This window comes from Thioclava sp. PTB-PU3-1 (assembly GCF_055666785.1).
In genome coordinates, this window is sequence record NZ_JBVNVL010000002.1 from 659,755 (window position 1) to 715,699 (window position 55,945).

54 protein-coding genes and 3 tRNA genes (2 of these 57 running past the window's edge) are annotated in these 55,945 nt (G+C 65.2%); 34 read left to right on the forward strand and 23 right to left on the reverse strand.

Annotated elements, in window-relative coordinates; translation table 11 throughout:
• The 7 genes from ACZ7GB_RS08665 to ACZ7GB_RS08695 form a co-directional block, all read right to left on the reverse strand.
• Positions 1 to 330: the beginning of an AEC family transporter gene (locus tag ACZ7GB_RS08665; RefSeq protein WP_472158314.1), read on the reverse strand. Its footprint begins 618 nt before the window's first position; 330 of the gene's 948 nt are visible here — the first part of the coding sequence; the start codon lies at positions 328 to 330; its stop codon lies off the left edge, out of view.
• Positions 330 to 1,133 (reverse strand): MBL fold metallo-hydrolase, encoded by an 804-nt coding sequence (locus ACZ7GB_RS08670; RefSeq protein WP_078547980.1) that lies wholly within the window; start codon positions 1,131 to 1,133, stop codon positions 330 to 332. Before ACZ7GB_RS08670 ends, ACZ7GB_RS08665 begins: the two co-directional genes overlap by 1 nt.
• A complete protein-coding gene (locus ACZ7GB_RS08675; RefSeq protein ID WP_472158315.1) occupies positions 1,130 to 1,948 on the reverse strand; it encodes a TatD family hydrolase in 819 nt (272 codons plus the stop codon). The genes ACZ7GB_RS08670 and ACZ7GB_RS08675 overlap by 4 nt, the downstream gene beginning before the upstream one ends.
• A gap of 22 nt (positions 1,949 to 1,970) precedes the next feature.
• The gene (locus ACZ7GB_RS08680) at positions 1,971 to 3,095 is read right to left on the reverse strand and encodes a DNA polymerase III subunit delta' (protein ID WP_472158316.1); all 1,125 of its coding nucleotides are present in this window, start codon (positions 3,093 to 3,095) and stop codon (positions 1,971 to 1,973) included.
• Between the two features lie 215 nt (positions 3,096 to 3,310).
• Positions 3,311 to 3,925, reverse strand: coding sequence for a dTMP kinase (gene tmk / locus ACZ7GB_RS08685; protein ID WP_078601662.1), 615 nt, complete (start codon positions 3,923 to 3,925; stop codon positions 3,311 to 3,313).
• A gap of 6 nt (positions 3,926 to 3,931) precedes the next feature.
• Positions 3,932 to 5,107, reverse strand: coding sequence for a D-alanyl-D-alanine carboxypeptidase family protein (locus ACZ7GB_RS08690; protein WP_472158318.1), 1,176 nt, complete (start codon positions 5,105 to 5,107; stop codon positions 3,932 to 3,934).
• A gap of 15 nt (positions 5,108 to 5,122) precedes the next feature.
• The gene (locus ACZ7GB_RS08695; RefSeq protein ID WP_472158319.1) at positions 5,123 to 6,088 is read right to left on the reverse strand and encodes an SPOR domain-containing protein; all 966 of its coding nucleotides are present in this window, start codon (positions 6,086 to 6,088) and stop codon (positions 5,123 to 5,125) included.
• 182 nt (positions 6,089 to 6,270) lie between these two features.
• Between ACZ7GB_RS08695 and ACZ7GB_RS08700 the strand changes: the two genes are divergently transcribed.
• The 10 genes from ACZ7GB_RS08700 to ACZ7GB_RS08745 all read left to right on the forward strand — a co-directional run bounded on the left by ACZ7GB_RS08700 (position 6,271) and on the right by ACZ7GB_RS08745 (position 16,106).
• Positions 6,271 to 6,360 (forward strand) — tRNA-Ser (locus tag ACZ7GB_RS08700).
• A 372-nt stretch (positions 6,361 to 6,732) separates the two neighbouring features.
• Entirely contained in the window at positions 6,733 to 7,893 is a 1,161-nt protein-coding gene (locus tag ACZ7GB_RS08705) for a transporter substrate-binding domain-containing protein (RefSeq protein ID WP_078601663.1), read from the forward strand.
• Entirely contained in the window at positions 7,890 to 8,546 is a 657-nt protein-coding gene (locus ACZ7GB_RS08710; protein WP_472158320.1) for an ANTAR domain-containing response regulator, read from the forward strand. Before ACZ7GB_RS08705 ends, ACZ7GB_RS08710 begins: the two co-directional genes overlap by 4 nt.
• A gap of 41 nt (positions 8,547 to 8,587) precedes the next feature.
• On the forward strand, positions 8,588 to 9,823 hold the full coding sequence (locus ACZ7GB_RS08715) for an urea ABC transporter substrate-binding protein (RefSeq protein ID WP_078520575.1): 1,236 nt from the start codon (positions 8,588 to 8,590) through the stop codon (positions 9,821 to 9,823).
• Positions 9,824 to 9,928: 105 nt separating this feature from the next.
• Entirely contained in the window at positions 9,929 to 10,801 is an 873-nt protein-coding gene (locus tag ACZ7GB_RS08720) for an ABC transporter permease subunit (RefSeq protein WP_078520226.1), read from the forward strand.
• A gap of 1 nt (position 10,802) precedes the next feature.
• Positions 10,803 to 11,873 (forward strand): ABC transporter permease subunit, encoded by a 1,071-nt coding sequence (locus ACZ7GB_RS08725; RefSeq protein ID WP_078570137.1) that lies wholly within the window; start codon positions 10,803 to 10,805, stop codon positions 11,871 to 11,873.
• Positions 11,873 to 12,589, forward strand: coding sequence for an ABC transporter ATP-binding protein (locus ACZ7GB_RS08730; RefSeq protein WP_472158322.1), 717 nt, complete (start codon positions 11,873 to 11,875; stop codon positions 12,587 to 12,589). Before ACZ7GB_RS08725 ends, ACZ7GB_RS08730 begins: the two co-directional genes overlap by 1 nt.
• Entirely contained in the window at positions 12,582 to 13,295 is a 714-nt protein-coding gene (locus ACZ7GB_RS08735) for an ABC transporter ATP-binding protein (RefSeq protein ID WP_472158323.1), read from the forward strand. Before ACZ7GB_RS08730 ends, ACZ7GB_RS08735 begins: the two co-directional genes overlap by 8 nt.
• 45 nt (positions 13,296 to 13,340) lie before the next feature.
• Positions 13,341 to 14,339: an acetamidase/formamidase family protein gene (locus ACZ7GB_RS08740; protein WP_078570139.1), complete on the forward strand. Its 999-nt coding sequence runs from the start codon at positions 13,341 to 13,343 to the stop codon at positions 14,337 to 14,339.
• A gap of 228 nt (positions 14,340 to 14,567) precedes the next feature.
• Complete coding sequence (locus ACZ7GB_RS08745) at positions 14,568 to 16,106, forward strand: amidase (RefSeq protein ID WP_472158325.1); 1,539 nt, start codon at positions 14,568 to 14,570, stop codon at positions 16,104 to 16,106.
• Between the two features lie 79 nt (positions 16,107 to 16,185).
• On the opposite strand, the gene ACZ7GB_RS08750 is transcribed toward ACZ7GB_RS08745, so the two are convergent.
• From ACZ7GB_RS08750 to ACZ7GB_RS08770, 5 genes are all read right to left on the reverse strand, one after another.
• Positions 16,186 to 17,262 (reverse strand): alcohol dehydrogenase family protein, encoded by a 1,077-nt coding sequence (locus ACZ7GB_RS08750; RefSeq protein ID WP_472158326.1) that lies wholly within the window; start codon positions 17,260 to 17,262, stop codon positions 16,186 to 16,188.
• A gap of 106 nt (positions 17,263 to 17,368) precedes the next feature.
• Positions 17,369 to 19,663: an arginine/lysine/ornithine decarboxylase gene (locus tag ACZ7GB_RS08755; RefSeq protein ID WP_347431059.1), complete on the reverse strand. Its 2,295-nt coding sequence runs from the start codon at positions 19,661 to 19,663 to the stop codon at positions 17,369 to 17,371.
• 130 nt (positions 19,664 to 19,793) lie between these two features.
• On the reverse strand, positions 19,794 to 20,525 hold the full coding sequence (locus ACZ7GB_RS08760; RefSeq protein WP_472158327.1) for an anti-sigma factor: 732 nt from the start codon (positions 20,523 to 20,525) through the stop codon (positions 19,794 to 19,796).
• Positions 20,522 to 21,076 (reverse strand): sigma-70 family RNA polymerase sigma factor, encoded by a 555-nt coding sequence (locus ACZ7GB_RS08765; RefSeq protein ID WP_078601669.1) that lies wholly within the window; start codon positions 21,074 to 21,076, stop codon positions 20,522 to 20,524. The genes ACZ7GB_RS08760 and ACZ7GB_RS08765 overlap by 4 nt, the downstream gene beginning before the upstream one ends.
• A 143-nt stretch (positions 21,077 to 21,219) precedes the next feature.
• Positions 21,220 to 22,107: a LysR family transcriptional regulator gene (locus tag ACZ7GB_RS08770; protein ID WP_472158329.1), complete on the reverse strand. Its 888-nt coding sequence runs from the start codon at positions 22,105 to 22,107 to the stop codon at positions 21,220 to 21,222.
• Between the two features lie 102 nt (positions 22,108 to 22,209).
• On the opposite strand from ACZ7GB_RS08770, the gene ACZ7GB_RS08775 reads away from it, so the two are divergent.
• The 7 genes from ACZ7GB_RS08775 (at position 22,210) to minE (ending at position 28,165) form a co-directional block, all read left to right on the forward strand.
• Positions 22,210 to 22,707, forward strand: coding sequence for a lactoylglutathione lyase family protein (locus tag ACZ7GB_RS08775; protein ID WP_078601671.1), 498 nt, complete (start codon positions 22,210 to 22,212; stop codon positions 22,705 to 22,707).
• Positions 22,708 to 22,884: 177 nt separating this feature from the next.
• Complete coding sequence (locus ACZ7GB_RS08780; RefSeq protein WP_472158330.1) at positions 22,885 to 23,664, forward strand: DUF4394 domain-containing protein; 780 nt, start codon at positions 22,885 to 22,887, stop codon at positions 23,662 to 23,664.
• Positions 23,665 to 23,884: 220 nt separating this feature from the next.
• The gene (locus ACZ7GB_RS08785) at positions 23,885 to 25,201 is read left to right on the forward strand and encodes a hypothetical protein (RefSeq protein ID WP_472158332.1); all 1,317 of its coding nucleotides are present in this window, start codon (positions 23,885 to 23,887) and stop codon (positions 25,199 to 25,201) included.
• A gap of 3 nt (positions 25,202 to 25,204) precedes the next feature.
• On the forward strand, positions 25,205 to 26,014 hold the full coding sequence (locus tag ACZ7GB_RS08790; protein ID WP_472158333.1) for a COG3904 family protein: 810 nt from the start codon (positions 25,205 to 25,207) through the stop codon (positions 26,012 to 26,014).
• A 230-nt stretch (positions 26,015 to 26,244) separates the two neighbouring features.
• Positions 26,245 to 27,009 carry a septum site-determining protein MinC gene (gene minC / locus ACZ7GB_RS08795; RefSeq protein WP_078547897.1) on the forward strand — a complete coding sequence of 255 codons (765 nt, stop codon included), beginning with the start codon at positions 26,245 to 26,247 and terminating at the stop codon, positions 27,007 to 27,009.
• Positions 27,006 to 27,848, forward strand: coding sequence for a septum site-determining protein MinD (minD, locus tag ACZ7GB_RS08800; protein ID WP_078520208.1), 843 nt, complete (start codon positions 27,006 to 27,008; stop codon positions 27,846 to 27,848). The genes minC and minD overlap by 4 nt, the downstream gene beginning before the upstream one ends.
• On the forward strand, positions 27,845 to 28,165 hold the full coding sequence (minE, locus tag ACZ7GB_RS08805) for a cell division topological specificity factor MinE (protein ID WP_472158334.1): 321 nt from the start codon (positions 27,845 to 27,847) through the stop codon (positions 28,163 to 28,165). Before minD ends, minE begins: the two co-directional genes overlap by 4 nt.
• Before the next feature lie 6 nt (positions 28,166 to 28,171).
• Here minE and ACZ7GB_RS08810 read toward each other — a convergent pair whose 3' ends face one another.
• The 4 genes from ACZ7GB_RS08810 to ACZ7GB_RS08825 form a co-directional block, all read right to left on the reverse strand.
• On the reverse strand, positions 28,172 to 29,083 hold the full coding sequence (locus ACZ7GB_RS08810) for a DMT family transporter (protein WP_472158335.1): 912 nt from the start codon (positions 29,081 to 29,083) through the stop codon (positions 28,172 to 28,174).
• Positions 29,084 to 29,217: 134 nt separating this feature from the next.
• Positions 29,218 to 29,382, reverse strand: a complete 165-nt coding sequence (locus tag ACZ7GB_RS08815) for a hypothetical protein (protein ID WP_167376014.1) — start codon at positions 29,380 to 29,382, stop codon at positions 29,218 to 29,220.
• Complete coding sequence (locus ACZ7GB_RS08820; protein ID WP_472158470.1) at positions 29,379 to 30,497, reverse strand: YeeE/YedE thiosulfate transporter family protein; 1,119 nt, start codon at positions 30,495 to 30,497, stop codon at positions 29,379 to 29,381. Before ACZ7GB_RS08820 ends, ACZ7GB_RS08815 begins: the two co-directional genes overlap by 4 nt.
• 14 nt (positions 30,498 to 30,511) lie before the next feature.
• A complete protein-coding gene (locus tag ACZ7GB_RS08825) occupies positions 30,512 to 31,453 on the reverse strand; it encodes a sulfurtransferase (RefSeq protein ID WP_472158337.1) in 942 nt (313 codons plus the stop codon).
• A 305-nt stretch (positions 31,454 to 31,758) separates the two neighbouring features.
• On the opposite strand from ACZ7GB_RS08825, the gene ACZ7GB_RS08830 reads away from it, so the two are divergent.
• From ACZ7GB_RS08830 to ACZ7GB_RS08875, 10 genes are all read left to right on the forward strand, one after another.
• Positions 31,759 to 33,432, forward strand: a complete 1,674-nt coding sequence (locus tag ACZ7GB_RS08830) for an FGGY-family carbohydrate kinase (protein ID WP_472158339.1) — start codon at positions 31,759 to 31,761, stop codon at positions 33,430 to 33,432.
• 134 nt (positions 33,433 to 33,566) lie between these two features.
• Complete coding sequence (locus ACZ7GB_RS08835; RefSeq protein ID WP_078601676.1) at positions 33,567 to 34,301, forward strand: DeoR/GlpR family DNA-binding transcription regulator; 735 nt, start codon at positions 33,567 to 33,569, stop codon at positions 34,299 to 34,301.
• Between the two features lie 132 nt (positions 34,302 to 34,433).
• Entirely contained in the window at positions 34,434 to 35,489 is a 1,056-nt protein-coding gene (locus ACZ7GB_RS08840; RefSeq protein WP_078604500.1) for an autoinducer 2 ABC transporter substrate-binding protein, read from the forward strand.
• Between the two features lie 76 nt (positions 35,490 to 35,565).
• On the forward strand, positions 35,566 to 37,080 hold the full coding sequence (locus ACZ7GB_RS08845) for a sugar ABC transporter ATP-binding protein (protein ID WP_152844821.1): 1,515 nt from the start codon (positions 35,566 to 35,568) through the stop codon (positions 37,078 to 37,080).
• Positions 37,077 to 38,054 (forward strand): ABC transporter permease, encoded by a 978-nt coding sequence (locus ACZ7GB_RS08850; protein WP_472158341.1) that lies wholly within the window; start codon positions 37,077 to 37,079, stop codon positions 38,052 to 38,054. The genes ACZ7GB_RS08845 and ACZ7GB_RS08850 overlap by 4 nt, the downstream gene beginning before the upstream one ends.
• 16 nt (positions 38,055 to 38,070) lie before the next feature.
• Positions 38,071 to 39,093, forward strand: coding sequence for an ABC transporter permease (locus tag ACZ7GB_RS08855; protein ID WP_078549734.1), 1,023 nt, complete (start codon positions 38,071 to 38,073; stop codon positions 39,091 to 39,093).
• 1 nt (position 39,094) lies between these two features.
• Positions 39,095 to 40,189: a DUF4432 family protein gene (locus tag ACZ7GB_RS08860; protein WP_078601679.1), complete on the forward strand. Its 1,095-nt coding sequence runs from the start codon at positions 39,095 to 39,097 to the stop codon at positions 40,187 to 40,189.
• Positions 40,182 to 41,114, forward strand: a complete 933-nt coding sequence (gene rbsK / locus ACZ7GB_RS08865) for a ribokinase (protein ID WP_472158342.1) — start codon at positions 40,182 to 40,184, stop codon at positions 41,112 to 41,114. Before ACZ7GB_RS08860 ends, rbsK begins: the two co-directional genes overlap by 8 nt.
• 104 nt (positions 41,115 to 41,218) lie before the next feature.
• Complete coding sequence (deoC, locus tag ACZ7GB_RS08870) at positions 41,219 to 42,226, forward strand: deoxyribose-phosphate aldolase (RefSeq protein WP_472158471.1); 1,008 nt, start codon at positions 41,219 to 41,221, stop codon at positions 42,224 to 42,226.
• A gap of 11 nt (positions 42,227 to 42,237) precedes the next feature.
• The gene (locus tag ACZ7GB_RS08875) at positions 42,238 to 44,598 is read left to right on the forward strand and encodes an aldehyde dehydrogenase family protein (RefSeq protein ID WP_472158344.1); all 2,361 of its coding nucleotides are present in this window, start codon (positions 42,238 to 42,240) and stop codon (positions 44,596 to 44,598) included.
• Positions 44,599 to 44,723: 125 nt separating this feature from the next.
• Here the strand turns inward: ACZ7GB_RS08875 and ACZ7GB_RS08880 are convergent, their stop codons facing one another.
• The 5 genes from ACZ7GB_RS08880 to ACZ7GB_RS08900 form a co-directional block, all read right to left on the reverse strand.
• Entirely contained in the window at positions 44,724 to 45,167 is a 444-nt protein-coding gene (locus tag ACZ7GB_RS08880; protein ID WP_472158345.1) for a GNAT family N-acetyltransferase, read from the reverse strand.
• A 305-nt stretch (positions 45,168 to 45,472) separates the two neighbouring features.
• Positions 45,473 to 45,547: transfer RNA gene (locus tag ACZ7GB_RS08885), tRNA-Glu, on the reverse strand.
• Positions 45,548 to 45,574: 27 nt separating this feature from the next.
• Positions 45,575 to 45,649: transfer RNA gene (locus ACZ7GB_RS08890), tRNA-Glu, on the reverse strand.
• A gap of 171 nt (positions 45,650 to 45,820) precedes the next feature.
• The gene (recJ, locus tag ACZ7GB_RS08895) at positions 45,821 to 47,563 is read right to left on the reverse strand and encodes a single-stranded-DNA-specific exonuclease RecJ (RefSeq protein ID WP_472158346.1); all 1,743 of its coding nucleotides are present in this window, start codon (positions 47,561 to 47,563) and stop codon (positions 45,821 to 45,823) included.
• A 90-nt stretch (positions 47,564 to 47,653) separates the two neighbouring features.
• Positions 47,654 to 48,355 carry a DUF599 domain-containing protein gene (locus tag ACZ7GB_RS08900; protein ID WP_078547869.1) on the reverse strand — a complete coding sequence of 234 codons (702 nt, stop codon included), beginning with the start codon at positions 48,353 to 48,355 and terminating at the stop codon, positions 47,654 to 47,656.
• An 81-nt stretch (positions 48,356 to 48,436) separates the two neighbouring features.
• On the opposite strand from ACZ7GB_RS08900, the gene ACZ7GB_RS08905 reads away from it, so the two are divergent.
• From ACZ7GB_RS08905 to ACZ7GB_RS08930, 6 genes are all read left to right on the forward strand, one after another.
• Positions 48,437 to 49,870 carry an FAD-linked oxidase C-terminal domain-containing protein gene (locus ACZ7GB_RS08905; RefSeq protein ID WP_078520196.1) on the forward strand — a complete coding sequence of 478 codons (1,434 nt, stop codon included), beginning with the start codon at positions 48,437 to 48,439 and terminating at the stop codon, positions 49,868 to 49,870.
• Between the two features lie 87 nt (positions 49,871 to 49,957).
• Positions 49,958 to 51,037, forward strand: coding sequence for an FAD-binding protein (locus ACZ7GB_RS08910; RefSeq protein ID WP_472158348.1), 1,080 nt, complete (start codon positions 49,958 to 49,960; stop codon positions 51,035 to 51,037).
• Complete coding sequence (gene glcF / locus ACZ7GB_RS08915; protein WP_472158349.1) at positions 51,037 to 52,314, forward strand: glycolate oxidase subunit GlcF; 1,278 nt, start codon at positions 51,037 to 51,039, stop codon at positions 52,312 to 52,314. Before ACZ7GB_RS08910 ends, glcF begins: the two co-directional genes overlap by 1 nt.
• Before the next feature lie 69 nt (positions 52,315 to 52,383).
• The gene (locus ACZ7GB_RS08920) at positions 52,384 to 53,181 is read left to right on the forward strand and encodes a trypsin-like serine peptidase (protein ID WP_472158351.1); all 798 of its coding nucleotides are present in this window, start codon (positions 52,384 to 52,386) and stop codon (positions 53,179 to 53,181) included.
• 5 nt (positions 53,182 to 53,186) lie between these two features.
• Complete coding sequence (locus ACZ7GB_RS08925; RefSeq protein ID WP_472158352.1) at positions 53,187 to 54,068, forward strand: trypsin-like serine peptidase; 882 nt, start codon at positions 53,187 to 53,189, stop codon at positions 54,066 to 54,068.
• Between the two features lie 153 nt (positions 54,069 to 54,221).
• Complete coding sequence (locus ACZ7GB_RS08930; RefSeq protein ID WP_078547861.1) at positions 54,222 to 54,686, forward strand: Hsp20 family protein; 465 nt, start codon at positions 54,222 to 54,224, stop codon at positions 54,684 to 54,686.
• A 67-nt stretch (positions 54,687 to 54,753) separates the two neighbouring features.
• Here the strand turns inward: ACZ7GB_RS08930 and ACZ7GB_RS08935 are convergent, their stop codons facing one another.
• Positions 54,754 to 55,218 (reverse strand): hypothetical protein, encoded by a 465-nt coding sequence (locus tag ACZ7GB_RS08935; protein WP_472158353.1) that lies wholly within the window; start codon positions 55,216 to 55,218, stop codon positions 54,754 to 54,756.
• An 87-nt stretch (positions 55,219 to 55,305) separates the two neighbouring features.
• Positions 55,306 to 55,647, reverse strand: a complete 342-nt coding sequence (locus ACZ7GB_RS08940) for a winged helix-turn-helix domain-containing protein (RefSeq protein ID WP_347430950.1) — start codon at positions 55,645 to 55,647, stop codon at positions 55,306 to 55,308.
• Positions 55,648 to 55,798: 151 nt separating this feature from the next.
• Between ACZ7GB_RS08940 and ACZ7GB_RS08945 the strand changes: the two genes are divergently transcribed.
• Positions 55,799 to 55,945 carry the 5' portion of an MFS transporter gene (locus tag ACZ7GB_RS08945; RefSeq protein WP_472158355.1) on the forward strand. It continues 1,044 nt past the right edge of the window, so only the first 147 of its 1,191 coding nucleotides appear in the window; it begins with the start codon at positions 55,799 to 55,801; its stop codon lies off the right edge, out of view.

Consider the following 55,945-nt stretch of genomic DNA (forward strand, 5'->3'; position numbering starts at 1 on the left):
GCCCAGCAGCAGCGAGTTCGAAAACAGGCAGGCGAAACCGATGGCGACGCTCTCCGGGCCGTTGCGCCCCATCGCGCGCGCGCCGGTGATGCCGATGGCGAAAGAGATCAGTGCGCCCGCGTAGAACGCGGCCATCATCGCCCAGTTATAGCTCTGCGTCAGGTCGAGATTGGCGATCGAGCGTGCCAGCAGCACCGGCACTGCGAAGTTCTGCGCAAAGCGCATCAGCCCGTCGACCGCGCCTTCGGAGAACAGCCCGCGCCAGGCTACGACATAGCCGAAGCCGATGACGAGGAAGACCGGCAGGATGACGTCGATCAGAACGCTCATCAGAGGCCGAAATCCAGAACCATCCCGTCATGGGCAGGACGAATGTGATCCGGCGTTTCCTCGGCGACCGTGTCGTGGTCGAGGTCGATATGCATGTTGGTCAGCACCGCGCTCGCGGGCTGCGCACGCTCGATCCATTCCAGCGCGCGGGCCAGATGCGCGTGGGTGGGGTGCGGCGTGCGGCGCAGCGCGTCGAGTACCCAGCAATCGAGGCCTTCGAGATAGGCCCATGCCTCTTCGGGAATGTCCGAGACGTCCGGCAGATAGGCCAGCCCGCCGATCCGGAAGCCGAGTGCGTCGATATTGCCATGCTCGACCCGGAAGGGCTGAAACTCAATCGAGCCGCCCGCGCCGGTGATCTGGAAGGGCCGCTCGCGATGGATCGATTTCAGCTCGCAGATCGGTTTGTAATTGCTGTCCGAGGGCTGGACGAAAGCATAGGCGAAACGGTCCAGAAGCGCGGCCTCGGTATCGGCATCGGCCCAGACGGGCAGGCGGGTGCGCATGTTGAAGACGATCTGGCGCAGATCGTCGAGCCCGTGGACGTGATCGGCATGGCTGTGGGTGTAGACCACCGCATCCAGCTCGCCCACGCCCGCGGTCAGCAGCTGCTGGCGCATGTCGGGCGTGGTGTCGATCAGCACCCGCGTGGTGCCCGATTGCGAGACCCGCTCGACCAGCATCGAACAGCGCAGCCGATGGTTCTTCGGGTTCGCCGGGTCGCACTCGCCCCAATTGTTGCCAAGGCGCGGCACGCCCCCCGAGGAGCCGCAGCCGAGGATCGTGAAGCGCATCCGACTCATGCAGCGATGCTCCCCCGCTCGCCATGCTCGGCGGCTTTCCAGAACAGGCGGTCGAAATTGGCCTGCGTCGCGGCGGCGAATTCCTCGAGCGGCAGGCCGAAGACATCGGCGCCGACTTTCGCGGTGTGGGCCGTGTAGGCGGGCTCGTTGCGCTTGCCGCGATAGGGCGGCGGCGCGAGATAGGGGCTGTCGGTTTCCACGAGGATCCGCTCGAGCGGCGCGGCGGCGAAGATGTCGCGCACCTCCTGGCTTTTCGGGAAGGTCGCGATGCCCGACATCGACAGATAAAATCCCAGATCGACCGAGACCTGCGCGAGGCGGGGCCCTGACGAATAGCAATGCATGACGCAGGAATAGGGCTTGGCCTTCATCCCCTCGGTCAGGATCGCTTCCATGTCCTCATCGGCGTCGCGCGAATGGATGATCAGCGGCAGGCCGGTCTCTTGGGCAGCTTCGATATGCAGCCGCAGCGAGGTTTTCTGCGCCTCGGCGCTCTCGGCGGTGTAGTGATAGTCGAGCCCGGTCTCTCCGATGCCGACGAATTTCGGGTGTTTGGCCAGTGCCACCAGCTCGTCGACAGTGGCCATCGGCTCTTCCGCGACGCTCATCGGGTGGGTGCCCGCGGCGTAGAAGACGCCGCGATGCGCCTCGGCGATGGCGCGCACGGAGGGCTCGTTCTTCAGCTTGGTGCAGATCGTCACCATCCGCGTCACCCCGGCGGCATTGGCGCGGGCGATGATATCATCGCGCTCACCGTCGAAATCGGGGAAATCGAGATGGCAATGGCTGTCTGTGATCTCGGGCGGGAGGGTCAAAATCGGCTCCTTTCGCGCCGCATCAGGAGGCGGCGGCTGTGATCTCCAAGACGATATCCATCACGAGCGCGGCAGGGTCAAGGTTGACCGCCCGGCCGTGGGCGGCGCGTGCGCCCATGCTCTGATGGAGGGCAGCCCATTTCATCGCTGCCTGATCGTCAGGCGACAATCGTGCGAGAAGCTGCGCCTCGCCGGGCGCCGCTTCGGGATGCGCCGGGCCCATCACGCCCGCGCGCGCGGTGCGCGAGAGAAAGAGGTCGATCAGGTTGAGAACGAGGATGAAGCGGTTCTCGTTCGCCTTGCCGACACAACTTTCGGCCAGCGCCAGCGCGCCCAGACGGTCGAGCCGGGGCAGGGTGCCCATCAGATCGACGAGCTTGGCATAGGTCGTCATGCCGTCCTGATTGATCAGGCGGATCGCGGCACCGACGGAGCCACCCGACAGCGCGGCCAGCGCGTGGTGATCAAGATCCGGCGGCTCGCCTTCCTCTTCGGCGGCGGCGATGGCAGCTTCCATCTGATCGGGTGTGAGCGTGCCCAGCCGCAATTCGCGGCAGCGCGAACGGATCGTCGGCAAGAGCCGCGCGGGCTGATGCGCGATCAGCAGGAAGGTGACGCGCGGCGGCGGCTCTTCGAGCAGTTTCAGCACCGCGTTGGCGGCTTGGGTGTTCATCTCGTCGGCTGCGTCAATGATCACCACGCGCCGCCCGCCCTCGGCGGCAGACAGATGCAGGAAGGAGCGCAGCTTGCGCACCTCGTCGACGCGAATGTCCTGCGACAGCGCGGATTCGGTGGCGTTCGCGCCGCGCTTGAGCACGAAGATACCGGGCTCCGATCCGGCGTGGATACGGCTGAGCGCCGGGTGGTTCGGATCGGGATCGAGGCTGGTGGGCTGTTCCGGCTCGCCGAACAGGCCCGGCCCATTGTCCTCCGGCTGAGTCATCAAGAAGCGGGTGATCCGCCAAGCCAGAGTCGCCTTGCCCACGCCGCGCGGTCCGGTCAGCAGCCAGCCGTGATGCAGCCGCCCCATGTTGAAGGCGTCGAGGAAGTCCTCCTCGGCCCGCGCCTGACCGACCAGACGCAGCGTGTCGCGCGGGTGTCGCGCACCGGGCGCAAGGGTTGGATCGGGAAGGTCGGCGAGGCTCATGGCGGCACTCTAGTTGCGCGCGCGGGCGGTTTCCAGCGGGGTTTTTGCGGAAGGCTGTCGGCGCGGGGCGACCAGCCCCGGGCCGCGCCCGACCCTCCCACCGGGAGGGCGCATTGGCGATGACATCGCGGGCACGCGGGTTTTCCTGGGCTTTCGAGATAAAACGCCAAGCCACCAACGTTGCGAAGCGCCCACCCGAGGGTCTGGCGCTGCCCTTAGCTCTGCAGTTCCGCCTGCACGGCACTCAGCACATCGGCGGCAATCGCGTCGGCCTCGCGCGCGCCGTCGATTACGCGGAAGCGGGGCGCAAATTCTTTCGCCAGCGACAGGAAGCCCGCGCGCATCTTTTCCTGCAGGCCGACGCCGAAATCCTCGAACCGCTCTTCGGTGCCTTGCCGCCCCTTGGCGCGCGACAGCCCCACAGCGGGGTCGATGTCGATCAGCACGGTCAGGTCCGGCTCGCGCCCGATCATCAGGGCGTGCAGCTGATCGACCACCGCGCGCAGATCGCCGCGCGAGAGGCCCTGATACATCCGCGTGGAATCCGCGAAACGGTCGCAGATCACCACCTTGCCTGCGGCGAGCGCTGGTTCGATCACGCGCTCCAGATGGTCGCGGCGGGCGGCGGTGAACAGAAGGATCTCGGTCTCCGCGGACCAGCGGTCGGGATCGCCCTCAAGCACCAGACGACGGATTTCCTCGGCCCCCGGAGAGCCACCGGGTTCGCGCGTCAGAACGACCTCGCGCCCCGCGTCCCGCAGGGTTTCGGCCAGCATCCGCGCCTGTGTGGATTTACCCGATCCGTCGATCCCCTCGAAGCTGATGAACATGCGCGCTTAGCTGTTCACCCGTTCCATCGCCGCCTCGAACGCCTTGCCCGACAGCCGTGCCAGCGCCGCTTTCACGCGCACGACAAAGCCGCCTTTCTTGACGTCCTCGGTGGCGACGAGCGGCACTTCGTTGGCATTGTCGAGACCCGGCACGGTGATCACCAGCTTGCCGACTTCCTGACCTTGCTTGATCGGAGCTTGCAGCGGGCCTTTGAACACGGCCTCGGCGGACACCTTGTCCTTCGAACCCGCAGGGACCAGCAGCGACAGATCGGTTTTCGGCGCAAGGCCGACCGTGGATTTGCCGCCCAGCCAGACCGGCGCCTCGGCGAGCTGGGTGCCCGCCTTCGCCACGTCCTTCATCACGAACTGACGGAAGGCCCAGTTCGCGACCGCTTCGCCTTCCGACCGGCGCGACTGCTCGGAGGGCATGCCTGCCAGCACGAAGACGATGCGGCGCTCGCCCATCACGGCGGAGCCCACGAGGCCGTAGCCCGCTTCCTGCGTGTGGCCGGTTTTCATGCCATCGGCCTTCCAGTCGGCGGCGCGAATGTCCAGGAGCGGATTGCGGTTCTCGGCATTGGCCGGGGCGCGGTCCTTGTAGTTGAAGTGGGTCTCGCTGAAGAAGTGATAATATTGCGGGAAATGGGTGATGATCCGGCTCGCGACGATGCCGAGATCATGGACCGACATGCGCTGGCCGGGGTCGGGCCAGCCGTTCGAGTTGGCGAACATCGAGTTCTTCATGCCCAGCTCATGCGCGCGCTCGGTCATCAGGTCGGCGAAGGAGGACTCCGAGCCCGCCAGCCCCTCGGCCACCACGACGCAGGCATCGTTACCCGAGTTGATGATGATGCCCTGGATCAGATCCCGCACGGTGGGGCGATCGGTCGTGTTGAGGAACATCGTCGAGCCGCCCATCGACTGCGCATGTTCTGAAACCGGGAAAGTCGTGTCCATCGTGACCCGGCCGTCTTCCAGCGCTTCGAACAGCAGATCGAGCGTCATCAGCTTCGACATCGACGCCGGGGGCAGCGGGATATCCGCGTTCTTCGCCATCAGGACGGTCTTGGTCGACAGGTCATAGACCCAAGCCGCATGGGCCTTGGTGTCGAAAGCGGCGGCGGGCAGGGCGAACAGGCAGGCTGCAAGCGTGGCGGCGATCAGGCGAATGAAGGTCATATCTTCTGCGTAGTCCTATTTCGAGACGGGGTAGGCATCGGGATAGCCCAGCCCGTGAATTTTGGTCTTGAGCGCGTCGAGGTCGGATTTCGTGGGCGCAGGGCCCGCGATCACGCGCCAGAAGGTCTTGGAGTGGCTCTGTTCCTTCTTGATCTCGGCGATGACGCCCGCCTTGGCCATCTGGCTCTGGGCGCGTTTCGCATTCGCCTCGACGGAGAAGATGCCGATCTGGATATAGCCAGCGCCAGTGCTCATTTTCGGCGTGCTCGGCTGCGGAGTTGCCGCAGCTACCGGGGCTGCGGGGGCGGGCGCCGGGGCAGGGGCCGCACCGATTGCGGGCTTGGCGGGTTTCGCTGCGGGCTTCGGCGTGCCTTGGGCCTTCGCGATCCCAGCCGCTGCGGTCGATGTCACCTCGTCGAGCGACTTCTGTTCCACCTCTTCAGGGGCCGCGATCACCGGCTTGTCGACGAGCGGCGCGGGCTTGTCTTCCTTGACCGGAACCGTCTCGCGGCGCAGCGCCACGACGGAGAGCTCGGTCGGCGCGCCCGCCAGCAGCCCCAGCGCATCGGCCGCATCCGAGCTGACCTGCAGTTTCGGCCCGGGATTGTCGGTCTCGCGCTTGAACAGCGCCCCGATCACGAATTTGCCGTTCGACGGGTTGCGGATGATCACCCGCTCGGGGTCTTTCACGTTCGGATGCGCGACCCAGACGCCGCCCAGCGAGGGACGCCCGTCCCAGAGGCCCTTTTCGTCGACCGAGAAGACCTGCGGCGCTTCGACGTCGCGCTCGATCATCTTCTGGCCGTTTTCGGTGACGGTCTCGGCGTCGCCGGGGCTTACGGTCTCGTCCGCAGGCTTCTTCTTGAACATCCCGAACGGGGAGCCGCCGCTTTCCTGACAGCCTGCCAGCGCGATCCCCGCGCCCAGCATCAGGGCAAAGCCCGTCACCCGCTTGCGCGTCATCTTCTTCTGCTCAGTCATCCTGTGCCCCTTTTCGCGCGGTTTGCCCGCCTCTTGCCTGCGCGTCAGCACCGCTTGCGCCATGCGTTACGCGCGATCCTAGCGATTTGCAGAGCCCGTGAAAAGCTGCCCCAACGCCCACGCGCGGAAAACGGCGCGCAAGACTTTCAGAATCGCGTGAAGCGGTCTAAGCGAAGCCGGTCGGAGGAGTGGCAGAGTGGTTTAATGCACCGGTCTTGAAAACCGACGTAGGTGAAAGCCTACCGTGGGTTCGAATCCCACCTCCTCCGCCAGCGCATCGCTTCCATGCCCAAGAACGATCCCGTCGTATGCCGGGAAAGCCTCCGCCAGCAGGGGGTGAGGGCTCATTCTCAGAACATCACACCTCGAAGGAGGGCGAGACCTGCCTGAGCATCCGGGTTGCGCTCAATTTGCGGGCAGTCTGCTTTGGGAACAGCTTCAATAACGTGCATGTGTGGGCATGAGAGGGGGGCGGCCACTGCGAAGTAACATGTCTATTGACACCTTCGTGATCGATTCCCTAGCTTGAGGTAAGCGCCGAGCAAATGTGCTCGTCATGGCGCGTTGAACCCTCAGATATGTCGGCAATTCCGCCTCCAAAGCAGTTTCTGCTTCTGGGGGTTTTTGTCGTTGGAAGATCGAAAATGACACGTCTCGACCTACAGATCGGCCTGCTTTTCTCGACCACCGGCGCATACGGTAGAGTCGCGCATACGCAGCTCAACGGCGCGCAGCTTGCCTGCGACGAGATCAATGCGGATCCGAGCGCGGCGGTCACGTTCCATCCCATCCATATCGACCCCGAGAGTGATCTGCACAAATACGCGCCGGCGGTGCAGAGCATGTTCGACCAAGGCATCCGCCATATCTGCGGGTGCTACACCTCGTCGAGCCGCAAGGAAGTGATCCCGCTCTTCGAGAAGCATGACGCGCTGCTGTGGTATCCGACCCATTACGAAGGCTTCGAGAGCTCGACCAACGTCATCTACACCGGTGCGGCCCCGAACCATCACATGTCGCCGCTCATCGATTTCCTCTGCGCCCGCTTCGGTCGCCGCGCCTATTGCATCGGCTCGAACTATATCTGGGGCTGGGAAAGCAACCGGGTGATGCGCGAAGAGCTGCAGCGGCGTCGCGGCGAAGTGGTGGCGGAGCGGTATCTGCCGGTCGGCGAGACCGATATGGCCGCCATCATCGAGGAGATCCTCGAGACCAAGCCCGATTTCGTGTTCAACGCGCTGATCGGCGAGTCCTCTTACGCGTTCTTCCGGGCGTTCCGGGAGACCTGCGAGGCGCGCGGGATCGAGCAGACCACGCGCTTCCCCATCGCGAGCTGTAACCTGTCGGAGCCCGAACTTCGCGCGATCGGCCCGGTCGGGGCCGATGGGCAGATCAGCTCCAGCGTCTATTTCTCGTCCCTCGCGGGCGAGCGCAACAAGCGCTTCGTCGAGGCCTATGGCAAAGCCTTCCCCGAGGGACCTGTCGTTTCCGCCGAAGCCGAAGCCGCTTATGTCGCCATTCATATGCTCGCGAAATCCATCGCCGATGCGGGCACCGCGTCGGTGGGGGCGGTTCTCGAAGCGGCTGCGGGTCAGGTGTTCGACGCGCCGCAAGGCCGGGTCACGATCGACCCTGAAACCTACCATGCCTCGCTCACGCCCCGCATCGGGCTGTCGCGCGCGGATTTCGAGTTCGACATCCTGCTCGAAGCGCCCGAACCCATTGCGGCCGACCCTTACCTTGTGTCCTCGACGACGACCTTCGAGCCGGCGGAGCGGCGCAGGAACGTGAGGGTGGTTCAATGAAGACACCCCGGATCGCGCAAAACTTCCGCGGCCGCAGGGCCGTCATCTTTACCACCGAGGGCCGCTCGCTGGGCATTCTCGAAACGACATTGCGTCGGTTGGGGCTGGAGCCGGATACCCGTCCCGTCTCGCCGCGCCAGGTTTTCGAACTGCCCGAAGACATGAGCCCGGAGTCCGACCTCGTCATCATCGACGGCGACCTGAACCTTCCGCAGGCCTGGCCCGAGAGTTACAATCTGTCGCCCCAGCATGCGCCGTGTCCGACGGTCGGGCTGGTCGGAACGGAAGCGCCGAGCCGTCTCAAGGCGATGCTCCAGCTCGGGGCCGCGTCCTTCCTGCAAAAACCGATCCATAGCGGCGCCGTCTATTCCGCTCTCTATCTGGGCGTGAACGCGTTCGAGCAAATCGACGGCCTCAAGGCGAGCCTCGACGATATGGGCGAACGCCGCCGCAAACGGATTTACGTCATCAAGGCTGTCGCTGCGCTCATGCGCCAGCGCGGGCTTAACGAAGATGCCGCATATGACCTTCTGAGAAAGGAGAGCATGCGCGCGCGCGTCAGCGTCGAGGACTACTGCGAGTCCCTGATGCTGGCAAACCCGGACAGCGATCTCGATCGCGGTGAAACGAAAAAGAGGTGTCAGGCGCACTAGCCCAGCAAGGCACCCGGAAAAACCTCAACAAGGAGTTGAAAATGACCAGGAAACTGATCAGCACCGCTTCGGTGCTCGCTACCCTATTGTCTTTTGCAGGGCCCGTGATGGCTCAGGACGCCGAGCCTATCAAGATCGGTGTGCTCGAAGACCAGTCGGGGGATTTCGCCCTCGCGACCATCGGCAAGGTGCATGGCATCCAGCTGGCCACCAAGGAAATCAACGACGCGGGCGGGATCGCCGGTCGTCCGATCGAGCTGGTGACCTACGACACCCAGTCGGACAACACGCGCTATCAGGAATTCATGCGCCGCGTGCTGCAGCGCGACAAGGTGGACGTGGTCTTCGCGGGCTTCTCCTCGGCCTCGCGTGAAGCCTATCGCCCGATCGTCAACCAGTTCGACGGGCTGGCCTTCTACAACAACCAGTATGAAGGCGGCGTCTGCGACGCGAACATGATCGTCACCGGCGCGGTGCCGGAGCAGCAGTTCTCGACGCTGATCCCCTACATGATGGAGAAGTACGGCAAGAACGTCTACACCATCGCCGCCGACTACAACTTCGGTCAGATCTCGGCCGAATGGGTGCGCAACATCGTCAAGGACAATGGCGGCGAGATGGTGGGCGAAGAGTTCATCCCGCTCGGCGTGTCGCAGTTCTCGCAGACCATCCAGAACATTCAGGCCGCCAAGCCCGACTTCGTGGTGACGCTGCTCGTGGGCACGGCGCAGTCGTCCTATTACGAGCAGGCCGGTTCGGCGAATGTCGACCTGCCGATGGCGTCCTCGGTGAACGTGGGCCAGGGCTACGAGCATAAGCGCTTCACGCCCCCGAGCCTGAAGGACATGTATGCGACGGTGAACTATGTCGAGGAAATCGACACGCCGGAAAGCAAGGCCTTCGTCGAGAAGTTCCACGCGATGTTCCCCGATGAGCCCTACATCAACCAGGAAGCCGAGAACTCCTACGCGGCGGTCTATCTCTACAAGGAGATGGTCGAGAAAGCCGGCGGCTCCACCGCTCTGGAAGATGTGCGCGCCACGCTCGCCGATGGCAACCTGTGCTACGACGCGCCCGAGGGCGAGATGTGCATCGATCCGAAGAGCCAGCACACCTCGCACACGATCTATCTGGCCCATGTGCTCGAAGATCACTCGATCGAGTTCCCGAAGAAATGGGATGACATCAAGCCCTACTGGCTGGGCGATGTCGGCTGCGATCTGACCCAGAACGATCCGAGCGACCAGTACACCCCGTCGCACCTGCCGACGGAGTAATCCGACGCATCGCGGATGCGGGGCCCCTTGGCTCCGCATCCGTCCCCTCCCGGATTTTCCTGCCCGGATTTCCCTGAACGACGGCCACCAAGAAAGGGACGGTCTATGGAGTTCCTCTACTCTCTCTTCAGCTTCTTCTATCAGTTCGGAGACGCGTTCGCCTTCCTCGTGCTCAGCGCCTGCGGCCTCGCGGTGATCTTCGGCATGATGGGCGTGATCAACCTCGCGCATGGCGAGTTCATCCTCTGCGGCGCCTATGTCTCGACGAGTGCCACCCATATGGGCGTTCCCCTTCCGATCGCGATCGCGCTGGGCTCTCTGGCCGCCGGTATCGCCGGGATGATCGTCGAGGTCGTGGTGATCCGCCCGCTCTACAAACGTCCCCTCGATACGATCGTGGCCACCTGGGGGATCTCGATGATCGTCACCCAAGGCACGCTGATCGTGCTGGGCACGACGATGGCGGGCAGCGGCACGCCCTTCGGCAGCTTCACCGTCGGCGACTATTCCTATTCGATCTACCGCATCGTGCTCGTGGTAATGGCGCTCGCGACGCTGGCCGCCTTGTGGCTGATGTTCACCAAGACGCGCTTCGGTATCCTTGCCCGCGCCACGATCCAGGTGCCGCATGTGGCCGAGGCGCTCGGGGTCAATACCAACCTGATCTACAGCCTGACCTTCGGTCTGGGCGCGGCGCTCGCGGGGCTTGCCGGTGGGCTTTACGCGCCGACGATGACGCTCGTGCCGACGATGGGGGCCGCCTTCATGGTCGAGGCTTTCGTGACCGTCGTCGTGGGCGGCGCAGACATCTTCCTCGGGACGGCGCCTGCCGCGGTCGTGCTTGGCTTCATCAAAGCGTCGCTGACCTCCTGGCAGGGCCAGCTTGCCGGTCAGATCGGCATGCTCATCGCCGTCATCATCGTGATCCGCATCCTGCCGCGCGGCATCAGCGGCAAGATCCTGAAAGAAAGGGCCTGACGTGAGCAGCGCATCCCGTTTCACTTCCATTCTGAAGCTCATCGAGGGGCCGCAAACCCTCGGCAAGGGACCGAAATTCTGGTCGGGCTTCAGCGTCGTCCTGCTGGCCGCCTGCGCCTATCCGGCCTTCGCGGACAGCTACGACGTCGGCAATAACGTCTACTTCTTCAACTGGCTCTTCATGGCGATGGGGCTGAGCCTGATCTGGGGCTATGGCGGGGCGCTCAGCTTCGGCCAGACCGCCTTCTTCGGGGTCGCGGGCTACGCCTACGGGGTCCTGACGATCAACCTCGGCGACGCCTACGGCCTGACGCTGCTCTCGCTGGTGCTGGCGGTTGGCCTGAGCGCGCTCTTCGCGGCGATCCTTGGCTACTTTCTGTTCTTCGGGCGCATCAGCGGCGTGTTCCTCGGCATCGTGACACTGTCGGTGACGCTGGTGCTCGAGCGCTTCATGGCGCAGACGGCGGGGCCCGAATGGGCGATCGGCAAGGCGCGTCTGAACGGCTTCAACGGCATGGGCGCGATGCCCTCGCTGACGATCCCGTGGCCGGGCGGCAATATCGTGCTCTATCCGGACGTGACCCTCTATTACGTCACGCTGGCGCTGCTGCTGGTCTGCTATCTCGGTCTGCGCATCCTCGTGAATTCGCGCTTTGGCAATGTCATCGTAGCGATCCGCGAGAACCCGATGCGCGCCGAGATGCTGGGCTATGACGTGCGCAAGTATCAGCTGGCGACCTTCGTGATCGGCTCCGCGCTCGCCGGGCTGTCGGGCGTGCTCTACACCTCTTGGGGCAATTACATCACGCCCGCCTCGATGGGGATGACGGCGGCCTCGCTGCCCATCGTCTGGGTCGCGGTCGGCGGACGCACGGACCTCACGACCACGATCATCGGCACGCTCGCGGTGCTGATGGTGTTCCAGTCGCTCACGATCTACGGCAGCCAATACGCGCTGATCGTGATGGGGACGCTCTTGGTGATCACCGTGCTGATCGCCCCGCGTGGCATCGTCATCGCGCTGCTCTCGCCCTTCATGCGCCGGAAATCCAAACTGGAAGGAGAGCGGTGATGGCCATTCTCGAAACACGCCAGCTCAACAAGCATTTCGGCGGGCTCCACGTCACGGGCAATGTCGATTTCGCGCTTCAGCCCGGAGAGATGCACTGCCTGATCGGTCCCAACGGGGCGGGCAAGAGCACCTTCTTCAAGCTGATCCTCGGCGAGCATCTGCCCGATAGCGGCGCGATCCTCTATGACTCCGAGGAGATCACCCGCGCGAAGCCCTTCGAGCGCATCCGCAAGGGGATCAGCGTGAAGTTCCAGGTGCCCGGCATCTTCAAGGAACTGAGCGTCCAGCAGAACCTGACGATCGCGCTTCAGCACCATGTCGCGCCCGAGATCCTGCAAGAGGAGATCGACCGGCTGCTGGAGTTCCTCAAACTCTCGCAGGACCGCAAGCAGCTCGCCGGCAATCTCAGCCACGGGCAGAAACAGTGGCTCGAAATCGGCATGGCGGTGGCGCTGAAACCGCGTCTGCTGCTGCTGGACGAGCCGACCGCCGGGATGACGCCCGACGAGACTTTCGCCACCGGCGAGATGCTGCAGGAGCTCAACCGCGAGGGCATGACCCTGCTGGCGGTGGAGCACGACATGGCCTTCGTGCGCCAGATCGCCCACCAGGTCACCGTGCTCCATTTCGGCAAGATTTTCGCGCAGGGCACCATCGACGAGATCACCGCCGATGAACGTGTCGCCGCCATCTATCTGGGAGAAGTCGATGCGTAAGGATGTCCTTCTCGACGTGATCGAACTCAATGCGGGCTACGGCGGCAAGCCGGTGCTGCAGGGCGTCGATTTTCAGGTCCGCGAGGGCGAGATCGTCGCCGTGATCGGGCGCAACGGGGTCGGCAAATCGACCCTGATGAAAACGCTGATCGGGCTGTTGTCGACCGACAAGGGGTCGATCAACCTCGACGGCGCGTCGATCGATCTGCTCTCGGCGCATAAACGGGCGCGTAAGGGCATCGGCTACGTGCCGCAGGGCCGCGATGTCTTCCCACGGATGACCGTGCTCGAAAACCTGCTCGTCGGCGAAAGCATCGCGGGCAAGTCCACGCCCGGTAAGGTCGACGAGATCTTCCGCTATTTCCCGATCCTCAAGGAGCGCGCCGACCAGCGCGCGGGCACGATGTCGGGCGGCCAGCAACAGCAGCTCGCCATCGGGCGCGTGCTGATGGGCGATCCGTCGATGATCCTGCTCGATGAGCCCTCCGAGGGGATCCAACCGAACATCGTGCAGGACATCGCGCGCATCATGGTCGAGCTGAACCGCGAGACCGGCGTGACCGTCGTCTTCGTGGAGCAGAATGTCGACATGATCCGGGCAATGGCGCAGCGCTGCTACGTCATGGACAAGGGCAGGATCGTCGCCGAGCTCGACCGCGAGATGCTGCAGGACCGCGACACGATCCGACGATACCTGTCGGTCTGATCTCCCCGGAACAATCATAGAATTTGCAAGTAAAAGGAGCAACTTATGAGCTGGTTTGAAGAATCCATCATGGCGCGCAAGGGCGTGGCGAAAGGTCAGACCCTCGAGAAACGCACGATCACCGAGGAAGAGCAGGGAAGCTATCCCTACATCTACACCGCCGGGATCGAGCCGGTCCTGACCGTCGATCCGGGCACCGTCGTCAGCGCCGAGACCCATGACGCGTTCGAAGGCGCGATCAAGTCGGAGACCGACAAGCCGACCGAGATCCTGAACTTTCCCTTCTTGAACCCGCAAAACGGCCCGATCTACGTGAACGGCGCCGAGAAGGGCGACACGATCGCGGTCTATATCGAAAGCATCGTGCCGCGCGGGCCGCAGCCGCGGGGCACCACGGTGATCATGCCCGAATTCGGTGGTCTGGTTCCCACCTTCGAGACGGCGCTCCTGACCGCGCCGCTGCCCGAGGTGGTGCGCAAGCTCGACATCACCGTCGAGGAGGGCACCAAGTGGAACGACAAGATCAGCCTGCCTTACGAGCCCTTCATCGGCACGATCGGCACGGCGCCGATCGCGGAGGCGATCTCCTCGCTGGTGCCGGACTATTACGGCGGCAACATGGACCTTCCCGATGTCGCACCGGGCGCGGTCGTCTATCTGCCGGTGCAGACCGAAGGCGGCTATCTGTTCCTCGGGGATTGCCACGCAGCCCAGGGCGACGGCGAGCTTTGCGGCGTCGCGGTCGAGCACCCGACCGTCACCACCGTGCGCATCGACCTGATCAAGAACTGGACGATCAGCACGCCGCGTCTGGAGAACGAAGAGTTCTACATGACGGTCGGCTCGGCACGCCCGATGGAAGACGCCGCGCGCGGCGCTTACCGCGAGCTGATCCGCTGGATGGCCGCCGATTTCGGCTTCGACGAGATCGACGCCTACATGCTGCTGACCCAATGCGGGCGCGTGCGCCTCGGCAACATGGTCGACCCGAAATACACGGTCGGGGCCTCGGTCCTGAAGTCGATCGTCGGCATCGCTGAATGAGCTTAGGGCCGCGCCCCTATCCCTTGTTGCGCGGTCTTTAACCTGTCGCCTCTGCCTTGGAGGGCAGCTTCTTGGGTGGGGGCGACCTTTTTCTTCCCGGCTTCGACCGTCCCTGCGGCCTCAGCGGTTCGCGCCACGGGTCGAGCTTTGTCACTTTCGATCCACCCCGCCCGGCTCCGGCTCGGGCGATGGCGGCACCATGCCCGCCAAACGGAAAAGGAGTCTCTCATGTCCGCTCAAACGAAACCCGATCTGCCCGACCTCGGAACGCTCACCGTCGCCGCCGTTCAGGAGGGGCTGGCCTCGGGGGCGTTCACCGCAGAGGCGCTGACCGAAGCCTGCATCGCTCAGGTCAAGGCGCTGAACGGCAAATACAACGCGATCATCTTCGAGAATGACGCAGCCCTCGAGACCGCCCGCGACATCGACCGGCGGCGCGCTGCGGGCGAGGCGCTCGGGCCGCTGGCCGGGGTGCCGATCGTCGTGAAGGATCCGATGGACATGGCGGGCATCCCCACCACGGCGGGCTGGCGGCTACTCTATTCCGGGACGGGCGGCGTCGATCTGATGCCCGAACGCGATAGCCCCGTGGTGGCCCGGATGCGTGCGGCCGATGCGGTCATCCTCGGCAAGACCAACGTGCCGATCCTCAGCTGGACCGGAACGCATGCCAATGACAGCTGGGCCGGTCCCACGATCAACCCCGCGATCGAGGACCGCGCCCCGGGCGGGTCGAGCGCAGGCACGGCAGCGGCGGTCGCCACCCATATGTGCGTCATGGGGCTCGCCGAGGAAACCGGCGGCTCGATCCAGAACCCGGCCTCGGCGCAGGGGCTGGTGGGTATCAAGCCGACCATCGGGCTGGTGCCGAATGCCGGTGTCGTGCCGCTCTCGGGCAATCGCGACGTGGTCGGGCCGATCGCGCGCACTGTGACTGATGCCGCCCTCGGCCTCGATGTCCTGGCGGGGTTCACCACCGAAGATCCCAAGACGCTTGCCTGCGTCGACAAGATTCCCACGGGTGGCTACGCCTCGGGCCTGTCGAAGGACGGACTGAAGGGCAAGCGGCTCGGGCTTTACGGGCCGGGCTGGCGGAAGAATGAACTCTCCCACGAGGCGGCGGATCTTTACGATCGTGCGAAAAGTGAGCTTGAAGACCTCGGCGCGGTTCTGGTCGAGGATCCCTTCGCAGGCACCGATTTCGCAAGCTATCGCGAGATCACGCCGGGCACGCCCTTCTTCGACGGGCGGGGGCTGGAATCTATCCCCTATGACATGACGAAATATCTCGAGCGGCTGGGGCCGAATGCGGCGATCACGACCTGGGAGGAATTCGTCGAGGCCACGAAGGAGGAAAACGTGCTCGCGAAGGGGGCGATACTCGGCTTCCTCAACGAGCTGCCCGATTTCGTCGAGGCGGTGAAATCCCCGACCACGCCGCCCGCGCTGCCTGCGTTCACGGCCCTGAAGCGGACCTATCTGCTGCTGATGGAGGAAGTCTTCGCGCGCCATCAACTCGACGCGCTCGTCTATCCGCAGATGCTCTGCGAGCTGCCGGGCCTGCATTCGGGCGACGCGATCCTCGAGACCACCGTCGGGGAGCTGAACATCGCGGGCATTCCGGGTGTCACCGTGCCTGCAGGCTACTACGCCTCCGGCGCGCCGTTCGAACTGATCTTCCTCGGCCAGCAGTGGAGCGAGCACGCCTTGATCCAATGTGCCTATGCCTATGAGCAGGGCACGCTGCACCGCAAACCTGCGGTCTGATCGATGATTGCGGTTCGGTCTCGGCTGGTGCGCGAGACCGAACCGCGTAGTCCTATGTCTTCGGCGCAAGCCGCGCAGGTCAACTCGCCGGGATCAGCACGATTTTCCCGGCGTGGCGTTTTTCCTGAAATACCTTCTGCGCCTCGGCGATCTGGTCGAGCGGGTAGGTGGCGGCCAGCAGGGGCCGGATTTCGCCCTTCTCGACATAGGAGATCAGGTTGCCGAAGATGGGCTCGTCCCATGCGGTGCAGCCAATCAGCGTGATATCCTTGAGATATAGGTCGCGCATGTCCAGCTCCACGACCGGTCCGGCAATCGCACCCGACGAGGCATAGCGCCCGCCGCGCCGGAGCAGTTTCAGCATCGTGCCTAATCCCGGCCCGGCGACGTTGTCGATCACCACATCCACGCTGTTCTCGCCGATCGCCGCCACGGGGTCGTCCTCGCGGCAGAGCACTTGGTCCGCGCCGATCTCCAGCACCATCTCGCGCTTGGCGGCGCTGGTGATTGCAACGACTTCCGCGCCGCGCCGTTTGAGGAGCTGGATCAGCGCCGAGCCCACGCCGCCCGAAGCGCCGGGCACCAGCACGCGCTCGCCCGCGGTGACACTCGCGCGGTGGATCATGTTCTCGGCGGTGCCGTAAGCGCAGGGAAGGGTGGCGAGTTCGGCGTCGCTCCAATCGCTGTCGACGGCGAAGACCTCGCCTGCGGGCACTTTCACATATTGCGCGAAGGCCCCGTCGAAATTCGAGCCGAGCCAAACCGTGTCCATCGAGGAGAAATCTTTCTCGCGCATGCAGGAGCGGACCAGAACCCGCGCACCGATCAGGGCCGCATCGCCACCGTCGCCCACCGCGACGACCCGGCCGCAGCAATCGGTGCCTTGGATCAGCGGGAATGGCGTGGCCCCGCTCCAGCCGCCATCGGCATGCTCGGCTTCTTCGCGCGACTCCTGCGTGCCGGATTTGACGTCAGAAGAGTACCAGCCCAGCCGGGTGTTGATGTCGGTATTGTTGATGCCCGCCGCGAGCACCTGCAGCAGCACCTCGCCGGGCTCCGGTTCGGGCATCGCGACCTCGCGGTAGTCGAGCCGCTCGTAGCCGCCCGTGCCAGTCGTGACCACGGCCATCATCGTGTCTTTGGGCCTGTCGCTCATGCTGCTTTCCTCTCGAAACCGATCCGTTAGTGAAATGAGTTAGGGCGCGGTCGGGATAAACCGAGCCGCGCCCTGAGAGTGATAGCCGAACAGGGGGCGCGCAGGCTCAGCGCGCCACGCAATCCGCGAAGTAATATGTCTGGCCGTCCTCGCCCGTCTCCGTCACGAGGCCGTGGATATCGGTTTCGAAGCCGGGACATTCGCGGGCGAATTCGCGGTTGAAGCGCAGGTAATCCACGATCTTCGCGTTGAAGACCTCACCCGGGATCAGCAGCGGAATGCCCGGCGGGTAGGGGGTCACGAGGCTCGTCGTGATCCGGCCCTCCAGCTCGTCGATGGAGACGCGCTCGGTCTTGCGCCGCGCGATATGCGAGAAGGCCTCCGACGGGGTCATTTCGGGGTGATGGTCGGTCAGGTAGATCTCGGTCGAGAGCCGCGCGACGTCGTATTTCGCGTAAAGCGAATGGACGTGCTGGCTGAGATCTTTCAGCCCCATGCGCTCGTAGCGCGGGAACTTCGCCGAGAATTCCGGCATCACGCGCCAGAGCGGCTGGTTCTTGTCGTAATGGTCCTTGAACTGCTGCAGCGCGGCCAGCAGCGTGTTCCAGCGGCCCTTGGTGATGCCGATGGTGAACAGGATGAAGAAGCTGTAAAGCCCGGTCTTCTCGACTACGACGCCATGCTCGGCGAGGTATTTCGACACGATCGAGGCGGGGATGCCGCTGTCGTCGAAACGCCCCTCGATATCGAGGCCGGGAGTGATGATCGTGGCCTTGATCGGGTCGAGCATGTTGAAGCCCGGCGCCATGTCGCCAAAGCCGTGCCAGCTATCCGAGCCGGTGGTCTCGACGCCCTCGGCATCGGTCTTCTTGAGAACCCAGTCGCGGGTCGCGGCCATCCCGTCGCCATCGGCGCGGAAATCGGTCGGGCCCCAAACCTGGAACCACCAGTCCTCGGGGCCGTATTCCTCTTCGACCTTCACCATCGCGCGGCGGAAGTCGAGCGCCTCGACGATGCTTTCCTCCACCAGCGCGGTGCCGCCCGGAGGCTCCATCATCGCCGCCGCCACATCGCAGCTTGCGATGATCGAATATTGCGGGCTCGTGGAGGTGTGCATCAGGTAGCTCTCGTTGAAGAGATGCCGGTCGAGCTTTTCTTCCTTGCTGTCCTGCACGAGCACATGGCTTGCCTGCGAAATCCCGGCGAGCAGCTTGTGAACCGACTGCGTCGCATAGGTGATCGACTTGGCCGTGCGCTCGCGCTTGCGGCCCATCGCGTGATACTGGCCGTAGAACGGATGGAACGCGGCATGGGGGATCCACGCCTCGTCGAAATGCAGGTTGTCGACCCAGCCGTCGAGAAGCGACTTGATCACTTCGGTATTGTAGAGAACCCCGTCATAGGTCGACTGCGTCAGCGTCATGATGCGCGGCTGGACATTGTCGGTGTCGTAATCGGCCAGTAGCGGGTTCGCCTTCATCTTGGCACGGATCGCCTCGGGTTCAAATTCCGAGCGCTGGATTGGGCCGATGATGCCCCAGTGGTTGCGCGTGGGCTTGAGGAAGACCGGGATCGCACCGGTCATGATGATCGCGTGCAGGATCGACTTGTGGCAGTTCCGGTCCACCACGACCACGTCGCCCGGCGCGACCGTGTGGTGCCAGACCATCTTGTTCGAGGTCGAGGTGCCGTTGGTCACGAAGAAGCAGTGATCGGAGTTGAAGATCCGCGCGGCATTGCGTTCGGAGGCGCCGATTGCGCCGTTATGATCGAGCAGCTGGCCCAGCTCCTCCACCGCGTTGCAGACATCGGCGCGCAGCATGTTTTCACCGTAGAACTGGTGATACATCTGGCCGATCGGCGATTTCAGGAAGGCGACGCCGCCGGAATGGCCTGGGCAGTGCCACGAGTAGGAGCCGTCCTCGGCATAGTCGAGCAACTGCTTGAAGAAGGGCGGTTGGATGCTTTCGAGATAGCTCTTCGCCTCGCGGATGATGTGCTTGGCGACGAATTCCGGCGTATCCTCGAACATGTGGATGAAGCCATGCAGCTCGCGCAGGATATCGTTGGGCAGGTGGCGCGAGGTCTTGGTCTCGCCATGCAGGAAGATCGGCACATCGGCGTTTTTCCAGCGCACTTCCTCAATGAAGGCGCGCAGCTTTTCGACGGCCGGGTCCAGTTCGGGGCCGGAGGAGAATTCCTCGTCGTCGATCGCCAGCACGAAGGCCGAGGCGCGGCTTTGCTGTTGCGCGAATTGCGACAGGTCGCCGTAGCTGGTGACGCCGAGCACTTCGAACCCGTCGGCCTCGATGGCTTGCGCGAGTGCCCGGATGCCGAGACCGGAGGTATTCTCGGAGCGAAAATCCTCGTCGATGATGACAATCGGGAAGCGAAATTTCATCAGGGGGGTCCTCTCTCGGGCCTATCGGGGTCGGGCGAATGGGGCGCGTGCGCCGCGCCCTGTTCATTTCAGCCGAATATAGGCAAGGTCAAGCCCGTGCGGGAGACCCTCCCGCACGGGCAAGGCCGGATCAGCTCTGGATATGGGCGAAGCCCTTGCCGAGGATCGGGCCCGTCGGGCGCCCCGTGGGCGAGCCGCCCGCGGGTTCCAGCGTGATCTCGTAGAGCTGCTGCGGCGCGGGAGCGGGCAGGTCAGGGCCGGTCAACACCGCAGGCGCCACCCTGTCGAGCGTGCCGAGCGACACCGGGCCCGTCTCCGGCGAGGGCAGGGTCCAGGCCTGAATGGTCTTGTTCGAGGGCAGCGTCACATCGGCCACGAAGCGGATCTTGGCGTCGCGATTGCCGTAATCCTCGATCACGGCCTGCGGCTCGCCGGACGCGTTCATCAGAACGGCGACCACGCGCGGCTCTGGCGTCGGGCGCAACGTGCCCGTGCCCAGCCCTACCGCGAGGCCGATGATCCCCGCCGCGATCAACCAGCGCCGCTTCGCGCGCGGGGCTTGCGGCAGGTTGTCGGCTTGCGGCGGGACCGGCGTGATCGTCACCCCCCGTGGGGCCGCGTCTTCGCGTGCAGGTTCCGCCGCGATGCGTTCGCGCAGGCGATCCATGAAATCGTCTGGAAGGTCGGCCTTGGGCGCGGAGAGATCGAGCGGGAGCAACCCGTCGCGCAGCGCCGCCACGCGGGCCTCCAGCGCAGGGTCGCGCGCCAGCAGTTCCTCGAACAACTCGGCCTCGGTCTCCCCGAGCAGGCCAAGGACGTAATCATCTGCGATGGCATTGAGGTCGGTCCGGTTCAGGCTCATGACAGGCACTCCCTCAGGCTGGCCAATCCGCGCCGGATCCAGCTTTTCGCCGTCCCCAGCGGCACCGACTGGCGCGCGGCGATCTCGCCATGGCTGAACCCGCCGACATGGGCGAGCAGGATCGAATGGCGGCTGGCGGGGTCGAGCGCCTCCAGGCAATCGCGCAGGCGGCTGGAGCCTGCGAGCATCTGCCAGCCCTCTTCGGGCACGCTTTGCTCGCGCGCATCCTGCAACGCCCCCAATTCCTCGGGCGAGAGCAGGCTCAGCCGTTTGCCGTCGCGCAGAATGTTCAGGCAGCGGCTGCGCAGGACGGTATAGACCCAGCCCTTGGCCGAGCCGGGATTGCCGCTGAATTGCCCGGCCTTGCGCCAGATGCGCACCAGCGCCTCCTGCAAGGCTTCCTCGGCCAGATCGGTGCGGCCCAGGATGCGCTTGGCCACGCCCAGCATGCGCCCGCCTTCCAACGCCACCAGCCGCTCAAGCGCGCCCGCATCACCCTCGGCGCACTCGTGCAGCGCCTGCGCAACGGGGCAGCTTTCCGCTTTCGTCATAAACGCTCCCATGTTCCGCCTGCCGCGCGGCGGTCTCTCCCGGACCAAGTTCTTCACGATTTTCTCCCGTTTCCAAGCTCTAGACCCGCGAAACAGTCGATTGGATGAAAATAATCTCGGATTTCGGTCGAAAAGCGTGGCGCTCAGCGCAATTGCCGCGCGGCTTGGACGATCATCTCTTGCGTATGGAGCACCCGCGCCGGGGCGCTGCGCCCGCGCCGGGAGGCCAGCCACAGCTCGTGCCAGCGACGCTTCGGTAGAGGGACGACAGAGAGCTGCGCCTTGTCCGCAAAGGCCTCGACCCCACTGCGCGGCAGGAGGGTGTAGCCGATTCCCCGGGCAACCGGGGCGGGGATCTGGCCGATCTGGTTGACCGAGCCGCGCAGGCGCAGCCGGTCAGCGCCGGGATAGTCCTCGGGGAAGTTCAGTTTCAGCAGGTCGTCGGCATAGGCGTAGCCATCGGGATGGGCGATGAAGCCGTGCGCGTCGAGATCGGCGAAGGTCTCGGGCGGCGCGGCCCCGGCAGGTAGCAGGAGGCACAGCTCTTCGCGCCCGATATGCTGCGCCTCGAGCCGCGCGTGATCCGGGTCCGTGCCGAGCACGCCGAGGTCGAACCGCCCCTCCGGCAGTCCCGACAGAATATCCGCCTGTGGTGCGGCCTGCAGATGGACGCTCAGCTCGGGCGCGCTTTGCATCCATTCCAGCAGGATCGGGTAGAGCAGCATCGCGAAACTGCCTGAGCAGGCGATATGCACCGGCCCCGCATCCCGGTCATCGGTTTCGATCGCGTCGCGCAGGCGTTTCTCCTCGGCCCGCCGCGACAGGCCGAGCGCGAAAACCGCCTCGCCCGCAGGAGTGAGCGAAAAGCTCTTGCCCTGCCACGTGATCAGCTTTTGTCCGACCTGAGCTTCCAGCTTCTTGAGGTGCTGGCTCACGCCCGGCTGGGTCATGTGCAACCGCTCCGCGGCGCGGGTGAAATGCCCGGCCTCGCAAAGCGCGGTGAAGGTTTCGAGCCAGGTTGCGTTCAGCATAAGAGATAACGGATCGTTATTGTTTGGATGAAGTATGATAATTTCACATGAGGGGTGCGGCAATCCATATCGCTGTCATCGCAACCTGAAAGGAGCCTTGAGATGGCAACCACCCCGCGCACCTTCTCCCATATCGGCCTGTCGGTTCCCGACCTCGAGGCCGCCGTGACGTTCTATTCCGAGGTTCTCGGGTTCTATGTCGTGATGGAGCCTTCCGAGGCCGTCGAGGATGACAGCGCCATTGGCGTGATGTGCACCGATGTGTTCGGGCCCGGCTGGGGCTCGCTGCGGATCGCGCATCTGTCGACCGCGGATGGCATCGGTATCGAAATCTTCGAGTTCCCCGGTAATTACGCGCCCGAGGACAAGCTCGAACACAAGCGCCACGGCACCTTCCATTTCGCCGTGCAGGACCCGGATGTAGAAGGGCTGACCCAGCGCATCGTCGACGCCGGCGGGCGGCAGCGGATGCCGATCCGGGAATACTTCCCCGGCACCAAGCCCTACCGCATGGTCTATGTCGAAGACCCGTTCGGCATCGTCTTCGAGATCTACAGCCACAGCTATGATCTGACCTATTCGGCAGGCGCTTACGTCTGATTTCTCACACCGGCCCCGTCACTCATGGGGCCGGTGTTTCCTTTGCTTCGCAGGGGGGCGCACGACCTCGCAGAAAAAATTTCGATTTCCTGCATCCGATCCGCATCTGGCCGGGTCTAGGGGGCATGGACGGCGCGAAAGGCGCTTGCCGCGAACAGGGAAACGAAAGGAATAACCATGCTGAAACTGACCCTCTCGACCGCTCTCGTCACCGCAATGGGCGCAAGCAGCGCACTGGCGGCCTCGGCTATCGGCCTCGTGGGCGACAAGACGCTCGTGATGTTCGACACCGACACGCTCGAAGTCACTGGCACGATGGATGTCACCGGCACCGCGAAGCTGCACGGGATCGACCTGCGCCCGTCGAACAAGACGTTGGTCGCGGTGGATGCCGATCAGGCGCTCTACACGATCGACATGGAAAGCGGCGCTGCGACGAAAGTCTCGCAGATGGACAAGATGCTGCCCGTGGACGGGCCGGTGATCGTCGATTTCAACCCGAAGGCCGACAAGCTGCGCTTCATGTCGGGCACCACCAATCACCGCGTCAATGTCGAGACCGGCGAAGTGACCGTCGATGGCAGCCTCGCTTATGAGGAAAAGGACATGCATGCGGGCGAGGCCCCGGCGATCGCAGCCGCTGCCTATGCCAACAGCTACGGGATGCCCGACAGTACCGCGATGTATGACGTGGATTCCACCATCGTCGCGCTGATCCAGCAGACCTCGCCCAATGACGGCACGCTCGCCGCCATCGGCAAGTTCGGCATCGACATGCCGGGCGAAGGCTATGCGTTCGACATCCAGACCACCGAAGACATGAAAAACACGGCGTGGCTCGCCACCGGGAACATGCTCTACACCGTCGACCTCGAGAGTGGTGAGGCGATGAGCAAGGGCATGGTCGAAGGGGCCGGCGGCGACATCCGTGACTTGACGATCCTGCCGGCGATGTAAGTGGGGCGCCGGTTGTGGCCGGTTCGTCAAGACGAGGCCACCCGGAGTCCCCCGGGTGGCCTCACCAATTCGGGCGCAGATCACGCGCGAAACCGCCGCAAGCGGGCGCGCGCAGGCGCAGGTTGAAGTAAACTATTCTTTCCAAACCCTTAAAATTCACCACGCCGTGCCCCAATTGTGATCAATTCCCGATCCCAATTTCGAGAAGGGCGAGCCCCAGATGACCGAACCCACCAAGAGACTGAGCGCGGCCGAGACCAAGGGTCTGCGCACCGCGAAGGAGTTGGAGGGCCATCTGGCCTGGCTCGACACGATCACACCTGCGGCGCTGGGCGTGCTGGCGATCGCCTCGGGGATCTATACCTATCTCGGCGTGTCCTCGATCCTCGAGGATAACGGCGCGATGAGCTTCTTCGCGGCGCTCGCCTATTCGATTGCCGTCTCGGTCGGGATATTCGTCTTCTGGAGCTACATGCTGCGGCTTTTGCCCGCGATGCGCACGGCGAGCGGCTTTGTCGGGCTGACGGTGTCGACCATCGTCGGCTCGCTCGCCATCGTCGCCATGTCGAGCTGGCTCAATGCGGCGGCGCTGGCGGGTTCGGCTGCGGTGGAGCAGCATCTGGACACCACCGTGCGCGACTACCAGTCCGCGCTGGAGCAGGCCCATGACATCGCGCTCTCGGCGCAGGCGCTGGGCCGCGAGGTCGAACGCGCGCGTGCCGCCTTCGAGGCGCTGGCGGATCAGGAACAATCGGGCCAGCTCTCGGGCGCGGCAGGGCGGGGTGCGGTGTTCCGCGTGCTGACCCAGAAGACCGAGGAACTGGCCAATCTCGAAGAGCAAATCCGCGCGCAGCAGCCGCTGATCGACGACTCCTTCGAGACCGGCAACCAGATCCTAGGGCGGATGCGCGCGCTGATCGTGGCGCCCGGCCCGGTGGAGAAACGCTCGGTCGAGTTCGCCGAGCAAAGCGTGCGACTGGCGGGCGTGATCGCGCGGCTCGATCAGCTGTCTGTCGCGCCGCTGGTGGCCCGCGCGGCGCAGGATCTGCCAGCGTCGGTGGTGCTGCCGGAACTGGACGGGCGCACGACGAATGTCCGCGACGCGCAGTCTTCGACCATCGATTCCGTGCTGGAAGCGCTCGACCAGCGGGGCCGCACGCTCGAGCGCGCCGCCGACGAGGTTCTGGCCCGCGATCCGCCGATCCAGACGGCTTATAACCCGATCACCAGCGCCGAGGCCGTGATCCGTTACGCGGGCAGTTTCGTGCCCTCCTGGGCCGGGGCGATCGCGATCGACCTGCTACCTGCTGTGCTGGTCTTCGTGCTGGCGGTGACGCAGGCCGCGATCCGCTCGGGACGTGACGGCCTGCCGATCGAGGAGACGCTGACGCTGGCCGATCTGAAAGCCGCGCTGAACGCGATGCGCGATGTCGAGCAGACGATGGGGGGCGCCGATGCCGAGATGCTCAAGCGGGTGTCCGAGAAGGTCGACCCGCCTGCGCCCGCGGATGCGCCGCCGCGCCCTGCGGAGAGCTGAGCGATGCGCTTGTCGCTTCCAAGCTTCGACCGGTTCGACGTGCGCCGATGGCTGCGCGTTGTGCTGCTGGTGCAGGTCGGCATCGCCGTGGTGATGATCGCGGGCGACTGGCTGGGGCGCTATCGCCCGCAGCCGCCCTCCGCCGTGCCGGAAATGACCGAGCCGGTCGCGCCGGGCGATCAGCGCCGCCGCTTTGACCCAGCGCGCCCGACGCCGCGCCGCGATGCGCCTGCGCTGCCGCCGGGGATCGAGCTGCCATCGAACTATCCCGACCGGCTGACCTTCGAGCGCGAAGAGGTCGAGGGCATCGGCTCGGTGCTGCTGCTGAACGGAGCCATCGCGCCGGGCGATGCTGATCGGCTGGAAACCTATCTCGCGGGTCTCACCGAAGGCGACGCGCCCGAGGAGGCCCCGGCGACGATCGCACTCAGCAGCCCCGGCGGCGAAGTGAGCGAGGCGCTGGCGATTGGCCGCGTGCTGCGCGAGGCCGAGAAGAACACCGTGATCCTGCCCGGCATGGCCTGCATGTCGGCCTGTCCATATATCCTCGCCTCCGGACAGGAGCGCCGCGTCTCGCCCGACGGATATGTCGGGATGCACCAGCACTATTACGACGAGAACCTCTACATGCCCGCCTATTTCGCGGTCGAGGAAATCCAGCGCGGGCAGGGGCGGACGATGGAATATCTGATCGACATGGGCGTCGATCCCGGCGTGATGATCTATTCGCTGACCACCCCGCCGGAAGATATCTACATCCTGCTGCCCGAAGAGCTTCTCGACAGCCAGCTCGCGACGGCAATGCTTGAGTGATCCGGCGCGGCGATACCGCCTGACGACGTTGGGTCAACCTGCGATCCGAGCCTGGCTCTGCGCCTGAACACGAAAACTTCGTCTACTTCCGGTTGACGGCAGGATTTAGCCGAGTAGAGAGGCCATCGCGATTTTGTGCTGGCGTTTGCAGTGCGTGATCCGACACAACAAAGAAAAACAACGTGGGTGCACGATGCGCCCCGACTCCTGAGCAGAAGCGAGCTACCCTCGTGTCAGATACCCTATCTCCGACCGGGCAGAAGCCTGCGCCGGTCTCGGTTCAACCTTTCCAGTTCCGCGGTCTGTTCCTGACCGCCATCGCGCTACGGCTCGAGACAGACGCGCCTGATGACGTGTTCTATGCCGCGCTCGATGCGCAGCTTGCGAAAACGCCGCATCTGTTGGCCGGAGCGCCGATGGTGCTCGATTTCGCGCAGGTGCCGGAGTTCTCGAAACCGGCCGATGTGCGCGACATGATCGACAACCTTTTCGCGCGCGATCTGCAGATCTTCGGGGCGCAAAACGCCACCGAGGCGCAGCTAAACGCCGTAAAAGGCTACGGAATTATCCCGATCAAGGTGGGCCGCGAGACCGCGATGCCCGAGCCGAAGCCGCAAAAACCGCAAAAGCCGCAGCCCGCGGCGAAGCGGGCGGCCCCGCCGGTCCCGCGCAACAAGGTCGTGCAGACGCCGGTGCGTTCGGGCCAGATGATCGTGGCCGAACATGGCGATCTGACGGTGGTCGGCTCGGTCGCCTCGGGCGCGGAACTGGTCGCGGCGGGCAACATCCATGTCTACGGCACGCTGCGTGGACGGGCGATGGCAGGCGCACATGGCGATGAGAGCGCGCGCATCTTCTGCCGCCAGCTCGACGCTGAATTGCTCGCGATCGCGGGCCTTTACAAAACGAGCGAAACCATCCCCGCGGAGCTTCGTCGCAAGCCCGTGCAGGTTTTCCTCGACGATGACAAACTCTGTGTGGAGGCGTTCGAATGACGCAACTCAAGGACGATTCGCCGCTCGGCAAGGTGATCGTGATCACCTCGGGCAAGGGGGGCGTGGGCAAGACCACTTCCGCCGCCGCAATCTCTGCCGGTCTCGCCAAGCGCGGCCATAAGACCGTCGTGATCGATTTCGATGTGGGCCTGCGCAACCTCGACATGATCATGGGCTGCGAGCGCCGCGTGGTGTTCGACTTCATCAACGTCATTCAGGGCGATGCGCGGCTCAAGCAGGCGCTGATCAAGGACAAGCGGGTCGAGACGCTCTCGATCCTGCCGACCTCGCAGACGCGCGACAAGGATGCGCTGACGCAAGAGGGCGTCGAGAAGGTGCTCGACGAACTGCGTCAGGAATTCGATTACATCATCTGCGACAGCCCCGCCGGGATCGAGCGCGGCGCGCAGCTCGCGATGTTCTTCGCTGACGAGGCGGTCGTCGTGACCAACCCCGAAGTCTCCTCTGTGCGCGACAGCGACCGGGTGCTGGGCCTTCTGTCCTCAAAGACCCGCCGGGCCGAAAGCGATGGCGAGCCGGTCAAGGCGCAGGTGCTTCTGACGCGTCACGACCAGTCGCGGATCGACAAGGGCGAGATGATGACGGTCGAGGACGTGCTGGAGCTTCTGGCGGTCCCGCTGATCGGTATCGTGCCCGAAAGCACCGCCGTTCTGCGTGCGTCGAACACCGGCATGCCGGTCGTGCTCGACGAGCCGTCGAGCGCGTCGGCTGCCTATGACGACGCGGTCTCGCGCCTGCTGGGCGAGGACATTCCGATGCGCATTCCGGGCGAGAAGCGTCCCGGCTTCATCGGTCGTCTCTTCGGGCGGTCCGCATGAGCCTGTTCGGTTTCTCGCTCAAACCCCGCCGCGCGAAATCGGCGCAGACGGCCAAGGACCGTCTGCAGATCCTTCTCGCGCATGAACGCGGAAGCGGGTCGGCGCAGGCCGACTACCTTCCCGATCTGCAACGCGACATCCTCGCGGTGATCCGCAAATACATGCAGATCGAAGAGGATGGCGTCGATATCCGGATGGAGCGCAACGACGATATCTCGAGCCTCGAGATCAATATCGAGATGCCCTCGGATTCGGAGAAAGCCGCCAAATCCACGAAGTCCGCGAAACCGGCCGCCAAGTCGGCTGCCCGGAAGTAAGCGTTACTAGAGATGCTCCGGCGCGGCGGATTGGCTGCGCCGGAGAACGCTCTGCCGATGGCCCGCGTGCCAGAGATAGAGCGCCAAGCTCCCGATCACGATTGCCCCGCCGATCAGCATCGCGCGGCTCGGCGCCTCACCCGTTCCCCACCAGACCCAGATCGGCCCGAGGATCGTCTCGAGCAGCATCAGCAGGCTGACATTCGAGGCCGAGGTGTAGCGCGAGGCAAACGATAGCGACATGAACGAGATCGGCAGCACCACACCGCCCGCCAGCGCGATCGCCCAGATTTGACCGCCCGTCGCGGCTGCGCCTCCCGTCCAGAGCAGTGCTGAAAGTCCGGCCATCCCGGCCCCGGAGCCGACGGCGAGCAGGATCGGCAGATGCGGATTGCGCCGGATCGTGACGAAAGTCGTCGACAGGCTCAACGCGACCCCAAGCCCCGCAAGCGCGCCGTAGATTGGATTGCCGCCCACGCTCGCCGGGGCAGGGCCGAAGACGGCCAGACCGATCCCGCTGAGAACGGCGGCGATGGCGAGCCATGTCGACCAGTGGGTGTTCTCACGCAGGAGCAGCCGGGACAGCAGCGCCGCGAAGACCGGCACGGTCGAGACGCTGAACAGCACGACCGACACCGGGGCGGCGGCGATCCCCACGGCAAACAGCGTCATGTTCGAGAAATGGCAGGCGACCAGCACCAGCCCCGCGCCGCTGGCGAGCGCGCGCAAGTCCCGCTTCAGGTGGCGTCTGCGCAGGGTGATGGAGGTCAGCCACATCGCGCCGCCCATCAGCAAGCCGCGCCACATCACCATCTGCGCGCCACTCATCTCGGACCAGCGCATCAGCAGCGTGTCGGGCGAGATTGCCAGCGCGCCGAACAGCGCGAGGAATATCCCGAACATCGGATGTCTGGTCATGATGGGGCTCCCTGCGCGCGGACCGCGCGTCTGGCGATCTCTAGCGGTCCGCGCGCGCGGTTCCAAGGCCGGGCAAGAGAACACCGGCCCGAGGGAAGCGGGCCGGTGTCCCAGATCGCAAGGATTTTGGGAGATCAGTTCGGCAAGGCTCCGCAGAACCCGCCGCTTGCGACCTGACCGGATCCGAAGGCAAAGGCCGGTGGGGCTTGGTAGGGATTGAGCGGCGCTCCGATTAGATCGGCGCCGATCAGAAGAAGCAGGGCCGCGAGGGCGGTGAAGGCAGTCGCTTTCCGGGTCATGCGCGTGCCTCCAGTCCAAGGCGGGGCCGTAGCCAGATGCCCAGATAGGCGCCCGCGAAGGCTGCAGCGAACCAGACCCAGCCATGCAGGCTGCCGGTCGAGATCCCCGAGAAGAAGGCCCCAACGTTGCAGCCGAAGGCCAGCCGCGAGGAATAGCCCAGCAGGAAGCCTGCGATGATTGTCGCGGCCCAGGCGCGGGCCGGATAGCTCGGCAGCTTCTGCGACAGGCCGCCCTGACGCCACGCGGCCACGCCGAACGCGCCCGCGATCAGGCCGATATCGGTGAGCGAGGTGTAGTCGGTCAGCAGGCTCTCCTGCACGCGGGTGATCGAGCCGGGGGCTGCGTAGAAGGCCGATTGCGTCAGGTCGAAGCCCATTCCGTTCACGCCCTTGGCGACCCAGAGGCCCAGCCCGTAGACCACGCCCCAAGGCTGCCCTGCGACCAGCAGGTTCGCGATGGCGAGCGCTGCGAGGACGAGGGCCGCGATGATGTAGCGCCGCGGCAGGCTTCGCGAGCCGCGCTTGCCGAGGAAGAACACGGTGGCCGCGACCAGCGCCAGCAGGACCAGCGTGACGGTCAACCCGCTCGTGCCGCGCAGCGTCAGGATCGGCAGCGCGCCGAGGTTGGTCCACCAGATCAGCCCATAGGCGCCGAAGAAGCTGCCGATGGCGAAGAACGGGAGCGCGAGCAGGCCGATCGGGTTGCCCGAGCCTGCGTTCACAAGCGTGCCCGAGCCGCAGCCCATCACAACCTGCATCGCCGCGCCGAAGACAAAGGCGCCGCCGACCATCGCGAAGCCGATCGGGGCCTGCGCGCCGGTTAGCTCGCCCGGATGGCTCGAGATCGCCGGGATCGCGACGATGGACACCAGCGCGATGGCCAGAAGCTGCGCGAGGATGCCCGCAGGCTCACGCCGCACGATCATCGCGCGCCAAGGGCCCGCAAAGCCGAAGCGCAGCCCTTCCAGCGCGATACCGAAGCCCAGCCCTATCGCCAGCATGAAGCCGTAGCGCGCGCCGCCGAACAGCGCGAGCGCACCGATCGCCACGAGAGCGGCGACTATCAAAGCACTACGCCGGGCGATACCGCCCGACGCTGCCTGCCGTTCAAGAATGGCAGAATTCATCATCAGCCTCCGGTGAGCTGGTTGAGCAGGTTGCGCAACAGGCCGGGCGTGTTCGCCATCTCACCGTCGGTCTTGGAATATTCCACCATCGAACCGGGGTAGAGCTTCACGTTCTCGATGCCTGCGAGCTCGGACATGGCGAACCAGTCGGTCGCCGCCCAGTGCCCGGTATTGCAGAAGGACACGACCTCTTCGCCGTCCTTGATGCCCAGCTGCTCTTTCAGAGCGGCCGCATCGGTTTTCGCGTCGATGACCGTCGCGCCCGAGCGGAAGAACTTGGTGTAGGGCAGGTTCTCGGCGCCGGGCAGGGTGCCGGGACGCGAAGCGGCAGAGTGCGCTTTCTTGCCCTCGAAGAAGGCGGGCGGACGCGCATCGACGAGCACAGCCTTGCCCTTGCCGTTGACGAGATCGCTCACGGCGGGCGTCTCCGCCGTCCAGCGGTCGTTCCACGTCAGATTTAGATCGGTCGGCATCAGGTTCTCGGTCACGTCCGACATCGGCAGGCCGGCATTGGCCCAGGCGGTCGTGCCGCCGTTCAGGATCGACAGATCGGTGAAGCCAGTGCTTTTCAGCGTCCAGTAGACGCGCGCGGCGGCCCCGAAATCGGTATCCGTATCGCCCTGCGCGATGATCACGATGGGGCGGTCGGGCTCGAGGCCGATCTGCTCGAAGGACGCCTGCAGCTTCGTGATCGGCGGCACTTGGCCGGGATTGTTATCCGGGCCGCGGAACAGCGAATAGGGCGCATAGACGGCTCCGTCGATATGGCCTTTTTCATAGCTGCCGGTGCGGATGTCGAGCAGCACCGGATCGACCGTGTCGATCTCGGCGTTCAGTTCGCTCGGGGTGACGAGCGGGCCGAGGTCGCTGGCCATCGCGGCACTGGCGGCGAAGAGAGCAGCGCCGGTTGCGGCGGCTGCGGAAATACGTGCGAGACGGGTCATGGGAAACCTCGCTGGTTAGGGATTTTGTCCCAAATTGTTCAGGATTTTTGCGATGGCAAGCTTAAGCGGTTCACTGCTTCTATTGCGCGGAAGGAAAATATTCCGGTATCGGCGTGGTTCGCGAGATTTGCGTCCCGTTCCGGAGGGCAGGTTGGACGCGCGGTCTGTCGCGGTGCTGAAGGGCGCGACCGCGTTTTTATTCGCAGCGGCACGTCTTTCGGCCTCGATATCGGGGTTCCGGCGGCGCGGCTGCTCTGTGTTGCGAGAATCGCCTGCCGCGCCCCCGGGTTGGCAGTCCCCGCCCGATGTCGTTAAGGATTGGGCAAGATGCGCGTCTGGGGAGGATCAACGTGAGCAAGTTATTCGTCGGTGTCGATGTCGGAACCGGTTCGGCGCGCGCCGGGATTTTCGATCGGGAGGGCACGCTTCTCGGCGTCGGCAAGCACCCGTTGGAGATGTGGCAGGACGATCATGGCCATGTCGAGCAATCGAGCGCCCAGATCTGGCAGGCGGTTTGCGATGCGGTGAAAGGGGCCCTCGCCGCGTCGGGGGCCGACCCGCGCGATGTCGCGGGGATCGGGTTCGACGCGACCTGTTCGCTCGCCGTGATGGGCCCGGAGGGCGGGCTGCCCGTGGGCGATCCTGATGCGCCCGAGCGCGATGTCATCGTCTGGATGGATCACCGCGCCCGCGATCAGGCGGCGCGGATCAATGCGGGCGATCATGACGTGCTGCGCTATGTGGGCGGCCGGATTTCGCCGGAGATGCAGACGCCGAAACTGATGTGGCTGCGCGAGGAGCGCCCCGAGATCTACGCGCAGGCGGTGCAGTTCTTCGATCTTGCCGATTTCCTGACATGGAAGGCGAGCGGCGCGCTGGAGCGCTCCGCCTGCACGGTCACCTGCAAATGGACCTATCTCGCGCATGAGGGCCGCTGGGATCCCGAGTATTTCCACGCGATCGGCCTTGGCGATCTGGCCGAGGGCGGCTTCGAACGGATCGGTGCGCGTATCGTCGATCCGGGCACGCCGCTTGGGGCAGGGCTGACCGAGGCAGCCGCCGCGCAGATGGGCCTGACGCCCGGAACGCCGGTCGCCGCCGGGCTGATCGACGCCCATGCCGGCGGGATCGGCACCGTGGCGGCGCAGGGCGGGTCGGGCGATCCGGCGCACTGTCTGGGCTATGTCTTCGGGACCTCCTCCTGCACGATGACCTCGACGCGCGAGCCTGCCTTCGTGCCCGGCGTCTGGGGGCCGTATTTCTCGGCGATGATCCCCGGGATGTGGCTCAATGAGGGCGGGCAATCGGGTGCGGGGGCGGCGATCGCGCAGCTCGTGCAACTGCATCCGGCCGCGCAGGAGGCGCGTGACCGGGCGCAGGCCGCCGGCAAATCCGTGCCGGAATTCCTTGCCGATCTCGCGCTCGAGACGGCGGGTTCGCCTTCGGAGGTCGCGACGCTTGCCGAGGCGCTTCATGTCGTGCCGGAGTTCCTCGGCAACCGCGCGCCCTTTGCCGATCCCGATGCGCGGGCGGTGATCGTGGGGCAGGGGATGGAGACCGGGCTGGACTCGCTCGTGGCGCTCTACGTTGCGGGGGTTTGCGGGTTGGCCTATGGGCTGCGCCAGATTATCGAAGTGCAGGCCGAACATGGTGCGCCGATTTCGGAGATTTCGATCTCGGGCGGGGCGGGGGCGCATCCCGTCACCCGCCAGATCATCGCGGATGCGACCGGGCGCGACGTCGTGGTCACGCGCTGCGAGGAACCGGTGCTGCTGGGGGCGGCGATGCTTGGCGCGGTCGCGGCGGAGGGGTTCGACGACCTGCAGGCCGCGATGGGCGCGATGTCGCAGGTCGCATCCCGGTTTGCGCCCACAGGCGGCGCGGTGGAGCGTTTGCACGCGGCGCGGTTCAACGCCTTCCTGACGCTGCAATCGACGGCGCGATCGGTGCGCGAGAGCATGGCCAAGGCAGCCGAGTGACGGGGCTCGCTGACAAGGTGTGACGCTGCGGCGCAGTCTTGGTTGGAACGCAGTGCTTGCTTTCGCAGGTCCGGTTTCGGACACTCTGCGGATTATAGAATGCGTTTCGAAACCCAAATCTTGAAAGCCAAATCGTGACCAGACCCAGCCGCCAACAAGAGCGGATCGACCAGATAACCGCCTTGCTCGATGTCTCGCCCGCCCTGCGTTTGCGCGACCTGTCCGAGCAGATGGGCGTGACCGAGATGACCCTGCGGCGCGATGCGGCGCAGCCCGAAGCGGGGTTTGCCTGCCGGGGCGGCTATATCGTCACCACCCGCACGACTGAGCATTACGACTTCGACGCGCAGATGAACCGCGCCATCGACGCCAAGCGCGCGGCTGCGGGCCATGCGCTGGATCTGGTGCCCGAGGGGGCAGTCGTGTTCCTCGATACCGGCACCACGCTGCCCCATCTCGCGCGGCTTCTGGCGCAGGGCAAAGCGCGGCGAATCATCACCCATTGTCTGACCACGGCGGAGATCCTGCAGGGGCGCAGCAGCGTCCCGGTCGAGTTTCTGGGCGGCGAAATCAAGTCGAGCACGCGCTCCTGCCATGCGGGAAATCCGCACGACCGACTGGCGCCTTTGAACATTGATGTGGCGTTCCTGTCCGCGGGCGGGCTCGATTCCGACGGGGCGCTCAGCTGTTCGCACGACTATGAAGTCCCCTTGAAACGTGCGGCGATAGAGCTTTCAAAACAGTGTTTTGTCGTCATGGATGCCAGCAAGATCGGCCAGCGCAAGCCGGTCGTTTTCGCGTCTCTCGACGAGGTTTCGGGCGTCGTCACCGAGGCCGGACTTCTCGCTGCAGCGCAGCTTAAGATGTAGTTGACACTTCCCTTCATCCCCTAGATGGTCCCGAGTTATGTTGCGATCGTAACATTACTTGGAGGGCCGGTTTCGGCATGCGCCTGAACCGGGAAACGCGGACGAGGAGGTCCGCTTGAAGGGAGAATTATCATGAAGCTCGGATTCATTCCGGCCGCTGCATTCGCGGTCGCCATGGCCACCCCGGCACTGGCGCAGCAGGTCGTCGACACGAGCAATGTCGACAAGGAAATGCTCAGCTCCGACAAGACCTATCACATCGCGACCGTTGTGAAGGTCGACGGCATCGCGTGGTTCGACCGGATGCGTGACGGCGTGAAGCAGTTCGGCGACGACACCGGCAGCGACACCTGGATGGTCGGCCCCTCGCAGGCGGATGCGGCAGCGCAGGTGCAGCTGATCGAGAACCTGATCGCGCAGGGCGTGGACGCCATCGCCGTCGTGCCGTTCTCGGTGGAAGCGGTCGAGCCGGTGCTCAAGAAGGCTCGTGATCGCGGCATCGTCGTGGTGAGCCACGAAGCCTCGAACATCAAGAATGTCGATTACGACATCGAAGCCTTCGACAACAAAGCCTATGGCGCGGAGCTGATGGACCACCTCGCCAAGCAGATGGGTGAGAAGGGCAAATATGTCGCCACCGTCGGCTCGCTGACCTCGAAGTCGCAAAACGAGTGGATCGACGGCGCGATCGAGCGTCAGAAGGAAGCCTATCCGGACATGTCGCTCGCGACGGATCGTCTGGAGACCTATGACGACGCGAACACCGACTACAACAAGCTGAAAGAGGCGCTGACCGCGCATCCCGACATCACCGGTGTCGTGGGTGGTCCGATGCCGACCTCGGCAGGCGCCGGTCGTCTGATCGCGGAAGGCGGTCTGCAGGGCAAGCTGCACTTCGCGGGCACCGGTCTTCCGTCGGTCGCGGGTCAGTACATCTCGCAGGGCGATATCAGCTACATCCAGTTCTGGGATCCGGCGGTTGCTGGCTACGCGATGAACATGATCGCACTGGCCGAGCTGAAAGCACGTGATGCGGGCAAGGACCATGCCGATATCAAGGCGGGCACCAACCTCGGTCTCGAAGGCTATACCGATCTCAAGGAAGCCGATAGCGCGGACGCGAAAGTGCTCTACGGGGCCGGCTGGGTCGGCGTGACCAAGGACAACATGGATCAATACGACTTCTGATCCCTGACGGTTCTCAAGCTCGGGTGGCGCGCGCGATCGCGCCACCCGTTGCCGACCTGCCTGCGAGGAGACCCCCATGGCCACCGCTCCCCTGATCGAGCTGCGCAACATCTCGAAGCGCTTCGGCGGCGTGCGCGCGCTCGATGACGTGTCGCTGACGCTCGACGCTGCCCGCATCCACTGCCTCGCCGGCGAGAACGGCTCGGGCAAATCCACCCTCATCAAGATCGTCTCAGGCGTCTATCAGCCCGACGAGGGCGAGATCCTGATCGACGGCAAACCGGTCGGTAAGCTCGACCCCGCGACCTCGATCGCCCATGGCGTGCAGGTCATCTACCAGGATTTCTCTCTGTTCCCGACACTGACGGTGGTCGAGAACCTCGCGCTCAACACCTTCCTGCGCGAAGGCAAGACCCGGATCGACTGGACCCGGGCGCGCAAGATGGCGCGCGACGTGCTGGCGCGGCTCGATGTGACGCTCGATCTCGATGCGACCGTCGAGACGCTGCCCGCCGCGGGCCGCCAGATCGTGGCGATTGCGCGCGCGATGCTCGCCGATGCGCGGCTGATCATCATGGACGAGCCCACGACGACGCTCACGGGGCGCGAAGTCGAACGCCTCTTCCGCATCGTGCGGGATCTGCAGGCCGACGGCATCGCCACGCTGTTCGTCAGTCACAAGATGCGCGAGATGCTGGAAATCTCCGAGCGTCTCACCGTCTTCCGCAATGGCAAGAAGGTCACCGAAGGCCCGATCTCGGATTATGACGAACGCTCGATCACCCGGGCGATGACCGGGCGCGACCTGCATCAGGGGCATTTCCAAGCCCCCGATGTCAGCGGGCGTGAACCGCGGCTGGAGCTGCGCAACGTGACCGTCGGCGACAAGGCGCAGGACATCAACCTGACGCTGATGCCGGGCGAGATCGTCGGCATGTCCGGCCTGATCGGCGCAGGCCGCAAGGCCATCGCGCAGGCGATCTTCGGTCTGCGCAGCGATATGTCCGGCGAGATGCTGGTCGACGGCAAACCCGTGATGCCGAAGAACGTCCCCGAAGCGATCGCGGCGGGCATCGCCTATGTGCCCGAGGATCGCCTGTCGGAAGGGCTCTTCCTGACCCGCTCGATCCGCGACAACGCCATCGTTTCCTCGCTGAGCCGTTTCGCGCCGCATCTGTGGCTCGATGCCGAGAAGGCGGGGGAGGAGACCCACAAGATGTTCGGCGAGATGGCGATTTCCGCGCCGGGGATCGACGTGCCGGTGGGCACGCTCTCGGGCGGGAACGCACAGCGCGTGATGATCGGCCGCTGGCTGATGACCGATGCACGCGTGCTGATCCTCAACGGCCCGACCGTGGGCGTCGATGTCGGCTCGAAAGAGCAGATCCACGGCATCATTCAGGACCTGACCCGCAATAACGATCTGGCGGTTCTAATGATCTCGGACGACCTGCCGGAGCTGGCTGCGAACTGCAATCGCGTGCTGTGCATGACCGAGGGCCGCATCACCGGAGAACTGGCGGGCGACGCGCTGACCGAAGAGGCGCTCGACGCGGCGCTGTCCAATGAGAAACAAGGAGAGCCCGCATGAGATTCCTGCGCAGCTCCGACGCGATCATCCTGGCGATCCTCACGATCGCGATGATCTTCATCGGGTTGGTGAACCCGGCCTTCTGGCAAATGTCCAACCTGTTCAGCCTGCTCAAGGAAAACGTCGTGATCGGCATCATGGCGCTTGGCGTTCTGCTGGTGATGATCTCGGGCGGGATCGACGTGTCTTTCACCGCCTTCGCGGTCGCGGGAATGTATCTCGTAGTCCGCTCGATGGTGGCGCTCGATTATAACGGGCTGGTGCTGCCCTTCGCCTCGGCGATCATAATCGGCGGGCTTCTGGGCCTGATGAACGCGGGCATCATCCACAAGTTCAAGATGATCCCGCTGATCGTGACACTCGGCACGGCCTCGGTCGTGCGCGGGCTGGTGTTGGGCCTCGTCGGCACCTCGAACGTGAACATCAACAAGATGCCCGAGGCGCTGGTGAATTTCGGCAAGACAGATCTATTCGTGCTCGAACGCGCGAACGGCTCGACCTACGGGCTGACCGCGATGATCGTGATCTATCTGGGCCTCGCCGTCGCGCTGCATCTGGTGCTGAAGCACACGATGATCGGGCGGTCGGTCTATGCCTATGGCGCGGACCCGGAAGCGGCGAAACGCGTGGGCTTCTCGACCGGTAAGACGATGATCTTCGTCTATGTCACGGCAGGTGCTCTGGCGGGCTTTGCGGGGCTGTTGCACAGCTCGATGATCTGGCTCGCCAATCCGCGCGACTTCGTGGGGCTGGAGCTCGACGTGATCGCGGCGGTGGTGCTGGGCGGCGCGTCGATCTTCGGCGGGCGCGGCACGGTGCTGGGTACGGTGCTGGGCGTGTTCATCCTCGTGATGATCCAGAATTCGCTGATCCTGATGGGGATCGATACGACATGGCAGCGGGTCGTCGTGGGCGCGATGCTGGTTGCGGCTGTGACCGTGACGGCGCTGCGCGACCGCAGGGCTTTGGTGTGAGGCAGGGGAGATGACGATGAGCGAGACCAAGACCAACGCCACCTCCCGGCCCGGCCTGCGCGGCTGGCTCAAGGGCGAGGCGGCACAAACCAATGTGATGCTGGCCGTATCCTGCGTGCTGGTGCTGATCGCGATGACGGCGCTGCGGCCCTCGATGTTCCTGTCGTCTTACAACTTCGAGTCGATGGCCTTCTTCATGCCCGAGCTCGGCATCCTGTCGATCGCGATGATGATCGCGATGCTGACCGGGGGGATCGACCTCTCGATCGTGGGCGTCGCGAACCTTGCGGGCATCACCGCGGGCACGCTGTTCGGCGCGATGGCGGGCGATGGCGGCTCGGGCGCATTGGGCCTCGGCCCGGTGACGCTGGGCGTGAGCGCGGCGCTGATCGTGGGGCTGCTGGCAGGGCTGTTGAACGGCTTCCTGATTTCGGTGCTGAAGATCACGCCGATCCTTGCGACGCTGGGCACCGGCCAAGTTTTCATCGGAATGTGCCTCGTACTGACGGGTGGGCCTGCAATCGTCGGCTTCCCGCCGGGTTGGAACGCGATCGGCAACGGCAAGCTCGTGGGCATCCCGGTGCCGCTGGTGATCTTCGTGCTGGTCTGCATCGCGCTGTCGCTCCTGCTAGCGCGGACGTCTTTCGGGCTGCGGCTGAAGCTGATCGGGACCAACCCGAAAGCGGCGGTCTATGCGGGCGTGAAGCGCGGCCAGATGATCCTCTATTCCTACATGCTCACGGGGATGCTGGCCGCGATGGCGGGGATCCTGCTGTCGGCGCGGACCAATGCGGCGAAGTCGGATTACGGCGCGTCCTACCTGCTGCAGGCGGTGCTGATCGCGGTGCTGGGCGGGACCAACCCCGCAGGCGGTCGCGGCAATGTGCTGGGCGTCGCCCTTGCACTGATCTCGCTGACGCTGTTGTCCTCGGGCTTCCAGATGATGCGGGTCTCGAACCACCTGATCGATTTCGTCTGGGGCGCCTTCCTGATCGGGGTGATCGCCCTCAATTCCTGGCGCCGCCGGAAAGGAGCGTAAGATGAGCGTGATCATTCCTCTTCCGCGCGAGCGGTTCGGGCTGGCCCCGAGCGTGCTCGCCAAGACAGACAGCTTCACCGTCACCGGCTGGCGCACCGCGCTTGGCATCGAGATGATCGGCGTGGACACCCCGCGCGGCCGGGTCGAGATGCTGCCTTACATGGGCCAGATGCTCTGGGATGCGGTGTTCGACGGGGTGCGCCTGACGATGGACAGCGCCTTTGACGAGCCGCGCCCGGCGCAGGTGATCGTCGAGACCTATGGCTGCCTTGCCTATCACTCTGGGTTGCTGCGCAACGGCTGCCCCGGGCCGCAGGACGACCATCCCCTGCATGGCGAGATGGCCTGCGCCTCGATGGATGCGGCCCATCTGGAGATCGGCGAAGACGGGCAGGGCGCCTTTGTGCGCCTTGGCGGTCACGTCGATTACATCCGTGGTTTCGGGCCGCATTACCGGGCGATGCCCTCGATCACGGTGCGGGAAAACACGCTCATCGAGATGGCGATGGCGGTCGAGAACCGCTCCGCCCTGCCGATGGACCTGATGTATATGTGCCATGTGAACTTCGCCTTCGTGAGCGGCGGGCGCATTCATCAGGCGGCCCCCTTCACGCCTGAGCGTACCCGCGTCCGCCGCGACGTGCCCGCCCATGTGCAGCCGACGCGGGCCTATACCGATTTCATCGAACTGCTGGCCGAGGCGCCCGAAGACAGCGCCACGCTGGACGCACCCGAGAAATGGAACCCCGAGCAGGTTCTCTATATCGAGCGCCCCGCAGCCGATGCATCGGGCGAAAGCCATGCGCTTCTGGAGCGGCCCGCGGGCGACGGCTTCTCGATGAGCTGGCGGCCCGATCAATTCGACCACCTCGCGCGCTGGATACTAAACGGCGAGGATGCCTCGGTCGCGGCCTTCGCGCTGCCGTCCACCTGCGAGCCCGAGGGCTACACGGCGGAGAAGGCGAAGGGGCATGTCCGCAGCCTCGCAGCCGGAGAGACCGCGCAATTCGCGACCCGCTTCGGCTATACTGACAAGGCCGAGACCACCGCGCTCGCCAAGACGATTTCCGACCTGACGGAGAAAGAGAATGCCTGAGAAGATAGCCGTCGTCGGCTCGAACATGATGGATCTGGTGACCTATATCGACCGGATGCCGGGTCGCGGCGAAACCTTGGAAGCTCCCGATTTCGCAATGGGCTTCGGGGGCAAGGGCGCGAACCAGGCGGTTGCCGCCGCGCGTCTGGGCTCGGATGTGGCGATGGTCACCTGCGTGGGCGATGACGGGTTCGGCCCGCAGGTCCGCGCCAATCTGGAAACCAACGGGATCGACACGACCCATGTGCGCACCGTCGAAGGCTCGGCCTCGGGCGTGGCGCCGATCTTCGTCGAGCGCGATGGCGAGAATGCGATCCTGATCGTGAAAGGCGCCAATGCGGCGCTGGCGCCTTCGGATGTCGATGCGGCGGCCGAGACGTTGCGCGCAGCCTCCGCGATCCTGATGCAGCTCGAGGTCGATCTGGAAACCGTCTATCACACCGTGGCTTTCGGGGCGCGCGAAGGGGTGACGACGATCCTCAACCCCGCGCCTGCGCATCCCGATCTGGATATCGCGCGGCTCGATGGGCTCGACTGGTTCTGCCCGAACGAGAGCGAGCTGGCGATGCTTTCGGGTCTGCCCACTGGCACCGATGAGGAAGTGATCGCCGCCGCGCGCAGCCTGATCGAACGCGGTATTCACAACGTGGTGGTGACGCTTGGCGGGCGCGGTGCACGCCGGATCACCGCGGACACCGTCGAAGAGATCGCCCCGGTCTCGGTAAGCCCGGTCGATACCACCGGCGCGGGCGACGCTTTCATCGGCAGCTTCGCGCATTTCCTTGGCCAAGGGATGGAGCCCACCGCGGCGCTGACCCGTGCCGCGCGCTATGCCGCATTGTCGATCACGCGTCGCGGCACGCAAACAAGCTACGCGACGCCCGCCGAATTCGACGACTTTCTTTCCGAGCATGGGCTCGGCTGACTTATGCTGATCTTGTCCCGATCGCGCACGCCCGGGAATTATCCCGGACGTGGCGGCGAGGCTGTGACGAGTCCCGATTTAGGAGACACGCAATGAAGACCGAAATGAAAACCGAGACGCGCGCGGAAGGGGCTTTGGTGCCCACCGCCCATACGGCGGGAGAGCATGCGCGCAACCCCGGCATGGCGCTCGATGTGGGCATGTTCGAGGGCCACCGCGTCAACCGCGCCGCCGCCGAGCGCCGCTGCGCGACGCTGACCACGCGGCGCAGCGTGAAGAAGGCGCATCAGGCGGCGTGGCTGGTCAATGCGGTGCGCTGCGTCGATCTGACGACGCTTGCGGGCGACGATACCGAGGGCCGGGTGAAGCGCCTCTGCGCGAAGGCGCGCAAGCCCTTGGCTTCGCATATCGAGGCGGGGCTGGGCCTGAGCGCGGGCGAGCTGACGGTGGGCGCGGTCTGCGTCTACCCGACGATGGTGCCGCATGCGGTCAAGGCGTTGGAAGGGTCGAATATCCCCGTGGCCTCGGTCGCGACGGGCTTCCCGGCAGGTCTGATGCCGCTGCATCTGCGGCTCGAGGAAATCCGCTGGGCGGTGGCGCAGGGCGCAGCCGAGATCGACATCGTGATCAACCGCGAACTGGCGCTGACCCGGAACTGGCAGGGCCTGCATGACGAGATCGCGGCGATGCGCGAGGCCTGTGGCGGCGCGCATATGAAGGCGATCCTGGCCACCGGCGAGCTGGAGACGCTGAACAACGTCTATTCCGCCTCAATGGTCGCGATGCAGGCGGGGGCCGATTTCATCAAGACCTCGACCGGCAAAGAAAGCGTCAACGCGACGCTGCCCGTCAGCCTGACCATGCTGCGCGCGCTGCGCGATTACGGGATGGCGACCGGCCACCGCATCGGCTTCAAACCCGCAGGCGGGATGAAGCAGGCGAAAGAGGCGCTGGCCTGGCAGGTCCTGATGAAAGAAGAGCTGGGTCGCGACTGGCTCAACCCCGACCTGTTCCGCTTCGGCGCAAGCTCGATGCTGGGCGATATCGAGCGCCAGCTGGAGCATTACGTCACCGGCCGTTACGCCGATAGCAGCCGTCACGCGCTGGCCTGAGGAGAGACAAAATGAGCATTCAGAACATCCTCGAAACGATGGAGTATGGCGTGGCCCCCGAAGACGACAGCCAGGCGCGCAAATGGCTCGCCAAGCATGAGGGCGGCTTCGGCCATTTCATCGACGGCGCGATGACCAAGCCGGGCGATCTGTTCGAAACCCGCGATCCGGCGAGCGACACTGTGTTGGCGCGTGTCACGCAAGGCACCGCATCGGACGTGGATGCCGCCGTCTCCGCCGCGCGCAAGGCGCAAAGCGGTTGGGCAAAGCTGTCGGGCCATCAGCGCGCGAAGCACCTTTACGCTTTGGCGCGGCACATTCAGCAGCATTCGCGCCTTCTGGCGGTGCTGGAGACGCTGGATAGCGGCAAGCCGATCCGCGAGAGCCGCGACATCGACATTCCGCTGGTCGCGCGCCACTTCTATCACCATGCGGGCTGGGCCGAGATCCTCGAAGACGAACTGCCGGGCCATGCCGCGCAGGGCGTCTGCGGCCAGATCATCCCGTGGAACTTCCCGCTGCTGATGCTGTCGTGGAAGGTCGCGCCCGCACTGGCCGCTGGCAATACGGTCGTGCTGAAGCCCGCCGAATACACGCCGCTGACCGCGCTTGCCTTCGCCGAGATTGCGCAGGAATGCGGCATCCCGAAAGGCGTGATCAACATCGTCACCGGCGATGGCGAGACCGGTGCTGCCATCGTCGGCCATGAGGGGATCGACAAGCTGGCCTTCACCGGCTCGACCGATGTGGGCCGCATTCTGCGCGAGCGCACCGCCGGGTCCGGCAAGGCGCTGACGCTGGAACTGGGCGGAAAATCGCCCTTCGTCGTCTTCGAGGATGCCGATCTGGACGCCGCCGTCGAAGGCGTGGTGGATGCGATCTGGTTCAATCAGGGGCAGGTCTGCTGCGCAGGCTCGCGCATCCTCGTGGCTGAGGCGGTGGCCGAGCGGTTCGAGACGCTGCTGCGCGCCCGGATGAAGACGCTGCGCACCGGCGATCCGATGGACAAGAGCACCGATATCGGCGCGATCGTGCACCCCTCGCAGCTCGCGCGTATCCGCGATCTGGTCGAGAAGGGCGCAAGCGAGGGCGCGACGCTGATCCAAGGCGCAGCCCCGCAGGGCTGCTTCTTCCCGCCGACGCTGGTGACGGATGTGGAGCCTGCGAGCGTTCTCGCGACCGAGGAAATCTTCGGCCCCGTGGTCACGCTCACCACCTTCCGCACGCCGTCGGACGCCGTGGCGCTGGCCAACAACACGCGCTACGGGCTGGCGGCCAGCATCTGGTCGGAGAACGTGAACCTGTGTCTCGACATCGCGGGGCAGGTGAAGGCCGGGATCGTCTGGATCAACTCCACGAACATCTTCGACGCGGGCGCGGGCTTCGGCGGCTATCGCGAGAGCGGCTTCGGCCGCGAGGGCGGGCGCGAAGGCATGCGTGCCTATCTGCGCAACCCCGCGGCGGCGACCGGCAAAGGTAAGGGAACGACCCCCGCCGAACTGGAAACCGGCCCCGCAGACACGATCAAGGGCGGCGAGATCGACCGCACCGCGAAGCTCTATGTCGGCGGCAAGCAAGCGCGGCCCGATAGCGGCTACAGCTATCAGGTGAAGGGCGGCAAGGCGGTCGTGGGGCTCGCAGGGCTCGGCAACCGCAAGGACATCCGCAACGCGGTCGAGGCGGCGCATAAGGCCAAGGGCTGGGGCAAGGCCACGGGCCATAACCGGGCGCAGGTGCTCTATTACATCGGCGAGAACCTCTCGGCGCGCGGCGTGGAATTCGCGGCCCGTCTGGAAAGCTTCGGCGCCTCGCGCAAAGCCGCCGAGGCCGAGGTCGAGACGGCGGTCGAGCGCTGCTTCTGGTATGCAGCCCAGGCCGACAAGTTCGACGGCGCGGTCCACGCGACGAAGTCCGAGTTCGTGACGCTCGCGATGAACGAGCCGATCGGGGTAATGGGGCTGGTGGCCCCCACTGCGCAGCCGCTTCTGGGGGCGATCTCGCTGGTGCTGCCCGCGATCGCGATGGGCAACCGCGTGGTGCTGGTTCCGAGCCAGACGCATCCGCTGGCCGCGACCGACCTCTATCAGGTGCTCGACACTTCCGACGTGCCGGGCGGCGTGGTCAACATCGTCACCGGCCCGCGCGACGAGCTGGCGAAGACGCTGGCGGCGCATGATGGCGTCGATGCGATGTGGTATTTCGGCAATGCCGAGGGCTGCCAGATGGTCGAGGCGCAAAGCGCCGGAAACCTCAAGCAGACTTGGGTCGAAGCCGATGACGCACGCGACTGGGGAGCCCGTGCGGGGCAGGGGCGCCTGTTCCTCGACCGCGCGACGCAGGTGAAGAACATCTGGGTGCCCTACGGCGCGTGAGGCCTCTGACAGAGCATCGAGAAAGCGGCTCCGAGAGGTCAGGCCTTCTCAGTAAATGGTGCGCGTGAGAAACGTGAAGGGCTCGAAGCGCAATCGTCGCTTCGAGCCCTTCACGAGCCCCGCAACTACAGGGATTTCGAGAGCAGGTGCGCGTCACCGCCTTCTGCCCGGAAGCCGCAGCTTTCGTAGAATGGCCGGGCCGTAACGGTGCTTTCCAAACGGCAGCGCCGGATGCCATGCGCGCGCAAGACGTCCTCCAAGCCTGAGAGAATAGCTTTGCTGACGCCACCAAAGCGGGCATCGGGATGGACATAGGTCAAGAGGATGTCGCCGCTCAGGGAGGCCATCCCGACCCCTATGATCTTCCTGTCCCGCTCGGCCACCAGCACCACGGCGTCATCCCGCGCGATCCACTGTCGCCAGGTCTCAACTGTCTTGTTGCCAAGCCAGTCTTCGATTTCGGACGGATCGTTCTGATGATCTGCAACACAGAGTTCGGTGATTGAGCGACGCAGGGTGCTTACCGCCTCAACAGCATCGGCCTCCATCGCTTGCCTGATCTCGATCATGCTTCCTCACTCTCCGCCTCTAGATTACCGACGCCGCATTTTCCCGCAACAGCAGCTTCGTCACGCCTAGCCGACATCTGCCGCAGACGGCTCCCGAAGATCATGTCGGGAGCTGCTGATCGACATGGCGTCGCGCCTACAAGGCGTTAGGCCCCACGCTGCACCATCTACTGCAAAGGGTTGGCCCCCAAAACGGGCCGCTTTTTCATGCGGGATCGACGCGCGCAAAGCCATGCCAGGCGATAAACGCAAACACGCGCGACCAAACAGCGCGTGACGAAATCGTTTTGAAATCAGGGGAGTATTGGCAGTCCGTAGGGGAATCGAACCCCTCTTTCCAGGTTGAAAACCTGGCGTCCTAACCGATAGACGAACGGACCGCACAACGCTCAGTCAGGGCTCGGAAGTGGCAGTCCGTAGGGGAATCGAACCCCTCTTTCCAGGTTGAAAACCTGGCGTCCTAACCGATAGACGAACGGACCACTCTGAACCTTCCGGGCATACCTGCCTAAGGTGGAGCGGTGTTTAGGCCAGAGAACCGTGACTCGCAAGAGGGTAATTGCGGATTTTCGGAAAGTTTTTGCCCCTCCGTTACGGCAGGTTGGAAGCCTTGGAATTACAGTCCTTTTCCGCGTGCGGTGGCGGGGTAGCGGTTACGCTTCGGCGGCGTCTTCGAGGCGCAGCTGCACCTTGTTGCGCCCGCCCCATGTGTTGATCTCCAGCCGCCCGGCGAGGTGGAAGCGCTGCGCGCCCGGCTGGCTCAGCGCGGGGCCGAGCGGGCCGTCGAAGGCGCCGAAGCAGATCGCCTCGATCCGCCCGCCCATACCGTCGCCGAAATTGAAACGCAGGTGGCTTTCTCCGATCCGGCGCGCGCCCACGACCTCCATATCTGCGAAGGCGAAACGCGGGGCAGGGGCGCCCTGGCCGAAGGGGCCTGCGCGGTCCAGATCTTCGATTAGCTGCGGCGTCGCGGCGCCCGGCATCAGCATCCCGTCGAGGCGCAGGTCGCGCGGTCCGATTTCGCCCGCGCCCTGTTTGGCCAGAAGCTCCGACAGGCGCGCCATCGCGGGCTCCAGCTTGTCTTCCTCGACCGTGAGGCCCGCGGCCATCTTGTGCCCGCCGCCTTTCAGCAGCAGTCCCTCGGCAGCGACGCGTTGGATCGCGGCCCCGATATCGACGCCCGCGACCGAACGGGCCGAGCCTTTGCCGATCCCGTCATCCACGCCAATCACGACCGACGGGCGGTTCGTCGCCTCTTTCAGCCGCGCGGCCACGATGCCCACGACGCCCGGGTGCCAGCCAGCACCCGCCGCCCAGACCAGTGGCGCGTTCAGGCCACGCTCCTCGGCTTGTGTCAGTGCGGCTTCCCGCACGGCGTTCTCGACCTCTCGGCGCTCGGTGTTGAGCTGGTCGAGCCGCTCGGCGATGGATTGCGCCTCGTGCGGGTCGGTTGTCGACAGCAGCTGCGCGCCCAGATCGGCCGCGCCGATCCGTCCGCCCGCATTGATCCGCGGGCCAAGCACGAAGCCCAGATGATAGGCGGCGGGCGCGCGGTCGAGCCGCGCCACATCCGACAGCGCCACGAGGCCGGGCCGTTCGCGCCGAGCCATGATCTTGAGACCCTGACGCACCAGCGCCCGGTTGCAGCCCGTGAGCGGCGCGACATCTGCCACCGTCGCCAGCGCCACCAGATCGAGAAGCGTCATCAGCGGCGGCCCCTGCACGCCTTCGTCGCGCAGTTGCCGGTTCGCCTCCACCAGCATCAGGAAGACGACCGAGGCCGCGCAGAGATGGCCCAGCTCGCCGGTCTCGTCCTGACGGTTGGGGTTCACCACGGCCAGCGCGGGCGGCAGGGTCTCGCCGCCCAGGTGGTGGTCGAGAATGACGACATCGGCGGGTTTCGCGGCGGCCACAGGTTCGTGGCTCAGCGTGCCGCAATCGACGCAGACGATCAGCGGATGCTCGGCGCCGAGACTTTCCATCGCGGGCACGTTCGGCCCGTAGCCCTCGTCGATCCGGTCGGGAATATAAAGCGTCGCCTCGCGCCCCATCGCGCGCAGCCAATTGATCAGCAGCGCCGCCGAGGAGCCGCCATCGACGTCGTAATCCGCAAAGACCGCGATCTTCTCGCCGGACTTCACTGCCTTGAGAAAGCGCGCGGCTGCCTGCTCCATGTCGCGTAAGCTGCGCGGGTCGGGGAGCAGCTCGCGGATAGTGGGTTCGAGGAAGCCCTCGCTCTCCTCCGGCGTGACGCCACGCGCGACGAGGATACGAGCGAGCGGCAGAGGCAGGCGCGTCTGTTGCGCCATCGCCTCGGCCAGCCGGTCGGCCTCGGGTGTGGGGCCGATCCAACGGCGGCCTGTCAGGGATTGCTCGACGGAAAGGAAACTGCTCATGCCTTTGGGTGTAGCCAAATCACGCGAGCCCTGCCAGCCACTATGAAGCGGAGCTTGCTCGGGCTGTCACTCAGGCCGTCATTCGGGCCCTCACTCCGGAATGTCTTGCAGCAGCGCTTGGCGCGAGTCCGAGGCGAATTCGCGCCGCCAGAGCATCCCCGTCGTGAACAGCGTCGCCGCAATGAGCGCATAGGGCCCCAGCAGCCACGCCAGCGTCGCCAGCGCGAAATAGACCGAGCGCAGCCCGCGATTGAAGCTTTTCGCGGCGTTGATGTTCACCTGCGCCGCCTGCTCGGCGCGCGGATAGGCCAGCGGGTCCTCGGGCTCATTGGGCACCGCCGCCATTGCGATCGCGGCATAGGAAAACAGCCTGTGCGACCAGACGAATTTCAAAAACGCATTCGCCCCGAACAGAACGGCGGTGAGGATGCGCGCCTCCCAGAGCAGATCGGGCCCGCGCGCGATGTCGAAATCATCGGCGAGATTCGCGAGCGGCTGCGGATTCGCGATCAGCGCCAGCCCGGCACCGATGGCGATCAGCGAGGAGGAGGCGAAGAAGGTCGTAGACTGCCGCAGCCCGTCCACCATCGCCGAATCGAAGATCCGCGGCTGGCGCGTCACAAGCTGGCGCATCCATTCGCGACGGTAACTCTCCATCAGTTTGCCCATCGACGGGCGGGCGGCACTCGGATGTTCGGTCGTCCAGCCGATCCCCATCCAGCAGGCGACCAGAAGGGCGAGCGCCGCGAGGTCGAGCGGCCCCAGCGGGCCGATATGAAACGTCGTCATCATATCGACAGTTAGCGCGATGCAGCTTCTCTTGTCACCGGGGCTTATTGGTTATATTTTCTGACCAACCGGGAGGAGTTTGCCATGGAAATGCCCAAGCCGAAGGAGGATCTGCTGGCGCGCAAGCCGCAGATCATCGCCCGCCTGCGCGAGGTTCTGCCCGCGGATGCGGTGATCGACGATCCCAGCGAGACGCGCGCCTATGAATGTGATGCGCTTTCGGCCTATCGCTGCCAGCCGCTGGGCGTGGTGCTGCCGCGCTCGACGGCGGAGGTCGCGGCGGCGCTGAAGGCCTGTCACGAGCTGGGCGTGCCGGTGGTGCCGCGCGGCGCGGGCACCTCGCTTGCGGGCGGTTCGATGCCGCAGGCGGATTCGGTGGTGCTGGGCCTCGCGCGGATGAATGCCGTGCTCGAGACCGATTACACCAACCGCTTCATCCGGGTCGAGGCGGGGCGCACGAACCTCTCGGTGACCGGGGCGGTGGAAAGCGACGGCTGGTTCTACGCGCCCGATCCGTCCTCGCAGCTCGCCTGTGCGATCTCGGGCAATATCGCGATGAATTCCGGCGGCGCGCATTGTCTGAAATACGGGGTGACCACGAATAACCTGCTCGGCGTGACGCTGGTCACGATGGAAGGCGAGGTGGTCGAGATCGGCGGGCCGTATCTTGACGCTGGCGGGCTCGATCTTCTGGGGCTGATCTGCGGCTCGGAGGGGCAGTTGGGCGTCGTGACCGAGGCTACGCTGAAGATCCTGCCCAAGCCCGAAGGCGCGCGCCCCGTGCTGATCGGGTTCAACTCCAACGAAGTCGCGGGGGCCTGCGTAGCCGATATCATCAAGGCGGGCATCCTGCCGGTCGCGATCGAGTTCATGGACCGGCCCTGCATCGTCGCGACCGAGGCCTTCTGTCATGCGGGTTATCCCGATTGCGAGGCGCTGCTGATCGTCGAATGCGAGGGCAGCCCGGCCGAGATCGACGAGCAGATCGGCATGATCCGCCAGATCGCGACCCGTCACGAGCCGGTCGAGTTCCGCGAGGCGCAATCGGCCGATGAGGCCGCGCGGATCTGGCTGGGCCGGAAATCCGCTTTCGGCGCGATGGGGCAGATCAACGATTACATGTGCCTCGACGGGACGATCCCGGTCTCGGAACTGCCCTTCGTGCTGCGCCGGATCGGCGAGCTGTCGAAGGATTACGGGCTGGACGTCGCGAATGTCTTCCATGCGGGCGACGGCAATATGCACCCGCTGATCCTCTATAATGCCAACGAGCCGGGTCAGCAGGAGCAATGCGAAAAGCTGGGCGCGGAGATCCTGAAGCTTTGCGTCGAGGCGGGCGGCTGCCTGACCGGTGAGCATGGCGTGGGCATCGAGAAGCGCGATCTGATGGATGTGCAGTTCGAGCCCGCCGATCTTGAAGCGCAGATGCGGGTGAAGGACGTGTTCGATCCGAAATGGCTGCTGAACCCGGCGAAGGTGTTTCCGTTGGGCGCGAGCGCGAGCCGCCGTGCGAGCTGACGGCGCGAGCTGAGGGCCGGGAGGGGCGCTGCCCCGCTCGCTGACGCGAGCCCCCGGGATATTTTTGCCAAGAGGAAGGCAGATTTCATGAGAGTTGAGAGCGAGGCGCAGCTGGCCGAGGCCGTCCGGGATGCGGGTGGTGCGCTGGCCGTGCGCGGAGGCGGCACGCGACCTGTGGGCCGGTGTCTGGGAGAGCCGCTGGAAGTCGGGATTTCGGGCATCACGCTCTACGAGCCGGGCGCGCTGACGCTGGTCGTGGGCGCGGGGACACCCTTGGCCGAAGTCGAGGCGGCGATTGCTGCCGAGGGCCAGCGCCTGCCCTTCGAGCCTGCGAACTGGGGGCCGGTTCTGGGCGCGCGCGGACAGAGCACTGTGGGCGGTGTCGTGGCGGCGAACGTCTCGGGGCCGCGGCGTGTGCAGGCCGGGGCCTGTCGCGACAGCTTGATCGGGACGCGGTTCGTCGATGGGCGCGGGCAGATCGTGAAGAACGGTGGCCGGGTGATGAAGAACGTCACCGGCTACGATCTGGTTAAGCTGATGGCCGGAAGCTGGGGCACGCTCGGGGTGATGAGCGAGGTGGCCTTCAAGCTGCTGCCAGCAGCCCCGTCTCAGGCGACGGTTGTGATCGACTTGCCCGCAGGGGCCGCGCAGGTGGCTCTGGCGGCGGCTTTGGGCTCGCCCTACGACGTGTCCGGTGCGGGCTGGCTGCCCGGTCACGGTGCGGTGGTGCGGGTCGAGGGGCTGGCCGAATCCGTCGCCTACCGGGCGGCGCAGTTGCGCAAACTGATGGAGCCTTTCGGCCCGGTGCGGGTCGAGGAAGAGGGCTCGGCCGCGATCTGGCAAAGCCTGCGCGATCTGGAGCCGTTTATCGGCAAGGACGGCGATCTGTGGCGGCTTTCGGTGAAGCCGTCGGAGGCCTCCGAGATCGTCGCGCGTCTGGGTGGCGAGGTGCTGCTCGACTGGGGCGGCGGGCTGATCTGGGCGCTTCTGCCCGAAGGCAGCGACGCCCGTGCGCTGGCCTCCCCCTACACCGGCCATGCCACCTGCATGCGGGGCGCGGCGGGCGTGACCTTCGAGCCCGAACCCGCGCCGATCGCCACGCTCACCACCGCGCTGCGGGCGCAATTCGACCCCAAAGGTATTCTGAACCCCGGAAGGATGGGCTGATGCAGACGAATTTTTCGCCCGAACAGCTGAAAGATCCCGGCGTCGCGCGCTCGAACGAGATCCTGCGCGCCTGCGTCCATTGCGGGTTCTGCACCGCGACCTGCCCCTCCTATCAGGTGCTGGGCGACGAGTTGGATAGCCCGCGCGGGCGCATCTACCTGATCAAGGATATGCTGGAGAACGACCGGCCCGCGGATGAGAAGACGGTCAAGCATCTCGACCGTTGCCTGAGCTGTCTGGCCTGCATGACGACCTGTCCTTCGGGCGTGCATTACATGCATCTGATCGACCATGCGCGCGCCCATGTCGAGAAGACCTACAAGCGCCCGATGATGGACCGTCTGCTGCGCTGGACACTGGCGAAGATCGTGCCCTATCCGGGCCGCTTCCGGCTGGCGATGGGCGGGGCGAAACTCGCGAAACCCTTCGCGGGGCTGCTGCCGGATAAGCGGCTGCGCGCGATGGTGGGCATGGCGCCGAAGACCATCCCGCCGGTCAGCCGTAACGATGACGCGCAGGTCTTCGCCCCGATGGGGGAGAAGAAGTACCGCGTGGCGCTGCAGATCGGCTGCGCGCAGCGGGCGCTCAACACCGATATCAACGACGCGACGATCCGGCTTCTGCGGCGGCTGGGCTGCGAGGTGGTGATCCCGAAGAATCTCGGCTGTTGCGGGGCGCTTTCGCATCACATGGGCCGCGAGGACGAGAGCCATTCGCAGGCCGCGCGCAATATCCGCGCCTATCTGAGCGAGGGTGATCTGGATGCGGTGATCATCAACACCTCGGGCTGCGGCACCACGGTGAAGGATTACGGGCATATCTTCCGCAACGATCCGATGGCCGAGGAGGCTGCGAAGGTCGCGGGTCTGGCCTGCGATGTGTCGGAATTCCTTGTGAAAGTCGGCCTGCCCGAGGGTAAGGGCGGGATGCGTGTGGCCTATCACGCGGCCTGTTCGCTCCAGCACGGCCAGCAGATCAAATCCGCGCCTAAGGACCTGCTGAAACAAGCCGGGTTCGAGGTGGTCGAGCCTGCCGACAGCCATCTGTGCTGCGGCTCGGCGGGTACCTATAACCTGCTGCAGCCGGAGATTTCCGACGAACTGAAAAAGCGCAAGGTGGCGACGCTCGAGGCGAAACAGCCCGAGGTGATCGCGGCGGGCAATATCGGCTGCATGGTGCAGATCGGCGGCGGCACTGAGGTACCCGTAGTCCACACTGTCGAACTTTTGGACTGGGCCACGGGCGGGCCGAAGCCGCCGGCGCTTGCGCAGGCCTGATCCACGCCACAATCTGGCCGCATCGGGGCGCTACGCAAGATCAAACGCCCCGCAATCTTCGGAGCCCCGATGCGCCTTTTTGCTCTCGCTCTTGCCTGTCTGACCGCTCTGCCTGTGCTGGCGCGGGCCGAGACGATCACTCACGCGACGCCCTTGCGGGCGCTGGAAACCGGCGACGATACGCGCGGCTGGGAGGCGGTGGGGCGGCTCGATCTGGGCCATGGTAGTTTTTGCACCGGCACGCTGATCGCGCCTGATCTGGTTTTGACGGCGGGGCATTGCCTCTATGACAAGCGCAGCGGCGCGCTGATCGATGCGCGCGAGATCGAGTTTCGTGCGGGCTGGCGCAACGGTCGTGCCGAGGCCTATCGCAAGGTGTCGCGCGCGGTGCTGCACCCCTCCTATCACTACGGTGGGCCGGTCGGCGTGAAGCGTTCGGAATTCGATCTGGCGCTGATCAAGCTCGCCCAGCCGATCCGTCTGCCGCAGCTTCAGCCGTTCGAAGTGTCGCGCAGCGCGCCCTATCGCGGCGAGGAAGTGGGCGTTCTGTCCTATGCGCAGGGCCGCTCGGAGGCGCCGTCGCTGCAACGCGATTGCTCGGTGCTGGAACGTGCGGGCGCGACGGTAGTGATGAGCTGTTCGGCCGATTTCGGGGCCTCCGGCTCGCCGGTCTTCAGCTTCGCCAATGGTCGCCCCGAGATCGTCTCGGTGGTCTCCGCCAAGGCCGAGATGGGCGCGCGCCCGGTCTCGATCGGGGCGCTGGCCAATGGGGTCGCCGATCTGCGGCAGGCTATCGAGAGCCGTGACAACGTCGCCACCACCCGCGAAATTCGCGCGGGCGGGGCAAAATTCATCAAGGCGAAGTAAGCGCGATGGGTGTTAAGCGGATCATCTTCGGGGTGGTGGCTCTGGCTCTGCTGGGCGGCATGGGCGAGGCGCAGGAGGCGCGCAATTCCGCGCTCGACCGGCTGTCGCAGCGTGCCGATCTCTTCGGCTGGGAGGCGGTGGGCAAGGTCACCATCGGCGCTGACGGCTACTGCACCGGCGTTCTGATCGCACCCGATCTGGTGCTGACGGCGGGGCATTGCATCTTCGACCGGCGCGCCAAAGGGCCGCGAGACCCGGCGACGCTTGGTTTTGCCGCAGCCCAAACCGACGGGGCGGAGATCGCGGCGCGCCCGGTCGCCGCGATGGTCGCCGATCCGGATTATAACCCGTTCGTGCCGCTCTCGATCGACACCGTGCGCCACGACGTCGCCCTTCTGCAGCTATCTACGCCGATCCCGACTTCGATCGCCGCGCCTTTTCGCGTCGGCGATGTGCCCGCCGCAGGGGCCGAAGTGTCGGTGGTGTCTTACGCGCAGGGCCGGGCCGATGCGCTGTCCTGGCAAAAGGCCTGCAGCGTGTTCGGTCGCGCGAAAGGGTTGATCGGGTTCGATTGCGATGTCGATCACGGCTCTTCGGGCGCGCCGGTTTTCGACCGCTCGGGGCTGGCGGCAGGCGGGCGGGCGCAGATCGTCTCGCTGGTCTCCTCAGGCTCGCGCAAGAACGGTGTCTCGCGTGCCTATGGGATGGAATTGCCCGCGATCGTCGCGCAGCTGAAATCCGCACTGCGCAGCGGGCGGGGCGTGATCCGCGCCGTATCTCCCAGCGCCTCCGCCGCACCGCAAATCCGGGGCACTTTGCCTGCGCAGGGCCAGCCGCGCATCCTGTCTGGCGGGGGCGCAACCGGGGCGAAATTCCTGCGCCCCTAAGGGCTTGGCCCAAAGCGGCGCGCCTCTTGAAACGTCGCGAGAGATTTCCCAAATTTATGAGTGCCGGAATGCCTGATTAGGGTTCTGGCGCCCAACTGCCCGGCCCCGGAAAGGGGCGGGTTTCATAACCATCGCTCAAGAGAGGATGATGATATGCGAAACTTTGATCTTTCGCCCCTTTACCGCGCCACCGTGGGCTTCGACCGCGTGGCTGATATGATGGACCGTGCGCTGACCAGCGATCTCGCCCAGCCGACCTATCCGCCCTACAATATCGAGAAGACCGACGAGAATGCCTATCGCATCTCGATCGCCGTTGCGGGCTTCGGGTCGGACGAGCTGACTGTCGAGCTAAAAGACGGCGCGCTGATCGTGACCGGTCGCAAGGCCGAGGACGATTCCGGCCGCACCTACCTGCATCGTGGCATCGCGACCCGCGCTTTCGAGCGCCGCTTCGCGCTGGCCGATCATGTGAAGGTCACCGGGGCCACCCATGAAGACGGGATGCTCCATCTCGATCTCGTCCGCGAAGTGCCCGAGGCGCTCAAACCGCGTCGGATCGAGATTGCGGGCCCGACCAAGTCGGAGGCCAAGCAGGTCGAGACGGTCGACGCCTGAGGCATCTACGATCGTTGAAAATCACGGGCGCGGGGGGTAACTCCCGCGCTTTTTGCTATGCGAGAGCTTACGGCGGCGTGAGATCGGTGCCGCCGCGTTGGAACACCATCACATGGTCGCCGCTGCCGGTGAAGGTGACCGCCGCACCTTCGACCTGCGCCTGCTTCATGTCGAAGAATAGCTGCGCGAGGCCCGCATCGGCCTTGAACTCCGGCGTCTCCTGCTCGCAGGCGAATGTGGGCGAGGCCGAGGTCGGCCGGATGCCAAGCGCGGGGTAGGGGGCGAACATCACCCCGGTCACGCAGAGGCAATGCCCGCAGACGGCGAAGCGCGAATTATCCCCGATATAGAAGCGGATCGCGCGGTTGGGTGCCTTGCCGTCCACCGTGGCGAGGTCATAGGCGCGCAGGGTCTCCACCTTCGAGGCGAGCGTCTGGGCGTCCGAGGTACCGATCGGCATGCAGGCCGCGAGCACAGCGGCGACTGCGAGGGGTGCAACGCGCGCGGCCATCTTTCTCGAAAGATCGAACATGGTCTTGGTCCGTTACTGGCTACTGCCAGCAGGATGCGCGAACCTTAGTTCGATGCGCATTGATCCGGCGCAAGGACCTTGGGGACCTCAGTCAGCGACCATCGCGCCGATCAGGGCGATCTCTTCGCTACCCGCCTCGCGGGCTTTCTCCTCCAACCGGCGATAGGCTGCGAGGACCGCTTCGCCCTCGGGCGTCAGCGACGCACCGCCGCCCTTCGCGCCACCGCGCGAGCGATCCACCAGCGGCGACTTGAAGCCCGCATTCATCTCTTCGACCAGCGACCACGCACGTTTGTAGCTCATCTTCATCGCGCGCCCCGCCGCGGAGATCGAGCCGTGTTCGGCGATTTCTTCCAGCAGCCGCACCTTGCCGGGGCCCAGCATCGCCTTGTCGAAATAGAGGCGCATCATCAGGCGGGTCAGTTCCATTCGGGCATCCCTCGCACTCGTCACGTCATGCGCCCCTTATCCTGATCCTGTGCCGGGGCCAAGACAAGGGGCGGGCGCGCGAATGCACAGGGTCATGTGCTCTTGCCATTGCCCGCGCCTTGGGCGAGCGTGCGCGCGAAGGAGCCCCCGCATGTATATCTCGATCGCCTCGCTTGTGGGCGCCTATCTTCTGAGCCAGTTCTACCGCACTTGTTTGGCCGTTCTCACACCCGTTCTGGGCAAGGAAATCGGAGTGACGCCGGGCGATCTCGCCGTGTCGCTGGGGCTTTGGTACGGG

Coding starts and splice junctions, on each gene's coding strand:
- ACZ7GB_RS08670 (WP_078547980.1), bottom strand. CDS start 1,133: ATGAGTCGGATGCGCTTCACGATCCTCGGCTGCGGCTCCTCGGGGGGC.
- ACZ7GB_RS08680 (WP_472158316.1), bottom strand. CDS start 3,095: ATGAGCCTCGCCGACCTTCCCGATCCAACCCTTGCGCCCGGTGCGCGA.
- tmk (WP_078601662.1), bottom strand. CDS start 3,925: ATGTTCATCAGCTTCGAGGGGATCGACGGATCGGGTAAATCCACACAG.
- ACZ7GB_RS08690 (WP_472158318.1), bottom strand. CDS start 5,107: ATGACCTTCATTCGCCTGATCGCCGCCACGCTTGCAGCCTGCCTGTTC.
- ACZ7GB_RS08695 (WP_472158319.1), bottom strand. CDS start 6,088: ATGACTGAGCAGAAGAAGATGACGCGCAAGCGGGTGACGGGCTTTGCC.
- ACZ7GB_RS08705 (WP_078601663.1), top strand. CDS start 6,733: ATGACACGTCTCGACCTACAGATCGGCCTGCTTTTCTCGACCACCGGC.
- ACZ7GB_RS08710 (WP_472158320.1), top strand. CDS start 7,890: ATGAAGACACCCCGGATCGCGCAAAACTTCCGCGGCCGCAGGGCCGTC.
- ACZ7GB_RS08715 (WP_078520575.1), top strand. CDS start 8,588: ATGACCAGGAAACTGATCAGCACCGCTTCGGTGCTCGCTACCCTATTG.
- ACZ7GB_RS08720 (WP_078520226.1), top strand. CDS start 9,929: ATGGAGTTCCTCTACTCTCTCTTCAGCTTCTTCTATCAGTTCGGAGAC.
- ACZ7GB_RS08730 (WP_472158322.1), top strand. CDS start 11,873: ATGGCCATTCTCGAAACACGCCAGCTCAACAAGCATTTCGGCGGGCTC.
- ACZ7GB_RS08735 (WP_472158323.1), top strand. CDS start 12,582: ATGCGTAAGGATGTCCTTCTCGACGTGATCGAACTCAATGCGGGCTAC.
- ACZ7GB_RS08740 (WP_078570139.1), top strand. CDS start 13,341: ATGAGCTGGTTTGAAGAATCCATCATGGCGCGCAAGGGCGTGGCGAAA.
- ACZ7GB_RS08745 (WP_472158325.1), top strand. CDS start 14,568: ATGTCCGCTCAAACGAAACCCGATCTGCCCGACCTCGGAACGCTCACC.
- ACZ7GB_RS08750 (WP_472158326.1), bottom strand. CDS start 17,262: ATGAGCGACAGGCCCAAAGACACGATGATGGCCGTGGTCACGACTGGC.
- ACZ7GB_RS08755 (WP_347431059.1), bottom strand. CDS start 19,663: ATGAAATTTCGCTTCCCGATTGTCATCATCGACGAGGATTTTCGCTCC.
- ACZ7GB_RS08760 (WP_472158327.1), bottom strand. CDS start 20,525: ATGAGCCTGAACCGGACCGACCTCAATGCCATCGCAGATGATTACGTC.
- ACZ7GB_RS08765 (WP_078601669.1), bottom strand. CDS start 21,076: ATGACGAAAGCGGAAAGCTGCCCCGTTGCGCAGGCGCTGCACGAGTGC.
- ACZ7GB_RS08770 (WP_472158329.1), bottom strand. CDS start 22,107: ATGCTGAACGCAACCTGGCTCGAAACCTTCACCGCGCTTTGCGAGGCC.
- ACZ7GB_RS08775 (WP_078601671.1), top strand. CDS start 22,210: ATGGCAACCACCCCGCGCACCTTCTCCCATATCGGCCTGTCGGTTCCC.
- ACZ7GB_RS08780 (WP_472158330.1), top strand. CDS start 22,885: ATGCTGAAACTGACCCTCTCGACCGCTCTCGTCACCGCAATGGGCGCA.
- ACZ7GB_RS08785 (WP_472158332.1), top strand. CDS start 23,885: ATGACCGAACCCACCAAGAGACTGAGCGCGGCCGAGACCAAGGGTCTG.
- ACZ7GB_RS08790 (WP_472158333.1), top strand. CDS start 25,205: ATGCGCTTGTCGCTTCCAAGCTTCGACCGGTTCGACGTGCGCCGATGG.
- minD (WP_078520208.1), top strand. CDS start 27,006: ATGACGCAACTCAAGGACGATTCGCCGCTCGGCAAGGTGATCGTGATC.
- minE (WP_472158334.1), top strand. CDS start 27,845: ATGAGCCTGTTCGGTTTCTCGCTCAAACCCCGCCGCGCGAAATCGGCG.
- ACZ7GB_RS08810 (WP_472158335.1), bottom strand. CDS start 29,083: ATGACCAGACATCCGATGTTCGGGATATTCCTCGCGCTGTTCGGCGCG.
- ACZ7GB_RS08815 (WP_167376014.1), bottom strand. CDS start 29,382: ATGACCCGGAAAGCGACTGCCTTCACCGCCCTCGCGGCCCTGCTTCTT.
- ACZ7GB_RS08825 (WP_472158337.1), bottom strand. CDS start 31,453: ATGACCCGTCTCGCACGTATTTCCGCAGCCGCCGCAACCGGCGCTGCT.
- ACZ7GB_RS08830 (WP_472158339.1), top strand. CDS start 31,759: ATGTCGTTAAGGATTGGGCAAGATGCGCGTCTGGGGAGGATCAACGTG.
- ACZ7GB_RS08840 (WP_078604500.1), top strand. CDS start 34,434: ATGAAGCTCGGATTCATTCCGGCCGCTGCATTCGCGGTCGCCATGGCC.
- ACZ7GB_RS08845 (WP_152844821.1), top strand. CDS start 35,566: ATGGCCACCGCTCCCCTGATCGAGCTGCGCAACATCTCGAAGCGCTTC.
- ACZ7GB_RS08850 (WP_472158341.1), top strand. CDS start 37,077: ATGAGATTCCTGCGCAGCTCCGACGCGATCATCCTGGCGATCCTCACG.
- ACZ7GB_RS08855 (WP_078549734.1), top strand. CDS start 38,071: ATGAGCGAGACCAAGACCAACGCCACCTCCCGGCCCGGCCTGCGCGGC.
- ACZ7GB_RS08860 (WP_078601679.1), top strand. CDS start 39,095: ATGAGCGTGATCATTCCTCTTCCGCGCGAGCGGTTCGGGCTGGCCCCG.
- rbsK (WP_472158342.1), top strand. CDS start 40,182: ATGCCTGAGAAGATAGCCGTCGTCGGCTCGAACATGATGGATCTGGTG.
- deoC (WP_472158471.1), top strand. CDS start 41,219: ATGAAAACCGAGACGCGCGCGGAAGGGGCTTTGGTGCCCACCGCCCAT.
- ACZ7GB_RS08875 (WP_472158344.1), top strand. CDS start 42,238: ATGAGCATTCAGAACATCCTCGAAACGATGGAGTATGGCGTGGCCCCC.
- ACZ7GB_RS08880 (WP_472158345.1), bottom strand. CDS start 45,167: ATGATCGAGATCAGGCAAGCGATGGAGGCCGATGCTGTTGAGGCGGTA.
- recJ (WP_472158346.1), bottom strand. CDS start 47,563: ATGAGCAGTTTCCTTTCCGTCGAGCAATCCCTGACAGGCCGCCGTTGG.
- ACZ7GB_RS08900 (WP_078547869.1), bottom strand. CDS start 48,355: ATGATGACGACGTTTCATATCGGCCCGCTGGGGCCGCTCGACCTCGCG.
- ACZ7GB_RS08905 (WP_078520196.1), top strand. CDS start 48,437: ATGGAAATGCCCAAGCCGAAGGAGGATCTGCTGGCGCGCAAGCCGCAG.
- ACZ7GB_RS08910 (WP_472158348.1), top strand. CDS start 49,958: ATGAGAGTTGAGAGCGAGGCGCAGCTGGCCGAGGCCGTCCGGGATGCG.
- glcF (WP_472158349.1), top strand. CDS start 51,037: ATGCAGACGAATTTTTCGCCCGAACAGCTGAAAGATCCCGGCGTCGCG.
- ACZ7GB_RS08920 (WP_472158351.1), top strand. CDS start 52,384: ATGCGCCTTTTTGCTCTCGCTCTTGCCTGTCTGACCGCTCTGCCTGTG.
- ACZ7GB_RS08925 (WP_472158352.1), top strand. CDS start 53,187: ATGGGTGTTAAGCGGATCATCTTCGGGGTGGTGGCTCTGGCTCTGCTG.
- ACZ7GB_RS08930 (WP_078547861.1), top strand. CDS start 54,222: ATGCGAAACTTTGATCTTTCGCCCCTTTACCGCGCCACCGTGGGCTTC.
- ACZ7GB_RS08935 (WP_472158353.1), bottom strand. CDS start 55,218: ATGTTCGATCTTTCGAGAAAGATGGCCGCGCGCGTTGCACCCCTCGCA.
- ACZ7GB_RS08940 (WP_347430950.1), bottom strand. CDS start 55,647: ATGGAACTGACCCGCCTGATGATGCGCCTCTATTTCGACAAGGCGATG.